This window comes from Chitinophaga sp. 30R24 (assembly GCF_049056765.1).
In the GTDB taxonomy this organism is placed as follows: domain Bacteria; phylum Bacteroidota; class Bacteroidia; order Chitinophagales; family Chitinophagaceae; genus Chitinophaga.
In genome coordinates this window covers 1-57,671 of the sequence record NZ_JBJGXX010000007.1, presented here as the reverse complement: position 1 = coordinate 57,671, position 57,671 = coordinate 1, and the positions used below count along the sequence as shown (strand labels likewise).

Below are 57,671 nucleotides of genomic sequence, written 5' to 3'. Positions count from 1 at the left end.
GAAGAGGAAGATGAAATTACTATTGGTTGCGCTGGGGGGTTAGATACCAATACAAAGGGTAACTACACCGAAGTGCCGCTGGGAGATGGATTTATTGGTTTTGAAATCCGCATAAGAGGTTTGGTTGGCGGTCATTCCGGTATGGATATACACCGGGGAAGGGGTAATGCCAATAAGCTCATGAACCGTTTACTGTATAACGCTCATCAGTTATTCGATATACAATTGGTTGGTCTCGACGGAGGAAGTTTGCGCAATGCGATCCCGAGAGAATCGCGGGCACAGATAGCAGTGCCGGAAAAGGACAAAGAAAAGTTCATCGCTTTTGTGGAAACGTTCACTGGCGTGCTGAAAGAAGAGTATCATGCCATTGAAATGGGATTGCAGGTAGATTTATTACCTATTGCAGTACCCTCCTTGGTAATGGACCCGGAATACCTATCCCGTTTGTTAAAAGCTGTTTATGCAATGCCTAACGGAGTATTCCGTATGAGTCCTGATATTAGCGGGCTGGTGGAAGCCTCTACCAATCTGGCCAGAGTAATTGTGAAAGAAGGCGTATTTATCACCCAATCACTGCAGCGCAGTAGTGTACAAAGCACCAAAGCAGATGTGGCTGCGGCAGTAAAAGCCGGTTTCGAAAATATAGGTTGCGAGGTAGTACAAGGGGGTGATTATCCCGGATGGCGCCCTGATGCGGGTTCAGTAATACTCCAATTAATATTGGACTTGTATAAAGATCATTTCACCCATACGCCAAAGGTGGGTGCCTGTCATGCCGGGTTGGAATGTGGTATCCTGGGAGCGCATTTCGGTAAGCTGGATATGATTTCTTTTGGGCCTACTATCCGCGGCGCCCATTCTCCCGATGAAAGAGTACAGATCTCCTCTGTAGAAAGGTTCTATAACTACTTATTGCATATTCTACGGGAAATTCCCGCCAAATAATTCATCAGAGGCTGTATCAAAAGTAATCTAAAGGGCCTGAGAATTACTTATATTGAAATTCTCTCCATCAGGTACCCGAATAAAATCGAGCAAAAATTACTTTGATACAGCCCCTTTTTTGAAATGAAGCGTTTATACGTAACGTTTATTTGATCGTCTGTGTTGGGCGATATTATTCCCTTTGAGCCATTAAGATAACTTGTGTTTGCTGGCTAATATCAGTCTACCCACAAAAGGTAGCGAAGAAGTAATTTGCTTTTCTCAATACACCAAAGTAAATTTGCAAAGTAACTTTGGTAAATTATGATTTCAAAAGAAGATCAGGCTATTGCCCAGGAGCTTCGCAACCTCGTTACCAGGATGAGCCGGCGCTTGCGCAAGCAGATCAGTAATCCGGATGCCCTGTCTATTGCAGAAGGTAATGTAATAAGCATCCTGATGAACCATAAAGCCCTGTATCCTTCAGCATTAGGAGCGCAGCTCAACATCTCTTCCCAATTTATGTCACAGATATTAAACCGCTTGGAAAAGCTGGAATATATAGCGCGGAAGAGTGCGCCGGAAGACGGCCGGAAAACTTTAGTGTCGCTTACCAGGAAAGGTAAGCACATGGTAGAGGAGAGCCGTCAGGAGCGGGAAGAATGGTTGGCGCAGGTAATCGCAGGGAAGTACAACAATCATCAGAAAAAGTTGATTAAAGAAGCATTATCGTTGCTCATAGAGGTAACGGAACTATAGCAAGGACGCATTATGAAGAGTAGTTATAAAAAAGGCACGGCATTGTTTATGGCGCCTCTGATCCTGGGGAACATGTTAAATCCGCTGAACTCCACTATGCTGGCTACCGCCATTGTGGTTATTTGCAGCACATTCAAACAGGATCTGGGAGCAGGAGCTTTGCTGATAGTGCCATTATATCTTACTTCTGCGATTGGCCAACCGCTGATGGGCAGATTGGCAGATATTTTCAGCGCCAGGAAAATAAATGTGCTGGGATTTATACTGATCCTGATTTCAGCGGCGATTGGTGTTTTTGCTGTTAATTTCAGCTGGCTTATTGTGTCGAGGATATTACTGGGACTTGGTTCCTCGGCAGCTTATCCGTCTGCGATGACGTTGATCCGGCAGCGGTATGCAGCATTGCAGCAAGAAGTGCCGGGTATGGTACTGGGCGTAATTGCTACGGCTTCGCAGATATCCATTGCTTTTGGCCCTTTCCTAGGTGGCATACTTACAGAACATTTCGGTTGGCAAGGGATCTTTTTTGTTAATATTCCATTAGTGCTGATTGCCTTGGGGTTAACTGCCTGGGAGAAAAAACAACTGCCTTTACCTGAGCAGGAACCGGCCGAGGCCAAGTCTGTTAAAGGTCTGGATCTTCCGGGAGCAGGTGTTTTTAGCATATTACTTATTGGGTTTTTATTGACGTTACTGTATCCTTATTGGTTGTATATACAGGTACCGGCTATTATCGTGGTATTATGGTTTTTTGTGCAGATGGAAAAACGTCATCTTCAACCCTTTATTAATGTACGTTTGTTAGCCATGAATCTGCCGTTAAGTACTACCTTTCTACGGCAAATTGCCATCAATTTTGTTATGTACCTCGCGCTGTATGGACTCCCGCAGTGGCTGGAGCAATCTAAAGATATCAATCCCTCCAGGGTAGGACTGATGATGTTGCCTTTGTCGATAGCTGCCATGGGAGTGGGGTTGTTGGTATCGCGTACCCGTAATCATAACCGGTTACAGGTAGCGGGCACTATTAGCATTACGGCGGCAGCAGCCGGTTTATTTTTATTGAATCAACATGTTTCGTTATTGTTGGTAATAGGTACTTCTGTCTTGTTAGGGATATCCATGGGGGTTATAACGATTGCGAACCAGGCTACTTTATATGTGGCCGCGCCGGTAGATCAGGTGGGCATTTCTTTTGGGTTATACCGCACGGTGGGTTATATAGGCGCTATTGTGGCAGGGTCGAGGCTTAAACATGAGTTTCATGGAGGGGCTACCGATACTGGTTTACATTCACTGGCAGGCTATGCATTGATTGCTTGTGGGGTGATCACCATTTTTTTACTACCAGTCCTCTTTAATAAGTCAGCCAGTCAAATACCTGCTAAATCATCACAATCACAAAAAACAGATAAATCACGTCTCTAAAATTACATTCTTATGGGAACAACAAATCAAGGTACTGTCTTGCTAGTAATGGATATCCAGAAGAAAATGATGGAGTTTAACCCTAATCCTGCCCCATTGCTGGCCAATATAGAAAAGGTGGTAGCTGGCGCCAGGGCTGCGAATATTACGGTGGTATACGTAGTATTGGGTTTTAGGCCTGGCTACCCGGATATCAATCCTGTTAACAAGAATTTTGCTGCTATTAGAGAAAGTGGAGGTTTATTTATAGCAGGATCAGAAGGAGCGGAAATACATCCGGCAGCGGCTCCTCTGCCAGAAGATATCATTGTCACTAAAAAACGTATCAGTGCATTTGCTGGCAGCGATCTGGATATAGTGCTCAGATCTCTCAAGGCAGAACAGCTTATTATCACCGGTTATGCTACCAGCGGTATTGTGCTTAATACAGTAAGAGAAGCAGCAGATAAGGATTATAGCCTGATCGTATTATCTGATGGTTGTGCAGATTCGGATCAGGAAACGCATGAATTCCTGATGACCAAAATATTCCCCCGTCAGGCAGAGATAAAAACAACAGCAGAGTGGTTGGCTACTATCGGTTAAAAAATGCATATTATTTATATAAGGGGCAAAGACAAAATACTTTGCCCCTTATTTTTTAGTTGTTGTAAGCTAACCCGCGTTTAACGGTTAAAAGCGTTTATAAGTGGCGATATATGCTATTGAAAAAGCACTATCTTTAGCCTATATATTGATTTGTTGGAGAAGTGGAAACCCTGGACCATTATCTTTCGCCATCAGACTATTTCCCGAAGTACAATTTAATATTCGCAACGGAAAAGTAACAGTCACAAAATTATCATCAGCTCAATAGTAAAAGTAATATGAGAAGTAAACGGTTGTTAAAAAGCGTGATCTTTTTTTTAGCGTGTAGCCTGTTAGGGTATGCCCGCGCGCAGGCACAACATTCCCCCAGGTATCCAACCTATAAAGGCCTGGTAATGGCCGGTTATCAAGGGTGGTTTAATACGCCAGGTGACAGTGCAGGAAGGAGATGGCACCACTATGAGCACCGGGGGGTATTTAAACCTGGTTCTTGCGAAATAGACCTGTGGCCAGATGTCAGGGAATATAAAAAAACGTATAAAACGGATTTCAGTTACGCCGATGGAACACCCGCTTCCGTATTTAGTCCGTACGATGAGTCTACTGTATTCCTGCATTTTAAATGGATGAAAGATTATGGTATAGATGGGGTATTCATGCAGCGGTTTGTTGCGGAGATCCGTAATCCCAGCGGTAAAAAGCATTTCAATGCAGTACTGGACCATGCCATGGGCGCAGCAAAAAAATATGACCGCGCCATTGCAGTGATGTACGACCTTAGTGGAATGCGACCCGGCGAAGAGCAGCTGGTACTTGGCGACCTGGATGAACTCATAAAAAAATACGACCTGATTAAAGGAAAGAAAAGCCCGACTTATCTGCATCATAACGGTAAACCAATGATTGTGATCTGGGGGGTAGGATTTAATGATCACCGCGCTTATGGATTGAAAGAAGTAGAAACTCTGCTGGATACGATGAAAGCGAAGGGATTTAGTGTAATGTTGGGAGTTCCTACCTATTGGAGGGCGCAGGGCCAGGATGCAGTAAAAGATGAAGACCTGCACCGGATCATCAGGAAGTCTGACGTAATTATGCCGTGGTTTGTAGGGAGATATAATGGTAAGAGTTATGATCAGTTTAAAGGACTGGTTAGTGAGGATGTAGCCTGGTGTAAGCATAACGGTGTAGATTATGTGCCCTTGGCATTTCCAGGCTTTTCCTGGAAAAATATGAATGGCCCCAGGTCTAACGCTATTCCGCGTGAAAGAGGTAGTTTCTTCTGGCGGCAGGTAGCGGGGGCTAAAAGTGCCGGTGCAGAGATGTTATATGTAGCGATGTTCGATGAAATGAATGAAGGTACTTCTATCTTCAAATGCGCTACTACTGATCATTTGCCACTTAATGGCGATGGCACTTTTGTAGGTATTGATAGTGATTTGGGAAGTGATTATTATCTATGGCTGACTGGCCAGGCGGCGAATTGGTTTCATGGAAAAGGTAGTTACGGAGAAGAGGTGCCGGAGAGGAAAAAGTAAGGGAAGCCAAATATTAAAAATAAAATCCAGCAAGGATAACGGTCATGAATATGCCTTATCCTTGCTGGATTTTTATTGGTCTTGTTTTTAATTTTTTTTAAAATAAAGAGCACAATATTGCAGTATTTTATTATAGCCAGATGTTATTTTATCCTTTATTTGTCAAGGTATTGAGACAATTTTGTATATAAAATTAATTTTAGCAAAACTTTGGATTTTCGAATTTACGATCGTATTTTAGTGTGGTTAAAACGTTTTAGCATTACGGGTCTTAATAACAAATGAATAATTCCAAAATCATGATGTAGTATTACTAATCAGAAGAAAAGAAAAAGAATTCCACGATTTCCACGTTACAGGCATTTGTAGCTCTCTTTTAAGGTTCAATTGTACAGGCAGTATACTCCTATTTTACCAGTTCATACAGGAGTTGGCGGATTGCCGGCGTTCTCCGGATTTTTTAACTGATGTAGCACGGCAGGGAGAATGTTTGAAAACAATATATAGTCTGATGCTTACAAAATGTGACTGAACAATCAGCTGAAAAGTTATTTTATCAACCGTAGATTTTCCGGGCAGATCTGGGAAGTGTAGTTGTTGGCCTCGAACTGTCCTGTGTTTCTGGCATTTTATCTGATGCGTATTCCGACGAGTACCATTTTACATGATTAGTATGGCATTGATAGACTAGTCAACTGAAATTTTTTTCAGGCAGATGGAATATCTATCCCTATTCCATTGGTCCTGTTGTATTCACCGGGCAAATATCTATCGCATGAAAATTAGTACACCATAGTTTTTTAAGGGTAATGTAGCTGTATAGCTACTGTGCCGGGTATCTGCATTCCTGATACCGGAACCAATATACTTTTCCTTTACTATTTGCCGCCTGTCTGCAGGTGCAGGGATTGTCATGTCGCTTGTTTTGAATAAATATTCAGTTAGGTAGGCTATCTATAAAATGGAATCGGAAGAGGTAGTTTCCGATAAAATTCATCATTGAATATGAAACAATTAAACAAATTGATACTTATTATCAGCTGTATGGCCACTGGTCTTCTATTGGCTATGGGAAGCAAGGCGGTTGAAAGTAGTCCGCATACTTCCTTTACAGTAGCGCCGCCGGGAGATACTGCCCGCGGGCTGATCGGCTATTATTATAACGATAGGAATAATGGCCTCCATTTCACAACATTGGTATTTTCCCGCCTGGATTCCATTTTTTGGTATAACTGGGGCGGTAATTCTCCTGATCCACGTATTACTAATGATACTTTCTCGGTACGTTGGAGGGGCATGTTTCGTGTACCCGTTTCCGGTACCTATACTTTTAACTCCAACGCAGATGATGGATTTAAGTTTATTATTAAGGACTATGCAAACCGGGAAGCTGATCCGGGTACGGTAGTAATGGATAATAAAGGCAACTGCTGCTCCGACTTCTCCGGCCAGGCGACCCTGGAGGCAGGAAAGCTTTATCCTATCGAAATAGAGTTTTTTGAAGGAGGTGGCGGTGCTAATATTATGTATTTTAAATGGACCGGGCCAAACATTCCACAACAGCAAGTGCCTTCTTCCTATTTTTATGCTTTGTTGCCACAGGTGGCCGCCAGGCCTAAAATAACGCCAGACCGGGGTTTGTTTGAAGGCAGCGTAGCCGTAACCATGAGCACTACTACAGATGGCGGCGTTATTCATTATACCCTCGACGGCACTACGCCTACTGTGAATTCGCCAGTGTATAATCCTCAGGATACGCTTCACATTACGAGTACTACTACCGTGAAAGCCAGTACTTATATAGATGGTATGTATGTATCGGAAGTGTCTTCCGCACTCCTGAGTGTAATGCCGCCCGTAATACCAGATCCGGTGTTTGTACCTTCCGCAGGTATCTATAACGATCCCGTTAAAATGGCCATTGTGGTTGGGGAGCCAGGTTCCACTATCTATTATACTACCGATGGCAGTACGCCTACCACGGCTTCTTTAGTATATACAGACAGCATCCATATTGATTCTACTATGCGTATTAAAGCCTTTGCCGTAAAAGAAGGCCGCACCGCTTCGCAGGTAACAGCAGGTACTTATACTATTTTGCCGGAAGGAACAAAGCAGCCGGTTTTCAGCATCGCCGAAGGTACTTACGCCAGTGCCCAACAAGTAGCGATTTCCTGTGCTACTCCCGGTGCAGTGATCCATTATGCCCTCAACGACAATGTGCTTAATTCCAGTTCGCCTGTATATACCGCACCGGTAGATATCAGTACTATTGCTACCCTGAAAGCTTATGCTTCGGCTGATGGCCTGAGCGACTCCAGAGTGGCCATTGCCAGTTATATTATAGGCAATGATGAAGCTGCTGCCAGCGCGCCACAGTTCAGCTTCCCGGGAGGTACCTATAATGGTGTGCGGCAGGTAGGATTGTTCACCGACACCAAAGGCGCTACTATCTATTATACTACCGACGGTAGTATGCCCGATGAAAATTCTTCTATATACTATAATCTGATCCAGGTAACGGATAGCGTTACCATCAATGCTATTGCCGTTAAGGCGGGTATGAAGGCGTCTGCAGTATCTTCTGCTACTTATGTGATCATTGGGGAGGCTAGGGATACCTCCCTGATAGATACCCACTTGCCACCAGCACTGCTGTCTATTACTCCCAATCCTGCCGGTAACCAGGCACGTATCAGTTGGACGGGTATTGTGATCACTCGCGATGGTTACCGTGTAGTGGTTACTGATAGCAGGGGAGCAGTGGTAGCTACCACCCTGGTAAATGGTGGCTATACTTATTGCGTTATCAATACCAGCACCCTGGCCGATGGTGTGTACTTCGTAAAGGTGCTGTCTGGTAACTCGGTGGCGAAAGGAAAATTGATCATTGCCAGGTAGGCAAATAAATCACTATGTATCATCAGGAGGCTCTTATTTCTATAAATTATTTGACATGATGTATCCAGGTTTTAATCAGGACAAAAGGGCGCCCAGGCAGCCCCGTGCATTTACATCAGCATATCGGTGGTGGCTGGCAGGCCTGATAGGTTGCTCCCTGCTGTTGCCGGAAAAAAAAGCAGCTGCGCAAATGTCGTATGGCGGCGTAGATGGCCGTACAAATGTGATTAATACTGCGGTGCCTTTTCTCCGCATTACCCCCGACGCCCGGCGTTCTGCACTCGGCGATGCTGGCATCGCTTTATCACCAGATGCTAACTCGGTGTTCTCTAACCTCTCACAAATACCGTTTGCGGAGGCGGAAAGGGCGGTTTCCGGGAGTTTTACCCCCTGGCTAAGGTCTATGGCCAGCGACGTGTATCTGGCCAGTATATCGGCTTATAAGAAGCTAGACAGTCTGCAGGCCATCGGTATAGGATTCCGCTACTTCAACCTGGGAACTATACAATTGGAAGATTTCCAGGGAATGGACCAGGGCCAGGTGAAACCAGGCGAATTGTCGCTGGACGCCGGATATGCCCGCAAGTTATCTGAACATTGGTCTGTGGGAATAGCTTTCCGTTATATCCATTCCAAACTGGCTTCCGGGACAAAGGCTGGCGGTGTGGGAAACTACAAGGCGGGGAACGCTTTTGCCAGTGATGTTAGCCTTACCTACACCAGCCTGAAACAATACGGCGGAGGTGGGAAAGGTACCTGGCGTTTAGGGGCGGTAATGTCTAACATCGGCACTAAAATCTCTTATTCTACCAACAGCGAGGATAAATATTTCCTTCCCGCCAACCTGGGTATCGGTGGCGGCTATACGTACCAGTTAGATAACAAAAATGCATTGACGCTGACACTGGATATCAACAAACTGCTGGCGCCTACACCAGATACGGTAGACGGCAATAAAGACGGTATCCCGGACTACCGGCAAAAAGGTATCCTCAGGGGTACTTTTGGCTCTTTCGGCGATGCACCCGGTGGACTGTCGGAAGAATTGCACGAGCTGATGTATGCTACCGGTGCAGAATATACGTATGGTAACCTGTTTGCCCTACGTGCCGGTTACTATAACGAACATAAAACAAAAGGTAACCGGAAATACCTCTCTGCAGGATTTGGCCTGAAATATAACATCGCAGCGCTGGATTTTTCTTACTTAATACCCGCAGGCGGTGATCCATTACACCCGCTGGCTAACACCTTGCGTGTTACTGTGGCAATTACCTGGTAAGATGAAATTACACGGCCGGATCAGGTATCCGGCAGGCAAAGTTTATTATTTCTCATACACAAAAAAATAGTATATGCATTTCATCATGCGACGCTGTGTAATAGGTTTGCTGACCGGTTGTTTGTTGACAGCAACAGCAGTGGCTGAAAGCAAGAGCACCTGGGGTAATACGGATCTGCCGGCGCCGGTAATGGGCTTTGTTCCAAATGACACTATAGTGAAGCCGTTGTCGGGAAAAGCAAAACTCGATAGTATCCGTAAAAGTATGCTTCCTGTGGATACGAATCAAATGGCAGCGTTCAGAAAAAACAGCCTGGATATAAACCGGGCGGCTATCTATCCTTATTCCGCCTTGCAGCAAATGCTGAAAGGAGATATCGCCGGCGTATATATCCAGGAACCCAGTGGCGAGCCCGGTACGGAAATGGGCATGATGATACGGGGTACTGCTATTCCGCTTACTTCCCATAAAGATGTATACGACGCGCAGCCTTTGGTAGTACTAGACGGTATTCCATTAATCATGGACCATCCTTTTGCTTTTGATGTGCAACAATATGATTATACCCGTATTGGTCCGGCTACGAACTTGCTGGCCGCTATCGATCCTAATAATATCGCATCTGTAGAAGTATTGAAAGATTACGCCGCTGCAGCTATATATGGCCCCCGCGCAGCTAATGGTGGTGTGATCTCTATCCGCACTAAAGCGCCGGTGATCGGTGGCCGTAAGATCGCTTTCAATACCTGGTTTGGTATTACGCAGCGGCCAAGTATATATACAACGAATGCCAGGTATGAAAATGATTTCCGCCAGCCGTATTATAGCCGTTATGCTACCCTGGATGATATCCTTACCTACCCCATGTACCTGCGCGATTCTACTAACCAGGCATATTATGGTCCAGCCAATTGGACAGATCTTTATTACAGCAATAAGTTGATAAGAGGCGCCAATGCGAGTTTGTCGAGTGGTTCGGATAGGGCCAATTTCCGTTTTGCTATTGGCAACGAACAAATGCAGCACCCGGGCGACAATACGAAACTCGACCGCTACAATGCTATGTTCGAAATTAATATGGTGCCAGTATCCTGGCTTACCATGTCAATGATGATCAATGCCACCCGGCTGGAAAGGCAACGTAATAAATCGCTGAGAGACCGTTTTGCCGGCGTACAATACCTGCCGGACCTGGGCGCTCCGTTGCCGCCCAATAAAGACGCCTACGCGGCTTTCCTGGCCGAATACGATAAATCGTTTGATAATAATAAGTCCAATAGCATCAATGGATTTTTCCGCCTGAAAGTAGCATTTTCACAAGATTGGAACTTTACTTCTAATCTGAGCGCAGATTATAACGAAGGGTTGCGGGATGTGTTTTATCCCAGTACCCTGATGGAAACGGTGAACTATGTGTCTGATTATTTTGGCTATAACCAACGGGTATCCTTTAATAATACCCTTAATTTTCATCATGCCTGGGGGCAGGTGCACGACCTCAGCATGGAAGCCGGGCAAGTATTTGAGGCAGATTTTAACCGGTATAATTTCTCTTATGCCTACAACGGTCCCAATGATCTCATTAAACTAAACCTGTTGTATTCAGATCAGAACCAGGATAATTATCTTACCCCTAAAGTATATAACCGTGCACTCATTAACATGGCACTGGATAAACAGCGCCATCGCCTGTTGTCTTTCTTTGGCCGTGGTATATACCGTTATAACGATGTATGGGACTTTTCGGTGCTGGTACGCTCCGATGGTTCTTCCAGTGCGCAACCCGACAACTGGTGGACGGTATCCCCTACTTTTTCTGCCGGCTGGAATGCTAAGAAAGCATTGCTGGCAGACCGTCAAAGTATTAACGACCTTCGCCTGCATGCCAGTTGGGGACGCATTGCCCGTTTGCTGACCGACGACCGTTTTGGCGAAGGTCCTCAATATGTATCCGACCTTTCTTTCAATAATAATCCGTTGAAATTTTCATACAACGCATTGCCAGCCTTGTCCAGGCCCTATTCTACTGGGTATATCGGTACAGGTATAAAATGGCCTTATTCAGATCAGCTGGATCTTGGACTAGACCTGGCTGTGTTGCAGCGCCGGGTGAATATATCGTTGGATGTATATAACAAAGTAGATAACAATATGCTGATCAATGTGCCAGGTGGCGCAGAATATGGCTATACTTCTATTTACCAGAACGGGCTGAAGGTCCGCAACCGTGGCGCCGATTTTACCATTCAGGCAAATGTGCTGCCTGCAGCCAGTAAATTGCAATGGATACCCGCTGCTAATATCAATTTTAACCAGAATACCTTGCTGGCATTGCCTGGCGGAATTACCCAAATGACGACCAGTACAGGTAACAATGCCCGTATACTGCAGGTAGGCCATGCGATCGATCAGTTTTGGGTACTGGAAAATAAAGGTATCTATAACCGGGACAGGGATATTCCTACAGACACTAAAACAGGCAATAAACGAACTTATAAAGGTACGCCGCTGTCTGCAGGCGATCCTATCTGGAAAGACCAGAATGGTGATAATACCATTGATGATAATGACAAAGTACTAAAAGGCCATTACCTGCCGCAAGTATCCGGAGGTTTCAGCAGCGACGTGGTATACCGCAACTTCACCCTGAGCTTTACGTTGTACTATGCCCTAGGTAAAAAAATCCTGAACCAGGATATGGCTAACCACCTTGATTTTGTAAACCACGAAGGACAGATCTCCATGGATGCAGTAAAGGAAATTACCTTCTGGCAGAAAGTTGGGGATTATACCCGTTATCCGCTCTACAATCCCTGGAGCAAAGTGGGCGCCTACCGGGCAGACCAGGACCTATTCCTGGAAAACGGTTCTTTCCTGAAGCTGCGTAATATTTCCCTGCAATATGATGTAACGAAGGCTCGCTGGTGGAATAAAAATTCGCCGATCCATGGCTTTACTATTTATGGCACTGCCAGCAACTTGTTTACCATTACTCCCTATACAGGAGGAGATCCGGAGCTGATCTACTTCAATGGAGTGGATAATGGCTATGGGCTGCCTATTTCGAGAACATATACTCTCGGCGTAAAAATGGACTTGTAAACGCCGGCGCAATGCAATAATTAATTGAACAGCATAAATAATTTTTGAATGAAGTATCCATTTTCTTGTAGTAATCATTTAAAAGGAGCGCTGGCAGCCAGATTATTGTTGCTGGTCCTTCTCACGGGTACGGTACTTCCGGGCTGTAAAAAATTACTGGATATTGATTCCTCTCATACTGTGGCTGAGAAGAATATGTGGAATTCGCATGAAGATACCCGTAGTGCATTGATCGGCGTATATGGATTGATGCGGGCTGCGCTAGCCAATAACAATGCTTTCTGGATGTATGGGGAGTTGCGTAACGGCGACTTTGCAGCAGTACAGCGCCAGGATATTGATGCAGTGATTAGGAATAACCTGCACGCGCCGCTGGATATGCTCAACGAACTTTCCAACTGGAGGCGTTTCTATGCGGTAGTGAATGCCGCTAACCTGTTCCTTGAACATGTAGGCGATGTGAAGGCCAGAGACCCACGCTATAGTGAGCAAAATATGAATGTAGATATTGCACAGGTGCGCTTTCTCCGCGCATTTGCCTATTTCTACCTGATACGCATATGGGGAGATGTGCCGCTGATCACCACTTCCCACGACGGAGAATTTGAGAATAAGGCCCGTGACCCCCAACAGCGTGTACTGGCCTTTATTGAACAAGAACTGCAGGCATCGGCAGATGCGTTACCATATATGTATAGCAGCAACGACCCTCAGCAATTGGGCAATTACTATAATGAAACAGGTGATAAATGGAACGGTATCTTGGCCCGAAAGCTCAGCGCATATGCATTACTGGCACATGTAGCTGCCTGGCAATCCAAGTATTCTAATGTAGCAGCTTATACGAAATTTGTTATTGATAATTACCTCAAAGAAGGCCATAGTTTCCTGAACACAGAAGACCTTACCAAATCCAATGGCTTCTTCTCTGGTCGTGGTACTACCCCGATCGTGAACCGCATCATTGCACTGGATTTTGATTTTAATAATGGTGATGGTTCCTATTCCGGCCATCTGGAAGAACTAACGCTTGCAGCTCCCATGGTATCTAAATCACAACCAGAAATCTATGTGCCTAAAGACACAATTCTATCGCTCTTCGATCAGTACCGTGATGAGCGTTTCAGCCTGGATAGCATTACTGGGGAACCTGCCAGTACCCGTTATTTCACCAGCTTTGACAGTCATATTCCCATCTTCTCCAAAATAAAAGTGATACAAGATGGGGCTACCTCAGATCCAGACTTCCGCATTTTCGGCAGCGCGATGATGTTTACCCGGATGGAAGAGATATCGCTTTTGCGGGCAGAAGCCCTGGCCGTATTGGGGGATCAGGGCGGCGCTACCGATCTGCTTAATCAGCTGCGCGATCAACGTAAAATGTTGCATTATAACGCGGATAAGGAAGGCGATCTGTTGGAGGCCATTTTCCGGGAACGCCGTAAAGAGTTGATGGGAGAGGGATGGCGTTGGTTTGACTTGATCCGCTATAATAAGTTAAAACGAAGTGATGCCAATTTTATCCGCCTGATCGATGAAGGAGGTATCTATTGGCCGGTGTCGAAGGAGGTGCTGTCACAAAATAAGCTTATCACACAAAACCCTTACTGGATCAACAGATAATATCGATTCATAAACCAACAAACTATTTATCATGCGAAAGAACATATTTCGTTTTGGTGCAGTAACAGGACTGGTGATATTGTTCTTGTATGCCGGATGTAAAAAAGACAGCGGTTACTACAACCATAAAAATATCATTCACGAATTTTCGGGGAGTACCTACGATTTCCTGAAAAGCCAGACAGGGGTATATGATTCCTTCCTGTATGTAATAGAAAGGAGCCACCTTGCAGATAGCCTCAAAACGGGTAACTATACCGTGTTTGCACCTACCAATGCTAGTTTTCAGGAGGCTATTTCCAATATGAACAATCTCCGGAAAGCCCAGGGCCGTCCTTTGTTATACCTAGCTACAGTAGCGGCCAATGAGCTGGACTCCATGGTAACTCGCTATTTAATCCACGGTACCGTTCCTGCCGACAGTATGAGCGGGCAGGATGGCATAGATCTTATTGCGGCCCGTTATAATTATATCATGCATGGTAAGTATGTAACCACCCGGGCGGAGGGCTATACAGAAGGAGGCCCAGGTGTGATCCAGTTCAGCAATACCAAGGGCGTTATATATACCCGGCAATGGACTACCAGCAACACTGTGGCAGTAGATATCCGTACCAACAACGGCCTGGTAAACGTAATGGACCGGAACCATATTTTCGGCTTCGATGAGTTCATTGGCCGTGTAAACCCTACATTGCCCATCCCCTATAACGTAGCTCCGTTACCGATACCTGGTACTATCGGCTTCGAACAGTTCGATAAAGGCGGAGAATCGGTGGCTTATCACGACAATGATGTTAATAACAATGGCGCCCAATACCGTCCTAATGAAGGCGTGGATATTGAAAATGCGGGTAACGGGGAAAATGGTTATGATGTTGGCTGGACCAACTCGGGAGAATGGCTCATATACACTGTAATGGTGAATGAGCCTGGCCAGTACCGTTTGTTGCTTCGTGCTGCTTCTTCTAAAACGGAAGCGCAGGGAGGCGGTACACTACACCTGGAAATGGATGGTAATCCTGTTACTAATGGTATTAAAATAAAAGGTACGGAAGGTAACCAAAACTGGTATGATAATGAGATTGTTACCCGTGATCTCCCTGCCGGTAAACATCAACTCAAAGTAACCTATGATCTGGCTAACTATAATCTGCGCTATATGCGTTTCCTGCCGTTAAACAAGCCTTATCCAGTGCCAGGCACTATCCCAGTAGAGGAATTTGATAAAGGTGGGGAAGGGATAGGGTACCATGATGCCGACCCGGGCAACAATGGTGGTAAATACCGCACCAGTGAGGGTGTAGACATAGAACAGAATAAAGATGGTGGTGGTTTCGATGTGGGATGGACCAGTGATGGGGAGTGGTTGAGCTATACCATTGATGTAAAAAAAGAAAGCGACTATTTCTTCTATGCCGGGGTAAGTAGCCCGAATGAACCGAACGGTAATAACCGGTTCCATTTTGAGATAGATGGGCAGGATGTAACAGGGCCCATGAATTGCCCTAATACCGGTGGCTGGAGTACTTGGATAAATGTAAAATCGCCCCGTACCGCACACCTCAAAAAAGGCGTCCACGTGATGCGGTTTTTCCTGGAAACGGGTAACTACAATATCAGATCTTTTAAAATCAGTGAAGTTAATTAAGGTTAACGAAACGTATAAATGATGAAAGCTATGTACGGAAAATTAAGATATGGATGGATGCTAGCAATGGCGGTTTTGCTATTGGGATCTGCCGCATGCCGTAAATGGCTGCCGGATAGCGTGGATTACCTGAGCCCGAAAGCAGTGTACACGCAAAAGCTGTTTAATCCAATATTAGGCCGCACTACGGTGTTCTCACGTGTATTCAATACCGATAATTCCTCTACGCCAATCACTTTCAAAATTGTGAATGTGCGTTACCGTTCTAACGGACAGCCTACCCAAGACCTGGAAAAGGTGATACCTGTATGGGTATGGAAGCAAGGATACACTGGTGATGAAAAATCATTGGCGGAAATAGAGGCGAAAAGACAACTGGAAAATCATCCTGTTTGGGAAATCCGTGAAAAAAGTGGCGATTTTATTCTGTGGGCACAGGCCGACAGCACTATGTTGCGCCAGTATCCTGATTCGGGTTATCTGTTTGATGTAGTCGCCGCTAATTCTGGTGGTACCAATACCTACAGGGATCTTACCTTAACGCCTACACGCGAATTGCCTTATAGCCCTGCTACCGATATCGATCCTACTACGGGCCAGCCGGCCATGGAATATCCTAATCCCGGTGATTCCAGTAAGTTCCTGTATAAATATGTTCATCCTGCAATCAGCAATATTTTGGGCGACAGTACCGAACGCCCTGTTATATCCGATAGTGTGCGGGTGGTATTCCATAAAACAGGCGATGGCAACTCTCTTACTTTCAAGTTCCTGGGTAAAGATTCCCTGCCCATTAATCCTGCTATGTTCAGAACAACAGGGTCGTTAGACAGTTTGGTGCATGGATTTAATGTGAAGGCAACGGCACAGTATATACGCTATGACGTGGCTTATCCTATACCCGTGATTAACTATCCTACCCGTTGGACTACCAGCGACGGTTCCCAGGCCAGGGTCCATTTTTCTTACGACCGTAAAGGGTTTGGGGGTAACCGGCAAACAGCTGCCATCGACTTCGCTTTTTCAATTTATCAGAAAGGGGATTGGGAAATCATCTTTTATTTCTTCAGTGATAACCCGCGGTTCAGAGATGAATAAGAACATAAAAACGTATACGGTACTCCTTGTGAATCACATTTTGAAATAAATGATCTGGTGATATGAAACCAAATATCTTTAAAATAAATTTTTCTGGTAAAGGTGGTTGTTTTACCACCAGATACCTGGTAAACAGTGCCCTATGGCTGATCGGACTGTTGTTGCATGCCACTGTTGTATCCGCCCAACAACCCAAGGTGACCATTACGGGCATGGTAAGCGACCGTGAGTCTACCGACGCTATGGTAGGTGTAGGCATTGTGGAAGTAGTAGGTAAAGAAAGAAAAGTAGTAGGCGTTACAGATGCAAAGGGAAATTTTAATGTAAAAGTATCGCCGGATGCTGCTCTTACTTTCCGTTATGTAGGGTATCGGGAGTATACCGTAAAACCAAGGGTGGGTAAGCCTTTGGACATCCGTCTCAGTGTGAATGAAAATAAATTGAATGAGGCTGTGATTGTGGGGTACCAACAAAAAACCAGGGAGCTGACTACGGGTAGCTCGGTGATCGTTAGCGGGAAAGACATACAGGATGTACCTACCGCCAACATTGAACAACTGCTGCAAGGAAGGGTAGCTGGTTTGAACGTACAAAATAATACCGGTTCGCCTGGAGCCAGAGGGTCTGTATCTATCAGAGGGGTATCCAATATTACGGTATCCGGTAGTGGCGCCAACTCTTTTCTGTCGCCTACTTCCCCACTATACGTAATAGATGGGGTGCCGGTAGATGCAGATGGCAGCTTTACCTATGGCTTCGAATCGCAAGGTCCGGGAGTAAGCCCACTGTCGCTGATTCCTCCGGAAGATGTGCAGAGCATGGAGATCCTGAAAGATGGGCAAGCCACTGCCTTATACGGTTCCCGGGCCGCGTATGGCGTGATCCTTATTACTACCCGTCGCGGAAGCTCCAAAATACCAGTGGTACGCTATACCGGAAATTTCTTTGTGAGTGAAAAACCTACCCTGCGCGCTACTGTAGGAGGTAACCTGGAACGCCAGATCAGGGTGAAGGAAATTATGCAGAACGGCACTTACACAGATATCTTGAATATTTCCAACAATCCCATGTTGGCAGATAGTCTGAATCCTTACTATAACAGCTCTACCAACTGGCAAGGTATCTTCTATCAAACTACCTATAATCAAACACATGATATCAATATCAGTGGTGGAGATCCTACTTTTAATTATAAAACAGACCTCTCGTATTATCATGAAAATGGAGTGATCAAAAATACGGGTTTCGACCGTTATACTATTAATACCAATATGTTGTATCAGCCATCTCCTAAATTAAAAGTATTTGGCGTACTGAATACCCAGGTGGGTAACCGGAAATTAGGTAGTGGTAATAGCTTGTTACAGAGTGGTGTGGCAGACAATGGAAAGAAATCTTCCCTGCTGCCGGCGCCTTCTTTTTACTTAAGTACTGCCAGTTACCTTGGCGCATTGGAGAAAAAGAATGATAATAAAACGTTGAACATGACTGCCAGCATAGACGTTACCTATCAGTTGGTAGATGGGTTGAGCCTAGGTACTAATGTCAGCTATACTTATGCTTCAAATACCACAGACGAATTTACGCCAGCAGCGGCCAATAACGATTACTCACGGATAAAGGCCTACGACGACCGTAATGTTTCCCTCTATAACCGTAATTCCATTACTTATTTTAAAAGCATCAACAAAGCGCACAACTTTACTTTAATTGGTACTAACGAAATATATAACAAAGCCTTGCAGGCAAAAGTGCTGCAAACGGAACGTATGCCGAACGACCAGTATCAGGGCCCTTTGGGATACGGTAACGATGCATCTAAGGGTGGAGGATTGCTGGATAATTATGCCACGAGTCATACCGCTTCGTTCGCAGCCCTGTTTTCTTACAATTATAAACAGAAATATGTACTGGATGCAAGCTATCGTTTAGATGGGACTTCTACTACGGGTTTTGAGAATCCCTATTCTAAAAATCCTTCATTGGGTGTAAGGTGGAACTTTAATAAAGAAGATTTCTTAAAAGATCTGAAGTGGCTTACCTATGGCTGTTTACGCGGTAGCTGGGGACAGAATATTGTTCCTTCCGGGAATATATTCGATATCTACGGCACCTATAATCCAAAAGGTACTTACAACGGTAATATCCGCATTGGTTCCGATTTTTACCAGTTGCCCAATCCTTCACTGAGGCCGGCTACCACCACCCAATACGACCTGGGCTTGGAAGCAGGGTTATTCAACAGCCGTGTGGAAGTAATCTTCGATGCATACTATAAACCGGTTACCAATCAGCTACGCTCCATGGACTTGCCGGATATAACCGGTTTTAATAAAGTAGTAACAGACGAAACTGCGCTCACCGTATATGGTTATGAGTTAGCCCTCACATTCCGGCCATTGCCCGTTAATTCGCCTGTGCAATGGACTATCTCCGTGAATGGCGCATTGAGCAAAGATGTGCTTACTCACCTGCCTGGCGGCGCCAGACAAGTGGTACAGATAGATGATAACGGCAACAAAACATTTTTCCGTGTAGGCAGCAACTCCCTGGGTAACTATCTGCTCACAACCAAAGGCGTATTCGCCAGCAACAACGATGTACCCATTGATCCTGCTACCGGGCTGAGATATCGCACGGAAACGGGCCAATATTTTCAAGCTGGTGATCCCTATTGGTTAGACCGTGATGGTAATTATATTCTCGACATCAACGATTATACAGCACAGGGTAATTCACAGCCGCTGGTTACCGGAGGATTACAATCACAGATCTATTATAAAAGCTTTAGTTTAAGTATCAATGCTTCTTATACAGCTGTTCGCGATATCCTGAATGATGCTTTGTCTGAAAGACTGAAATACCTGAGTACTCCCTTTGGTAATAATTCTATCGTCGATTTCAATACCATTGATTATTGGAAAAGAAGTGGCAGTCATGCAGCTTATCCGGATCCATTCGATTACACCCGCGCAGGTGCGGTAAATCCTTACCGTGTGGATCAGACTTTATTTCAGGAAGATGGCTCTTATTTCAAGCTGAATACGGTAACTGTTGGTTATACGCTTAATAAAAACCTTACCAGGCGTTATGGCCTTAACACAGTACGTTGCTACCTCACCTGTAACAACGTAAAAACATTCTCCAGTTACAGCGGCCCGAATCCGGAGAACGTTTCAGCGCTGGGCCGCGATCAATCGGATGGTTATCCGGTAGCCCGCACCTGGACCTTTGGCTTGAACGTACAGTTTTAAAGTAATTTTTTATTTAAAAGCACTTGATCATGAACCGCAGGATTATATGTTTACTCGCATTATTATTGGCGATAACGCAGAGTGGTTGTAAGAAATTCCTGGATGTAAAGCCACTGGATAAGCTTTCAGGTAATGCGTTCTTTCAAAGTAAGAAAGATGTGGAAAGCAACCTTTGGGATAATTATGGATTGCTGCGCGATAAGTTAGGTTCCTGCCCCTTTTTGCCCAATGCCGGTGATGTGCGCTCGGGTATGATGGCAGAATCGCCGGAAGAGAAAGGGCGCGACTATGTACACTATGTTTCACAAAACGACCTGACCACCTTTATCAATAAAAGAGGTGACGACCAGTTGTACCACTGGCGTGAATTAACCCTCTGGCAGGGGTTTTATAAAGTGATACAAGCATCTAATAACCTTTATTATGAAGTAGGCGCCAAAGAGATCAAAGATATTACCAAAACAGACATAAAGCGTTACCAGGCCGAAGCCGTTTTTTTGCGTTGCCTGACCTATTGGCTGATGATCCGGGTATGGGGTGATGTGCCTTACTATACGGATGCTTATCATCAGGAAGCTTTGCCCAGGGAGAATATGGTGACCATTGCCAAGAATTGTCTTGACGACCTGACTAAGGTGAAAGACGATCTTCCGTGGAGCTATACAGATCCCGCCTATGTGGGCGTAAGGGCGAGTAAAGGAGCGTTGTTCGCGTTGATAATGGAGCTGGACCTGTGGAACGCTGGTTTTGATAAAGCCAACGCCAAAACTTATTACCAGCAGGCGGTTGATATAGGTACAGAACTGGTAAACAGCGGGCAGTACGAACTATTGCCCCTGAGCCAGTACCGGCAGCTATTTCAGGGCCGTACAAAAGAGAGCCTGTTCGAAATTGCCCAGAACTCTAACTATAAAGAGGTGATCATGTACAATACCTTCTCCGACCTGGTACTGCACTATCCTTATAAAAGGCCTGTGTCTACCCACCAATGGAGTTACGCTTATTACCGCGCTTCTTTCCTGAGCATGTTGTTTCCCAGCGGGCAGCCAGATGCGAGGGTACAGTATTGGTTCGATGAAAACATGCTGGCAGATGATGGCGATTTCCAATACCTGAAGTTTGTAAACATATATGCCATCACCGACCAGGAAGACTATAACCCGGATGGAGATGTGATCATCTTCCGTTATGCAGATGGCATCCTGATGTTGGCAGAGGCTTTATCTGAGCTAGGTCGCGATGATGAAGCCATTATACAGTTAAATAAGATCCGCAGCAGGGCGTTGGCCAATCCTTACGCAGGCGCTGGCGGCGACGCCTTAAAAGACGCCATTTTCGCAGAAAGGGCGAGGGAACTAATGGGAGAGGGGCATTACTATTTTGACCTGGTAAGAACAAGACGCATCTTCAATGCCAAATGGGCTTACTATCCGCTTACCCAGCTGCAGTTTGACCAAGGCGGATGGACCTGGCCGCTGGACCCTTCTGTGCAGAACCAGAACCCTTATGTGCAATTAAATACTTATTGGACCAAGTAAAACTACACTTATGCAACTATCTAAAAAGTATAGCTATTGCTGCCTTATTCTACTCGTTGCACTGACGGCATTCACCGCCTGTCAGAAGGAGAGTGATTATTATCTCGACTCAGGTTTGGCGAACCCTTATTTCAAAGGGAATGTAGTAGACTACCTGAATGCGAAACCCTTCTTTTTTGATTCAGTGGCCACGATTGTGAAGCTGTCTGGTATGGAAGATATTTTTAAGTCGGACTCCATTACCTTTTTTGCCCCCACCGATCATAGTATACAAACTTTGATAAACTATACTAATTCAGCTTTATATCAGTCCGGATATGATACCATTCGCACCTTGCAGGATGTACCGGCAGAAATATGGCGTAAATATCTCAGCGTATATCTTTTCCATGGGCTTAATCAACTAAAAGACTATCCGCAGATTGATTATAACTTATTGATCAATTATCCAGGACAGGCCTATTACTCATGGGATATGCAGCCAATGAATATTGGCGTGGTATATGGCGACGATAACGGCGTGAAATATGTGGGGTACCGCCAGTTGAGCATTTCTTATATCCCCAATGTATCTACGCCCATGCAGGGATGGGTCACTTCTTATGTGGCCTCTTGTAATATACTTACTGATAACGGAGTAGTACATGTGCTGAATGATGGCCATACCTACTTCGGATTTTATCCTTCGAAATTTATGCAGGACGTGATGGCCGTATTTGCCTCCTCCGGTAAATAAGATAATATACAAGCATTAAATATTTGCAGATGAGAGGTATATCTATATATAGGAACGTATTTTTTTTGGTGGGAATTTGTACTTGGCTGTTGGCAGGTTGCAGGCTTAAAGATAAAGCATACGACGACCCCTACGCTGGTGGAAAACCTTCATTAGGTATTGCCATGAGCAGCGACCTGCCAAATCCTAAATCAGGTGATCCTGGTACAGAAGTGACGTTTAAAGCAACTGGCTTATTGCCCTATCAATCTTCCCTGAAATTTTTCATCAACGGTGAAGCTGCCCAGATCTTAGCAATAGACAGCGCTTCTATCCGTGTAAAAGTACCGCAGAATGCCAGCACGGGTATAGGATATATTACGGTGGGAGATAGAATTGTTTTTGGCCCGGTATTCCGTGTAAATGGCAAACTGGGACTGGACAACACTTTTAAAGCGCAAGTAGGTTCCAATGGCTATATCAGCCGCTCTTTCCCCTTGCCGGATGGCCGGATGATACTCACCGGCAGTTTTACCGATTATGAAAACAAAGGCGCAGTGAAGCCGCTGAACCGGTTAATACTGGTGTCTCGCGATGGAGAGCTGGATCGCAGTTTGCAAACGGGTAACGGCGTTGGCGGATACTTAAATGATATCACCTGGCTGCCTAATGGCAAGTTCCTTGTAGCTGGCGGATTTTCCACGTATGATATACATATTGGAGAAATTAATAATGTTACTCTCCTTAACAACAATGGCGCTATAGACAGTATGGTGGTTAGAACGTATCTGGATCAGGATACCGTGCCGGCTTTCAATGGAGGGGTAGATGGGGCCATACAACGGATATTTGCACAAGGAAATACCATCACTGCGGTGGGTAGTTTTGGTTACTATCTACAACGTATATACGGACGTTCCGATTACCGCGGTAGAAGAGATTCGTTGATCACTGATTCTGTACGGGTAAAAAGCCTGGTGCGTTTCTTCGCCGATGGGTCGCTGGATTCTTCCTATAACTACAACTTTCTCCTGCACCGCAGTAACGACGGACCCAATGGTTACATTAATGATGCTTATATGCAGGAAGATGGAAAGCTGATCATTGTAGGACGTTTTTCCAAATATAATAACGAAGCGGTAAATAATATTGTAAGGTTAAATGATGATGGCGCTATAGACCGGACTTTTAAGGTGGGGAATGGCACAGACAATGCCATTAGTTCCATCACCTATAATACGGTTACGCACAAGTTCCTGCTTTGTGGCGCTTTCAACAATTTCGACGGTAAGGTGCAAAATGGACTGGTGATGTTGAACCAGGATGGTTCAATAGATCCTTCCTTTAAAGGAGCCGCAAGGAACAGTGACGATAGCTATTCTTTTGCACAGCAACTCTACAATGGCATGGTGCTGGTAAGCGGCTACTTTAAAAGTTATGGTGGCGTTCACAGGGGGCAGTTTATGTTGCTAGACCCCACCGGTGCATTGGCTGCCGGGTATAACACCACAGGAGATGTGGATGGCGTTATAAGGAGTGTACAACAGTCCTATAATTTTTCTAATCAGTTGCAATTGCTGATTACGGGTGGTTTTTCCAAGTTTGATGAACAGCCTGTCGGTAATATCACCCGGCTTTTACTTAAATGATGGTTATACTTTAATTTATTGAAACATGCAGCATAATAACATAAGATGGGGCTGGTGGATGTTGCCGGTGCTAATAACAGGAGTACTCGCGGGAGCAGCCTGTAATAAAGGATTCGACCGCGTGCTTGATAAAAAGGATTTTACAGACACTACCCGCGCCATCGTAAAAAATCCCAAGGTCTTACTGGTGATCATAGACGGTGCCCGTGGGCAGTCGGTACGGGATGCCAATACGGTTAATATCATGGGCCTTACAGCGCATGCTATTTTCAGCTGGAATACGGTAACGGATACACTGATTTCAGATTATACCACCTGGGCAGATATCCTTACTGGTGTGCACCGTCAGAAACATAGCATAGAAGGCAATACCCTGGATAATAACAACCTGAATAATTTTCCGGTGTTCTTTAAGCGTATCAAGGAAAGGAGCGCTGCTGTACGTATCGCGGCATTCAGTTCTTCCAATGCATTAGGTAATAACCTGGTAAGTAATGCAGATATGAACAAGGTATTTTCTGATGATGATAACGCAACCACCACTGCCGCAGTTAATGAACTGGGGGTAGATAGCGCGGGTTTGGTAATGGTGCAGTACAATGGTGTAGACCTCAGTGGCGCACAGTATGGGTACGATCTCAGCGTACCGCAATACAGGAATGCCATCCTTCAGGCAGATGATAATATTGGTAAATTGCTTACGGCCATGAAGGCCCGTAAATCCTTTGGCAACGAGAATTGGATGGTTGTTGTAATGTCTAATCACGGTGGGGCCTATACGGTAGCTTCTGCCGATGATGATCATACCATTTTAAGCAATCCAAAGGTGAATAATTTCATCATTTTTTACAGCCCTTTATATATGCCCTCTTTTATTGATAAACCGTATACAGGTAACCGGTACATTGGCAAAGGTGTGCATTTATACGGAACAGAGGCAAGCGCTGTATATGCTACTATTAATGATGTGAACCATAATTATGACTTTGATAATACGCTTGGCTTTACCGTAGAGATGAAGATCAAAGTGCAACCAGGCGCTAATGGGGATTATACTTATTCTAATACCCCGGTGTTGACTAAACGTACTTCCCTAGACCCGGGAAATGTGGGATGGGCAATTGTGCTGAACCAGAAAGGCTGGCAGTTTAATCTGGGTCAGAATGTGCCAGGTAAAACAGATAACATTGTTGTAAGCGGTTCTGATATCAGCGATGGCAACTGGCATGATGTAGCTGCAGTGATCACCGTGGATACTGCTGCTAAAACAAGAACAGTACGTACGTTTACAGATGGTACTTTTAAGAGCCAGGCAGATATTTCCAATGCTGGTAATTTCAATAATCCAGCGCCTTTAACACTGGGTTATTTTTCTAACACGGGCAGTTATCCGGCACCTGATGTATATGTAACAGAAATTAAATTATGGTTGGCTGCAGCCACTGATCAAACGATTGGCCAGTACGCCTGCGAAACCACCCTGCCCAACAGTCATCCTCTAAAAGATAAAAAGGTGGGTTATTGGCCGGCGAAAGATGGTCAGGGTGGCGTACTGAAAGACCAAAGCACTATTATTACCGATTTTAAATTACAGGGACCTTACAACTGGTTCAACTTTAATGACCTTATCTGCCCGGCTTCCCCGTCTAACATTGCGTCGCTGATGCCACAATCAGTAGATGTGAGCCGCCAGGTGCTCGACTGGTTGCAGATCCCATCAGATTTGCGCTGGAACCTCGATGGAAGGGTATGGACCACTAAGTATGTAGCGATGAACAATAATTAACCTGCGTAATTATGTACAGGATGAAACAAAAAATAAAACTTCCGATCTGGACATTGTCAGGCTTGTTGGCTTTTGCCACAACGTCTTGTAAAAAACCAAATATAAAAGGTGAAGAAATTTCTGTGCAACAGGTAAGCGTTGCATTTAATGCCAAAGACGGACAGGTAAAAATTCCGGATGGGGAGAATAGCTATAGCAAGAACGCAGCTACCGTAGATGTGCCCCTGGAGATAAAATTATCGGATGCGGCACCTGCCATTTTTGATATAGGCATTACCGTGAATACGGATACGGTGGCTGCTATGATTGCGAATAATACGTTATCAGACGCCGTTTTATTGTCGCAGGAAAACTTTACGCTTCCCTACCTGGTTACAGTGCCCTTTGGTGCGGAAACAGCCAGTTTTAGCCTGAAAGTGAACCTATCGGCTTTTGAAAAGAATTATGGTAAAAAGTTGGCCGTTGCAGTACAACTTTCCGGGCCTACCAAAAATAATATGTTGGATGCCACCAAAAGAATAGTGGTGGTATTGATCAGTACTACAGATATTATACCGGTCAACCAGATCCATTATGTTTATTTCCAGGATGCAGGTAAAACCATTAACGTGCCGGATGTGAAAGTAAAGAATTATGCCGTAGGGCCTGGCACGTTACAGGTGCCTGTAAGCGTAAGCTATACCAGTACTGCAGGCAAGTCTTTTTACCTGCATGTAAAACCTAACGCAGATACGCTGTCCAGGTTAATAGCGGCTGGAGGGTTACCGGGGGTAGAAGCTTTGAATGCGGCCGACTTTACGTTGCCTGATTCCATCGCGTTTAAAGATTTTAATAATTCGCTTTCCTTCCCTGTGAACATTTCCTTGTCGGCGTTATTGCAGCATGCGGGCAAGAAGGTGGCGCTGGCACTCGACCTCACCGATCCTTCTGTATTTAAGCTGGATTCCACTAAAAGAACGTTGATCGTAGTGGCTGATCCGGGAGGATTAAAGTATAATCCTTATTCCGGTACCGCCTTGCCATTATCTGCCGCTGTGGGCAGTCCGGTTACTATTAAGGCCGCCGACTTTGACCTGGGTGGGGAAGGATGGGGCTACCATGATAACGACCCGGCTAACCGGGGTGGTACTTACCGTATGCAGGAAGGTGTGGACGTAGAAAATAATGGTGGTAATATCGGATTTACTGCTAATGGAGAATGGTTGAAGTATACAGTAGAATCGCCGGTAGATGGAGATTATGATGTAGGCATTGCACTGAGCACACCGAATTCTCCTGGGAATGTACACTTAGAAGTAGATGATGTGAATCAGACCGGTCAGATACCGTTCACCAACACCGGAGGATGGAGTAATTGGAACTATGTGCATGGCACTATTCATTTAACTCCCGGTAAGCACCTGGTGAAGTTTGTGTGGGAAGCAGGAGATACTAACTTGAAAGATTTCGTTTATACCAGAAAGAATTAGTCTGATATACAGGGTTGTTCCAGCCGGAGCAGCCCTGTTTTCTTTTCCCAACTTTAAACCGCGTATATGACATCAACATTGTTACACCCTAGGCAGTGGTTAATGCTGCTTTTTGTTTTGTTGGCCAGTATTCCCTGGCAATCGCAGGCGCAAACCTGGCGATTAATTAATCCACTTTACCCTACCAAAGACGCTTTTGTTGCTGCCTATTCTGTAGCGGATTATGGTGCTACCGGCGATGGCGTTACCGACGTAACGGCCATTTTTCAAAGTCGGCTAGATACCCTGCGTATATTAGGTGGCGGTACTTTATTTGTGCCTCAGGGAAAATATAAGATCAGTGGCACGCTGGTGATTCCCAAAGGCGTTACCCTGCGGGGGGAGTGGCAGAAACCTGTAAAGGGCCAATCCATTACGGGTACCATACTCATGGCCTATTCTGGTAGGGGCGACGAAAGCGCTACGCCGTTTATTACCATGGAGCCATCTTCTGCTGTAATGGACATGGCCATCTGGTACCCGGAACAATTGCCCGGCAGCATTACGTCCTATCCGCCGGCCATCCTTTTTGGTAAACCAGGTTATTTTGGTAATGATTTCTGCAATACCAAAAATGTTACTTTGGTGAATGCCTATAGTGGGGTGATCTTCTCCCGCACCAACGGTGGTAGCTGTCCTATTATCAATGGGTTATATGGCACTCCACTATCCCGTGGTGTGGAAATAGACAATATTGCCGACGTAGGACATATGGAAAGTATTGATTTCTCACCTGCTTACTGGTCTGGTTCCGGCCTGTCCAATGCGCCGGCCGCTGGCAGCGCTTTTGAAAGCTGGATCTATCAAAATGGTACCGGTATTGTGATGAGAAGGAATGATTGGTCTTACACGAGTTTTGTAAATATTGAAGGATATAACAAAGGCTTTCATGCCGCGCCTTCTATTGCCAGTCCGGGTGCTATTCCCAACGGACATAACTACGGAATGACCTTCACCAACTGTAAAACCGGTATTTACCTGGAAGTAGTGAGCTCGGATGGGATTATGTTTGCCCGTTGTAACACTGTTTCCTGCGAAACCGGTGTAGTCATAGCTGCCGGTACCACTGGTACAGCCCAGTTCCATACCTGCATACTGGGAGGCAACCTCAATGCAATCAACGTAGATCCTTCTTCTACTGTGCGTACCATGTTGGAGCAATGCACAATTACCAAAGGTGTCGACGATATTGAAGGAGGTACTTTTATGGCAACCGATTGTGACTTTAATAACAACCAGCCACAGATCACGCTGGGCAGCAATGCCAGGGGAATTATCACCGGCAACCGTTTTTCTAAAGGCGTGAGTATACAGAACAATTCGCAGTATACCAGTACTATCAACCATACGCCGCTTACATTAAAACCGTTGCCCACATTCCCGGATGTAACAGCCGCCACAAAAAAACCTTCCAGGACGGTGCTATATATAGCTACCAATGCACCTTTTAATGCCGTTCACGACGGTGTTACAGATAATACTACCGCAATACAGGCTGCCTTAAACAAGGCATCACAAGATGGTGGTGGCGTTGTATTTCTGCCGCCAGGTAAATACAAAGTAACCGGCCACCTGACCGTACCTACCGGCGTAGAGCTGAAAGGGGCTTCCGATCTCAGCACCGTGCCCACTGGACCGGGTAGTATCATTGAAGTATATGCCGATAAAAACAACGCCAGCGGCACCCCTTTTCTTAAATTATCCGCTAATAGTGGAGTGCGGGGCATCACCTTCGATTATCCGGAACAGTTATATTCCAACCTCCCTAACGTACCCGCCTATCCGTACTTGATACAAGGTACCGGCAGTGATATCTATATCGTAAACGTGGGCATGCGCGCTACTTATAGTGGTATCGATCTTTTTACTTATAAGTGTGATAACCACTACCTGGATTTTGTGACCGGGCACGTATTTCAAAACGGTATCCGGGTAGGTGGTAATTCTGCTAATGGCCGGATCTATAATCTGCAGTTCAATACTATCGTATATGCGGCAGGGTCAGAATCTAAATTTGGCAGCTGGCCTAATTCACCTACCGGCAGTAACACAGGTGCGTACGATTATAACTATGCTAACCTGGATTTCCTGACACTAGGTAATTGCCAGAATGAAATCTTATATAATGACTTCGTATTTGGCTCTCATAGCGGCGTGGTAATGTTGGCTGAAAGCGGTAGCGGGCCTTCTGGTTTGAGCTTGGGCCTGGGTATAGATGGTTCCCGCAACAGCATGCGTTTTGAAGGAGCTGGGGGCGGCGGTATCGATTTTATTAATTCCCAGATTGTAGGTTATGGTGATACTACCACAACGTATATTTCTACCAAGCCTACCTATACGGGTACCTCTACCTTCTTCAACTCCGATTATTGGGGTAATCCGGGCAGTGGCCTGATCATGAATGGAGGAACCATCAATATGCAGCAAGCTAATTTTCATCAGCCAGGGCAGTTGAGATGGGGTAATATCACCAGTGGTAGCCTAAGTATCCATAATTCTGCTATTTGGCCGGTTGGCGCTATTTTAAACCCTGGCGCCGGTTCACATCTGTCTGCCCGCGCCTCTATTATTGATAGTTCCCAGTTGCAGCCATCTACTACGGCGCTGTGGCAGAATAACCTGGGTAATATCTGGGCTGTTTCTGTGGCAGGCGCCATGGATAGGCAGGGCTGGACTGCCAGTGCCTCCATCAATAGCGGTAACGCTAAGAATGCGCTGGACAGCACAGCCAGTAGCCGTTGGGACACGCAAGGTTCCCAGGTGAACGGACAAAATTTTACAGTAGATATGAAAACGGTGAATACCTTTCATGCTATTGTGCTGGATGCTTCCGGCAGTCCGAACGACTCGCCCGCCGGCTACGATGTATTTACTTCCAACGATGGCACTAACTGGGGAACGGCTATTGCTTCCGGCGTAGGTAATACCGGTATGACCCTGATCAGCTTTTCCGACAAAATAGGCCGCTACATAAAAATTGTACAAACTGGGTCTAAGAGCAATTACTGGTCTATCCACGAGTTTTATGTATTTGGAACAGTGAATGTAGCCAGTGTGAGCGTTACACCTGTTACCGCCACTTTTAAAGTAGATTCCGTAAAACAGCTGACCGCTGCTATTCTGCCTGTAAATGCTACCAATAAAGCTAAAGTATGGACTTCCAGCAATACAGCAGTAGCTACGGTAGACAGTAATGGGGTAGTAAAAGGGAAAGCTCCCGGTATTGTTACCATCACTGTTACTACAGTAGATGGTAATAAAACGGCGATATCTACTGATACAATTATAGCGAATACCGGAGGATTGGCTTTGGCGGGTTCTGTTACGCCACAGTTAAAGGTTTATCAGGGACATGAACAGGTGGCCATGAATTGGACCGCTAATGACGTTCGCTGGCAAGCCTTTGTGGTAGAGCGCTCCGATGATGGCGTGCATTTTTATGGCCTTGAAAATGTGCCGGCTGCCATGGGGCAGGGTAATTATCAGGCATACGATCACGATGTGCATATGGGAGACAGTTATTACCGTATCAGTGCGGTAGGTGTGGCTAACGGTATTGCCTACTCGAATATTGTAAAAATAGCTTCTGATGCAACATCGGCGCTTACCGTATATCCGAACCCAGTAACCGGTGGCGGGTTACGGGTACAGTTTCCGGAAACTGCAGCTACCGGTGCTTACCAGGTGCGTTTACTGAATGCCCTGCAACAACCGGTATATCATACTACCGTAACAGTGCCGCAAAAAAATACCTTGATTACCATCCAATGGAATACGCAGTTATTGCCGGGTTACTATTTGCTGGAAGCAGTGCACCGCAATGGGCAACGGTTTGTAAAACCTGTTGTACTACAGTAAAGCCGTCAGTATTGCCATAATGTGTTAATTGTTTATTATTCGATCTGATATGAGGGCCGGCCTTTCTAGGCCGGCTTATTTATGCCTGGATAAGTAAGCTGCCATTTGCGGATGTATTCGCCAGAAGAAAAGACAGGGTTATCTTGGCAAGCCTGCCGGCTAGTGGCTAAGTTAACTTTTATTCGGTAATGATGTTATATTTATGCAGTAAGCCGATTCCCCGGATTTAAAAATATTGGTATGAACAATCACTTCAGGTCTGGTTCCAGAAATATGATTGAATCCATTTTGGTACTGCTGTTATTGCTTGCATTGTTACTGGCACTTTATAACGTATTGCGTATATTCTTTGGAGTGCTCACTTTCGCACTTATTTTTTCGGTTTCTTTTTCCAAGTTGTTTGAGCGGATGGTAGATTGGATGAAGGGGCGCCGTAAGTTGGCGGCAGTGGTATATGCGGTAGTATTGATCGCCATTATTGCTTTGCCGGTTACTTATATTATTGCTGCGTTGAGCTCGCATATCCGGGAGCTGGTACATTGGATAGGGGATGTAAGTCAGAATGGGTTTCCGCCGGTACCGGAATGGGCGGTCAATTTACCTTTTATAGGAAAAGATGTCAGCGAATTTTGGGAGCGTATGCAGAAAAGTCCTACAGAAACCATCTATGGGCATGAACAGCAGTTACGTATGTTATTACGGCACATCGTAAGCGGAGGCGCCGGTATTATAGGAGCAGCTATCCAGATAGTGATCGGGATTATTATTTCCGCATTCCTGCTGATAGGTGGAGAGCGCGCCATGAAGCCGGTGAGAGGGGCCGCACAGCATTTATTGGGCCGTAAAGATGGGGACGACTTGCTCAATGCCACTACAGAAGCTATAAAGGGGGTGGCTATTGGCGTAATGGGCACGGCGTTTATTACCGCTATTGTAGCCTGGATAGGATTGAAAATAGCTGCTGTTCCTTTTGCTTTGGGATTAGCCGCCATTATTTTTTTTATGGTTGTAATACAGTTGGGTCCGCTGATAGTATGGGTGCCGCTTATTATTTGGATAGCCACACAGGGGCATGCGGGTATGACGGTATTTTTGATTATTTACGGTGTATTTATCCTGATCGGGGAAGCGATATTGAAGCCCATTCTTATTGCAAGGAGTGGTAAACTTCCTTTCCTCGTGATTTTCCTGGGGGTAATTGGGGGTATGGCCGCCTGGGGATTTACAGGTATGTTTAAAGGCGCCATCATTGTGGCGGTGTTCTATACTATTTTTAATTCCTGGCTGGAACGTAAAGATGATGCACATGCTGCCTGACAGATCGTAACTTTACAGGAATTATCTGTTAAATTATGAAAGCTGCTGCTATCAGCGATATAAAAAAAGCATTGGCCACTTTGCCGCCGGCGGAACTATCGGCGCTTTGTCTGCGCCTGGCTAAATATAAGAACGACAATAAAGAACTGCTTAGCTACCTGCTGTTTGATGCGGAAGATGTGGAAGGCTATATTACAGCCGTAAAAGAAGAAATGGACCATGAGTTTACCGCCATGGCTAGTGACAAACAATATCACGCTAAAAAAAGGTTACGGAAGATACTACGTATAACGAATAAGCGCATACGTTATACTGGTTCCAAACAGGCAGAAGCTGAATTGTTGATCTATTTCTGTACAAAGATGAAAAAATCCGGGCTGTTGTCGTCTTACAGCCTCCAGCTCCTCCACTTGTATGAGCAACAATTGAAAAAGATTGCTAAAGTAATTGCCAGTCAGCACGAAGACCTGCAATATGACTTCCAGCAACAGCTGAAAAAGCTGGAAGAAGCGTAAAAAAACATTACAGGCACTACTGATAACTCAAAGCGGGGCCTAGTCTATGGCTATTAGTAGGAATTGGCCAACAAAAAGGGCTCCTTTGAATATTATTTAGGAAAAGTAGAGGCCGGTTGTGCTGTAAAGCAAGTGTATTTGTTCTCTTCAGAAGAAAACTTTATTTTGGTAGATAGCATGTGTATTTGTTGATATAAAATGTTTGCATGAAAGTCCTAAAGGAGACATCTCGTTTATTGGTGCGTACTTTTGCAGCCATAGATGATGCATTTGTACTGGAATTGTTGAATACGCCCGGCTGGCTGCAATTTGTAGGCGACCGGCAGGTGCACACACTGGCAGATGCCCAACGCTATATCATGCACAACTTATTGGGCTCCCATGAGGGTAAAGGGTATGGCGCCTGGGTGGTAGAATTGAAAACTACAGGACAAGCCATCGGCATTTGCAGTTTGTTTAAAAGAAAATACCTGGAGCAGCCTGATCTGGGATTTGCTTTTTTACCGGAAGCAGAAGGGAAGGGATATGCTTATGAAGCGGCGATCGGCACTTTACAGTATGGTAGGAATGAGCTGGCGGCCCCCAATATATTTGCGATCACCCAGCCAGATAATCAACGATCCGTACGGTTATTAGAACGGATCGGTTTTATGCGGCTGGGCACAGTATTACCGCCGGGTGAACAGGAAGAACTGGCATTATTTAATAAAGAATTCGCGGAGTGATCATAAGACGTTGAAATATTGGCTGGAAACTGATAAATTATGTTAAAGTTTTGAAGATACTCATCACTATGAAAAAGGTAATTATTCATTTAGATGGAAAAGACTATCATATTCTACCAGTAGCACATCAAGAAAAAACCTATCAGGTAGAAATAGACCAGGAACAGGTTACTTTCCGGCCAGATGAAAATGGCCAGTTACAGGCCTCCCACGATCATATTCCCAATGAATTTTTGTCCCGCCTGGCCCGTAAAATTGAGTCTTATTTTTTCTGACATAGTTATTTTACCGGGGTTTCTGCTATTTTTATCCCTGTAATTACAGTTTTGCTATGAAGAAAATTATGTATAGTGTGCTGTTGCTATTGGGCGCTCAGACCATTGCATCCGCACAGGAATTGTATATGCCCCGCAATATTAAACGGGCGTATGCTAATGAAACAAGAGATAAGAGTGGCCTTCCCGGAAAGCGTTACTGGCAGAATAAGGGGGTGTATAACATTGACTTGTCGGTGAACCCGCCAGACAGGAAGGTAACGGGTAAGGAAACTATCCATTATATCAATAACAGCCCGGATGCTCTTCATGGCATCATGTTGCGCCTGATCGTCAATTTACATAAGTTTCAGTCGCCACGCTCCGGCTATGTGAGCAAAGACTTTTTAACCGACGGCGTATTTATAGACACCTTAATTGTAAATGGCATACCATTAGAGTTTAATAACGATGTAGGCACTACCGCCTGGGTGCCGCTACCGCAGCCATTGGCCTCGAAAGACAGCCTGGATATGCAGATCAGTTGGCATTATGATTTATCTGTACAAAGTGGCCGGGAAGGGATGATAGACCAAACAACGGTTTACATGGCTTACGCCTATCCCAGGATTTCGGTATATGACGACTACAACGGTTGGGATGGTTTGGAACATACCGATCGTGCAGAGTTCTACAGCGATTTCAATGATTATAATGTAGCGGTAAAAGTGCCGAAAAACTTTGTGGTATGGGGCACAGGTGATCTGCAAAATGCGGCGGAAGTGCTGCAACCAGCCATTGCACGGCGTTTGAAAGCATCCTATACTTCAGATAAAGTAATACATGTTGCCTCCCTGGAAGAAATGCAGCAAGGAGCTGTTACCCAACAAACGGATTACAATACCTGGAAATTTATTTCCCGGGATATTGCAGACGTTACCTTCGCTGCCAGCAACCATTACGTATGGGACGCTGCCAGTGTGGTGGTAGACAGTAGCACGATGCGCCGCTCCAGTGTGCAGGCAGCTTATAATGATACGGCCACCGACTTTCATCATTCAGTGGCTTTCACCCAAAATGCTTTGAGCTGGTTTTCTCATCATTGGCCGGGTGTACCATACCCTTTCCCGGTAATGACTGCCTTCCAGGGTTTTGCCGACATGGAATACCCCATGATGGTAAACGATGGATCAGTAGGGGATGACCTTGGCTTTGCCCAACTGGTGCAAGACCATGAAATTGCACACACCTATTTCCCTTTTTACATGGGCATCAACGAAACGCGTTATGCCTTTATGGATGAAGGCTGGGCAACTACTTTTGAATACCTGGTGGCCATAGCAGAAAAGGGTAAGGACGCTGCGGATGCATTTTATCGGAAATTCAGGGTAAACAGGTATATCAATGACCCCTCTACTGAAGAAGACCAACCTATTATTTCCATGTCTAGCCAGGTAAGTGGAATGGGCTATGGCAGTAATTCCTATGGCAAAGCGTCGTTGTCGTATCTGGCAATGAAAGACCTGTTGGGCGATGAACAGTTTAAAAAATGCTTACACGCTTATATGAACAACTGGCATGGTAAGCATCCTATTCCCTGGGATTTCTTCTACTCATTCAATACTGCAGCAGGTGATAATCTCGATTGGTTCTGGAAGAATTGGTTTTTCAGCAACAATTATATAGATCTGCAGTTGCTGGATGTGAAGCCTGGAAAGAAAACAACTTTACGTATAGCCAATACCGGTGGCTTTGCTATTCCTTTTGATGTGGTAATTACTTATGTTGATGGTAGCATTACACGCGAGCATTATACACCGGTAGTATGGAAAGCAGCACCACAGGAGTTAGTGTTAAGTATTCCCACTACAAAAGAAGTAGCTATTGTAAAACTGGATGGGAATCTGTTTATGGACGCTACGCCCAAAGATAATGAGTGGAAAAAATAAGATTAAATTGAGTGGGTGTTTCATTTGGGAATAAATTATCGAGCTGCTTTCAAATTGCTGTTTCGTGCTTTATATTTGGTATATGAACTTAATTGGCAACATCCTATGGCTCATCTTTGGGGGCCTTTTTTCTTTTATCCAGTATATGGTTGGGGGCCTGCTGCTGTGTCTTACCATCATTGGTATTCCCTTCGGGCTACAATGTTTTAAGATAGCGTTTTTTACATTAATGCCCTTTGGAAGGGAAGTGAGGTCAGCGCCAGGACAAATCGGCTGTTTATCTACCATTTTTAACATTATCTGGATATTTCTCGGTGGCATCTGGATTGCGTTGGCACATCTGGGCTTCGGCTTGCTATTGACGATAACGATTATAGGGATTCCTTTTGCCCGGCAGCATTTTAAATTGATGAGCCTGAGCTTTACGCCCTTTGGTAAGGAGATTCATTAAGGCTGTTTATATGGCTGCGCATGCCCGCTGTTGGCATGACTATTGGTTCGTTTTCAGACTAAAACCTGAAATATGAAAAAGATATTGATTGCAGCAGTAGCAGTAGGTACAGCAGCATCTCTTGTGATGCTATATCTTCAAAAACGTCGTCAGGGAGGAAACTTACTTGATGATGCCAAAGACGCCGTAGATAGATCGACCAGAAGGATGCGTAAGTACATGCGCCAAACCAAAGATAAAACAGATCATATTTATAGCAACGCTATGGGCTGACCCAAAAATAATTTTAGAAAAGAGGGTATATCGAACTTTGATATACCCTCTTTTTCGTTGGAGTACCCGGTATTGCCTTTCGCAAGCGGTATAGTTCTGGCTGCATATTGCTCCAGGCTGGTAGCCCGGTAATGATTAATGGAACTTTTCTTGCCTCGCCAGCATTTCAATAAATGTAGCAATGCGTTTTGCGCGTGTTTCCGGGCTTTTGGCTGTTTGCAGCCGGAAATAAATGGCGTATAGATTTTGTTTATTTAGGGTATCGAAAAATGTTTTGGCTTTCTTATTCTTTTTTAATGCCGCCAGGAAGTCATCCGGCACGGCTGCGTTGCTCCCTGAATGGTAGGCTTTCTCCCAACGGTCATCTGCTTTGGCGGCATCCACCTCCCTGATGCCTGCAGGTTTCATTTTACTGGCTGCTGTCAAGCGCTCCACATGCTGCGTATTCTTTTCAGACCAGTTACTTTTAGGCCGGCGTGGTGTGAATTTCTGAATGAAAGAAGTGTCGTCGTATGATTTTACCGTACCATCTATCCAGCCATAGCAAAGGGCTTCATCCAGAGCCTGGGCATAGTTAATAGAGGTGAGCCCAGAGTTTTTTTTATACATGCGAAGCCATATTCCTTTCGCCGTGGCATGGTTTTCTTCCAGCCAATGCGCCCATTCTGCCTGCGTGCTAAAAATCATAATAAGTAGCTCCATAAGACGTATGTACATCTAAGGTATAAAAATAAATCAGAAAAAATTTGGAAGTAATGAATTAATGTATACCTTTGCGCTCCCTTTAAACGATTCCCTAGCTCAGTTGGTAGAGCAATACACTTTTAATGTATGGGTCTTGGGTTCGAGTCCCAAGGGGATCACTGGAGCCCGCGCTAGTCGCGGGCTTTGTTTTTTTAGTCGAGTTTTTAGTTGAGTTCCTTTTATATAACCTCCTTTTGTTTCCCATACTTTATATAGGTTAACCAGCTTTTACTAAGATACGTAATTTAAGCAAGTGTTTAAAGTACATTCAGTAATTCCACTTTGTCAAGGAACCTTAATTGGTGAGAAACGAAACCTTTGAGGGTATAAAGATTCTTGACCCATTAAAAAAAACGCTGTATTTTCAATCGCAAATAAACCCCCTTTCATGCAGATTCTAACGAGCCTTATCAGTGCAATAATTGGAGGCACAGTTGCAACCCTTCTTAAAGTATATTTTGATAAGAAAAAGGAAATTGATATTAGTTTAATGAAACTCACAGAGGAAAAATATAGGTCACTATTGATCTTTATGGCATGTGCTTTAGATATCACTAAGAAAAGATATTTTGCTTTGAATGAGCAAGTACCTAATGAGACAGCCGAAGACTATATGAACCAAATAAAGGAATATTATTATCATTCATTATTATATTCATCTGATGAAGTTATTTCATCTTTAAAGAGCTTTATTCTTAATCCCACAAAAGAAACTTATATCAAGGTGGCTCAAACAATGAGAAAGGAATTGTGGGGAAAGAACACCAACTTGGTATTGACGGACCTTACTTTATTATAGCCAATTGCAAAATGCTATCCAAATTTTATGAGTAATCACATATTGACCATAGAAAGTTAGTAGCTAGTTTAGCTGAACAGCTTTATTTTTTGGATTCATCCTTAACATTATTTTCAAAAGATGATTTGATCTTAAAGTATGATAACAAGCAGATAGGTAATCCTCTTTCGATTGAAATAAAAGCAGAGGTTGAAGCAAAATGAATTGGAATAATAAGGTTATTATTGCATCACACAAAAAATTGTAAATCTTTAATGAATCAATTGGGTATTCAAGATAAGATAGATTTTTTGGACACATCTGGTCCAAGGGGAGAACTTCATTCTATGACAAATATGAAAGGGGTTAGGAACGTTGAACCCAACCAATTCTTGGCGCTTGTGGCTAAATAAATACTGGGCTTTGTTATTGGGGGTTTCTCTATTCAAACAACACCAGCCAGAATGGTATAAATCGTACAAACGAGTAGATTTTCGTAAATGGTGGGAAATGGAAGTAATAGAGTACAATAATCACAGTCTATCGAGGAAAGATTTAGTTCTTTTTATCACCGATAAAGATGGGGGAGCGCATGTGGACAATTCAATTGATTTGAAGTATTATGACACGAAAAAAAATAGCCTGGTGCTGAACATTATGGGTGTAAATTCGTCACTAGAACAAAATATTATCTATGCTTCAGTTGCACAATTAGGCTGGGAGTTAATAAATTCTATTGACAAAGAACTCATTGTCATTCCCTAAATCCTTCAATTACCTTGTTTTTAGTTAGATTTATTGGTTTTCTTGATTATAATAAGTTCATGTAAAGGGAAAGCGAAATAGATTTGGAAACAGCTGTTATATTTTCGTATATTCATTCATATTGTTGTTGATCTTAACATAATAAAAAAACAAGGATATGAGAAGTTTGAACATGAAGCAGTTGAAATCCTTTTTTACCTTCGACCTCCCCGTTAATTACAATTGCATTTATTCCCGTTTTCGTCAAACCCATGAGGGACAGCGTTACATGTACGCAAGTGGCCCGCGGAGGTAACGCGCTGCCGGTTGATTAATGAGTATTGGAGTAATGCGTTATAGCACTATTTACTTTTAGTTGTTTTATCTGGCGTTGCTACGCTGCTTTATAGTGGACAATAGCATGTATATGTGTGCTGTTGTAGTGTTGGGAATGACAACGTATGTGCCGTTATATTTCCTGATCTATCGGCCTATTTTTACCGGTGATTTCCTGCCGAAGCTGGAAACGGTGATTGCTGCCTATGAAGGACGAGGCCGCGCATATTGACTTCAATAGCTTCAATCGTAGTTATGGTGCTGGGCCAAGGAACAGACCATAAATTTATCCTTACCACTGTTCTGGTCTGTATTGCACTGTATTTACCTCTGTACTTCATCACATACCGATCCATTTTTAATGATGAGTTTCTCCCAAAGCTGGAAATAGCTATTGCTACATATGAAGGTCGGGGCGCGCGTGGATGGAAAAGTGCAAACAAGATCAAGCATCGAACCGGGCGTTAGTGCTGTTGTTCTGGGTATTCGATAAAGCGAGTAAGGTAAATTACCTCACACCTAGTGATAACTGCGCGGGTTTGTTACACAAAATTTATGGTGTAAGTACTAAGGGAATGAAGAACGAGCTTGATTTATTGTACAAAAAAGAGAAACGAGCAAAGTTAGAACCCCGCTATATGGTAGAAGTGAGCAAAAGTTTCGAAGAGGCATATACTAAGTTACGAAATATACGCATAAGGATTTACGCACTTTTACCGTTGCTTAACGATCAAGTAAAAGAAACGACAAAATAGTTTTGAAACAGGCCCACTAATTTTGTATATTTATAAACATTGTTGTTTTAAAAAGGACAGAATATGAGAAGTTTGAATTTGAAGCGGTGGAAATCTTTTTTTACTTTTGACCTGCCAGTTAATTACCAATACCTTTATTCTCGTTTTCGCCAAACCCACGAAAGGCAACGCTATGTCTATGTGGGTTGGCCAACAATAGCTACGCGCCGCCAGCTAATTAATGATTATTGGAATAATGCATTATTGCATTATTTATTTTTGGTTGCCTTGAGTACTATTGTTGTAGTGCTTTATAGTGGTTTTTCGAGTAGTATGTATTTTATAACCCATGTAATGTTAGAGGTGATAATATATTTGCCTTTATATTTCATGGTTTATCGGCCCATTTTTACTAGTGAGTTCTTACCCAAGCTGGAAACCGTCATAGCAGAGTATGAAGGTCGGGAAAGGGCTTGGTTGGAAAAATGTAAACAGGACCAGCCAACTAACCGGGCGCTTGTGTTGCTGTTCTATGTACTGGATAAGACTAGCAAAATAGGCTATCTAACTCCTAGCGATAAGTGTGCTAATCAATTGCATAAGATTTTCGGGGTAAGTCCCAAAGGAATAAAAAATGAACTTGATCTTATCTTTAAAAAGGGTAAACGAGCCAAGTTGGAACCCAGGCATCTTGTGGAGGTTGCTAAAAGTTTTGAAGAAGCCTATACGATTTTAGAAGAGATGCAATTTGCAGAGGGCGTCCAGCAGTTAAAACAATTGGAGCAGCAGTTTAAAAGACCATAAGGCCTTTACAGGTAGGGTTTACCAACCTTTTTGCCAGAAACAAGTATACTTAACCTACTTTTTCTTTTCTGCAAAGCCATATTTGCTATCTAAATCGGTTAGATATGGATAAAAGTGAGAGAAATGAACAGATGGTGACTCCTATGCTGTTTCCGATTGACCCAGAGCTGTTTTGGCAAAAGCTGCGTGTATTGGTACGTGAAGAAGTCAGCCAGTTAGAGCAGCAATCGCCCCGTGCCCCGGTATATGATACCCCTGGCCTTATTTACAAGCCTTTATTTAAAATCGGTGAGGTCTGCCAGTTATTTCAGGTTACCAAGCCTACTATTTACGACTGGATAAAGCACGGTAAGCTAAAACCGTACAAAATCCGGTCAAGGGTTTATTTTCTTTGGAATGATATACAGCAATTGTTGCAACCCAGAGATTAGGCGAAGAATGATTATCAGCCTTGCTACCTATACATAATCATCTAAAAGCATCGGATAGGAAAAAGGGTAGGGGTCCATTTATTGCCAAATATGATAGAATCTAAAGCATCAAAATCTTGTATCTGTACAAAAAAGTAAAACCGCTACTAAGGCGGTTTTACTTTTCTGTTATTTGGATGGGTTTTATAATTTATTAGATCTAAGCAAGGAGTTATATATTAGGTTTGGTTCACTGTTGAGGCACATTAATGCAAAGTTTTTTCACGGATTTTCAAGCTATGATACTCCAGTCCTTATTCTTTTTTGCCAATAATCTTTAGAATGACCCGACTAGCGATTAAAGGATTAAAAGAGGGTTGAAATTTTATATATCCCCATTCTTTCAGGTCTTTCATACAGTTGAAATATACTCTGGTAGACCTAATCTTTGCCTGGAGTTTCAATTCTCTTGAAAAAACAGAAATGGGGTTTCTCTTTTGTTGCCTGGAATAAAAATGAAGTATTGCCAGGAACAAACTAATGTGCTTCGGATTAATTCGAGGATCATCGGCCACCAAATCCATAAAATCTGATATAAAGATTTCCAACTCCATCATACATTCTTTTGTCGGTTAGTTTGTTTTCTACCTGTCTTCTCTTGGGTAACCTTATTTCTGATTTTTTTTTCCTTTTGATGCCTGATTTACTGTATTGGTGGTATCGTATTTGTCGATGCGCTGTTTTTGACTGTAGAGTTCATTTAACCTTTCGCCAAGCTCTTTGCTTATTATTTGCTTTTCTATTTGAGTTTCCAGTGGAACTACTTTTTTATCTTGGTCATATAGTATAAGGCTGCCGGTTTTTATACTTGGTGAAACAAAATACTCTTGTATGTTACCTTCCTTATCCAAAAATTTCTCTTTTTGCAGATTACCTCTATTAAGCGATTCTACTAAGGAAGGTTTATACTTCTGGTTTGCTAGTGAATAATTATCTACTACATTGTCCAGATTAAAACCGTAGTTCTTATCATAACGTTGTGTAGCGTAATTACCATTCTCTAATTTTACATCTGGCTTAATCTGTTCCCATGCTTGGTTGTTATTAAGATGTACTGGACGGCCTGATAAAAAGTTGTATGCCATTTTGTAAGTGTAGTTGTCCACCTTCTCTTTTTGTGTTTCATCTTCATTATTCGGTTTCTTATTATTGATGTAGAAGGTTTGTTTCAGGGTTTTATCACTTCCTATTTTCTGCAATGACATGTCAAACTTGTTAATAAAATAATTATCACTAGAAGCAGACTTTTTTAAATGGAATATGGTTTCCGTATTTCCTCCTTCGTATTCTTTTGAGAAATGATGTTCAATGAAAGGAACACTATTTTTCATTTGCTCAATAAGTTGGGTATTATATGCTTCCTTCACACCCAACCGCATAAATTGTCCCTCAGTGAAGGATAATGATTTTTCTTCCATTGTATTTTATTGGCTTGTTATAAAATTCGGTTTACTGAACGAATATTTAGGAATCGTAGAATTTCACAGTTAGGTTACTCCAATCGCTCCAGTCGGTGTTTGATATATCCATTCGAGATTTTTTTTAATCCTTAAAATTTCATTTATTCCACTTCTTGTAACCAAAAAATCATCGCTGTGTTTGTAATGTCCCTATACATGGTGGTAGTAGCCATATTTAGCGCCTAATTTTTCAGTATCTTGGCCCGAAGTATAGTATGATAATTTAGTTTTAATAGGAGTATTCTACCGCCACTTTTCTCGCCTATTTGTATAAATAACTGTTGTTTTTTGGGAATAGTAAAAGATGGAAATGCTAGAAGGATGTTGCTATCACTATTGCCCGCAATTGACGAATATGATAGGGCAAATAATGGCGATTGTTCCTTTTCTTGGATAGCAGTTCTTTTAGTTTTCTTTTTATCCTTAACAATAAACTTCACATATTCCGGCATATAGTTGATTAACGATCTGTTTTTAATATTAAGAGTGAACCACATGCTATTTTCTGCTAAATATATACTTCTTAGTTTGATGAGTATTTTTTGCTCTTTCATTGAATTGTGCAGGAACTGTTTGGCATTCAATACTTTTGGGGCGATTTTATTATAGAATTCCTTGTTCTTCTCCATTCCTGACAAAGAAACCTTTGTATCATCTTGCGAATAGTCTTTATAAAAACAAAGATTTAATGTGGAGGGATGATCGGAATAATTGACCAAGAAGGAATAAAATTTTCCATCCGCAGTAATAATAGATAAATTTGTTGTTGGGAAGTTAATCTTACCTGCCTTTACCTGTAAAACATTTTCCGCACCTTTAGCCTTCTGTACTAGTATTGCACTAATACCCCTATCTACACTTTTTATATCATAAGGAAATATAAGGTTGCTAGTTTGATTAAGACTTACCTCGAAAGTTAATGGTTCAATCTTTTTAGCAATAACATTTGACGAATCGGTAACATTTTGTGCATGTGAAGCATTAAACAGCAATATAACGCACAATACCATTAAAACACTAATCCTTTTCATATTCTGTTTGCGTTTTATTTTTTAAAGATGTATTCTCATATGTATGAATATCTATTTTTATTTTACGTTGTTATCTATCAGTAGAACCTCATAACCTGATCGGATATTGACTTTAACAACTTTTACTTTTCTTCCTATTAAGGACTTCGCAGCCTGAATGCCAGCGGTAGCAGCTTGCGCTCCAATGCTAGGGTCGAGAGATGAAATACTCAATGTTTGAATTGCTTGATCTGCTGACTGTTTTGCCACTTCGGTTGCCATGTTAGCATTAACATCTATACCGGCAATGCCGTCTAGGTCGAAAACTGAAAGGTCAACCGGAAGAATACTATTACTTGATTGTATCGACTTGATAGATATTGCAAACCGCCCCTCTTTGAGTATTCCTTTTCCGTAAACAAAGGTATTTTTCGGCACAAGGACACCATTTACGTAAATGTCTTCAAGTAACCTTAACTTCACTTTTGAACCATCTGTTACTTCTTTAGATTCGCTTACGACTGCTCTTACCGTGTTTGGTAGGCTACTCTTATCTTGATTTTCCAGTGAGTAAAACCTATTTTCCGGGTCAAGGTATTCAAGAGACAGAAGGGAATCCATAATAGGACTTCTTCTGATAGTATCACTTTGCATTAGAGTTACTATATTTTCATTCTTATTTGTTGATACCGCGAATACCTGATTTTTATTCTTTTCAGACAGTGATTGGAATTTATCTTTAATTCTCTCTGGATGCTGAATGTCCAGTATTTTTTCAAGTACATCTGATATTTGTTCCATTTGCTGATCTGGTTTGTCAGCATTGGACATTTCGCGCATCATTGTTTCTAAGCGATATATCCCCTCCGTATTGTTATTTTGTAAAGGAGTAGGAAGATGGCTATTTAATGAATTATCAGTTCCGTTTGGTAAAGCCGATGTTCTGTTGAGTTCTTCATTCAAGGCTATTATTTTTCTATAGACCTTTTCTTCATTCGGGTCTTTGATTTCATTACCCCTATACTCAGAATTGCTCATAGATACAATACGTCTACTTCCAATCTCATAATTTGTGTAGTCGGTGTCACTTGCAAATGTCTGACCTTCCAAGGACGATAGTTTTAAATAAGGATCGTTCTGCATTAATGAACGATATTTTGCCGAATCTCTATCGGCTTTCTCATAATATTTCAGTTTGTTCCAACTACTATCATCGTTTGTCTTCGCACCCGGCAGATTCATATTGAATCCCTGGAGTTTCGTTTTTGTTTTATCCTCTTTCGAGGGGTTGTCGATCTTACCAAAGGAATATAGAATTATAGTTATAAACGGAATAACAAGAAAAGGCAACACCAGAAGAAATTGCCTTTTCTTTTTGTTCTTTTCTGTAGTTGTTTTTTGTTCGGATTTCATAATTATTATTTTTGATTATTCAATGATTCCCAATAGGTAATACTATCAAGTAACCCTGGCCTGTAATGAATTATACTATCATAAATATGCTTGCCATTAGTATCATTTTTTAGGCTGTCCATGTACAAATAAAACTCCTTTATCCGCACTCTAATAAACTTGTTTTCTTCATCAAGGCTTCTGTTTTGGGTATCTTTCAGTGACACGTTTTTGGGGACATATATATGATCAACTTGAATATTATCGGTATTGGTGGAAAATGTATCTACCAACAGATATACTATAGATGCTACATAAATGGTAATGAACAATATCATTGCTATTTTAATTCTAGATGTTGACCATCTAGCTACTTTCTTATTTAAGACATTGGCTAAACCTCTATGTTTGCGCTCCATAATATTTGAACCACGTTCAAAAAGCACATGGATTAAAGAAATACGCGGTGTTTTCCGCTTAAATAACTTCCACATCTTTTATCTTGTTACAGTCTTTAAATCTCTATTTTCAATTGTATTCCACCGCTCAATGAGAAATCCATGCGAGTTTTTATCGCTTCTACTAATGTTCCTCAAATAACCTTCGGTAATTAAATTCCTAGTTACAATGCTAGTGGCGCGGACAATTTTTTGTCGCGCATAACACCTGAAATAATATGGGTACTGATCGACATTTATTGAAACACTATCCACTTCAATTTTCTGACTGATATTCGCGGATATAACGTTTGAATAGTATCCATTTTCTTTCAGATTTTCATATTGACGCTTTGCTGAATTATCTGCCATATACAGCGCCTTATTGATATTAGACATTATAACAGTTTCATCTGGGTCTAATGTGAAAAAGTAAAAATGGAACATCTTTACATGGTCTTTTGCTTCTACCGGAATGTTTTCTTTTTTCTCGCTGGCAAATGCTTCCAGTACCTTTCCGTTTGCTAAGACGTATATCCTGTTTTGCGTAGCTGCCGCCAATTTCATTGACTTGTATATAGTGAATCCACACAGGCAGAATACGCAAGTAATAATTATAGCCGTAAACGCCCTGATATGTTCAAACGAGCTTTGAATGCTTTTAGCTTTCCGAAACATACTTTCCCTCATTTTCGTTCTTACACAATGTTTCACTTCCTTTATTTTTGATCAGAACAAGCTAATATATTTTATCAACCTACAGGGATGAGGAGATCAGGTAGTATCGCCACCTTTCAATTTTTTAATCAAGTGCCCATATGCTCTACTGGCGCTAGCTCCTAAGCCATTCCTATCACTGTCCTGATTATATCCTTCCTTTATATTACCAAGGGGATCACTTAGTCCTGCTTCTACGCTGTTTTTATCTGAAAACATAAGGCCACCAAGTCCATCAGCCGCTGAACCTACGGCTTTCCCTGCTATGCCAGCTCCACCAACAGCAGCACTTGCAGCAGCACCGGCCACGCCGCCCACTGCGGCAGTCATTTTACCGGTTAATGCATCACCACCAACAAACATGATATGGTTGGCTATACTCGGAATGGTTGTATAGCCATAAATGCCGATGATTAAAAATACCATATATCCTAAGTCGGTTCTGCTAAAGAAGGTATCTCCGGTTTGGCCGAGCTGACCTAAATCTATTTTAAGCATGTTCGCCTGGATGGTGGCAATGACTGCTCCAAAGATGTTGCATATAGGTAGCCACAGAAAGATGTTTATATATCTGGCTAACCAATGTTTAAGTGTGTGTTGGAAACCATCGAAAACACTCAAACCAAAAACCAGCGGACCTAATATAGCGAGGACGATCAAATTGAATGTGCGCATTGTATTGATGCACAATGACACAGCGGCAAAAAGCAGTTGCAATACTTCGGCAATAACTTCTTTTATGGCATTCCTGAAATTGTAAGATGCTTTAGCAAAGGCGAATCTTATATCATTTCCAATATTACCAAATAGGCCGTCACCTTTACTTTCGTGCCCATCATGCGTGTATTTATACCACTTCTCCTTGTCACCCTCACCAGTAGGACCAACATACATTTTCCATGGGTCGGTATTCTTGATCGCATCTTCTTTCTCTTTTAGCAGTGTTGCCACTGCTTCATCGGCATTTTTAACCATTTGGGCTGTTCCTATTACAATTGGATTCATTACACCATTTATCATTGCAATCACCGATGGAAATATCATTATAGCAAAGCCTAATACAAATGGCCTGAATAAAGGGTAAAAATCGATTGGTTCCGCACGTGATAGATGTCCCCATACCCTTACTGCTATGTAGAATAGAGCTGCGAAACCTGCAATGCCTCTGCCGACAGTAATCAACTTGCTACATAATGGTATCAGATCATCATACAGCTTATCTAACACGCCATGTAAGCTATTTACTTCATCTACCATACCCGTATCTTGCGCGCGAACAAGAAATGGGAAGAACAGCAATATTGATCCTGTTACGAAGGTTTTTACACATAAATCCATAAATCACATTTTTAAAATCAGAAAAACCCTATTATACTGAGTCGCATTTTACTTGATTCCCTCAAATGCCTTCATCCTTTCAACTTCTTTTTGTTCCTTCAATCGTTGTAAAGACAAAACAGAATTTGAATTATTGAAGTGTCGCAGAAAGGTCAATTTGTCTTCCATGTCAAAATATATCTTATCAATTGCGGATAAGCGTTCTTCATCGGACATACGTAACTTGTTTTCTGTTATCACAGTGAATAGGTCATCCAGGTTTTGAATAGAAGCGTCAAAAAGTCTTGCATACACTCTGGACATATATTCAATTTCATTGGGATTGAATACCCCGGTAGATTTTGAGCTATTGATGGCCTGTTTATATTCCTCTACAAGTAGCACCTGGTAATTTACAATATCGGCAATATGTCTATACTGTTTTATACTAGGATTTACTTGCATTAACCCGTCCAGAAATAACTTATGTAGTTGGAAATTACCTTCGGATATATCATTAATAGTTTTATAACCACCAGAGAGTATTTCATATCCCTTTTTTAAATCTGAAAGTATCTGCTTGAATTGCGTTAGCTTTTCCAGATTTAGTGCAAGTTGAGCCAGCTCTTTAGCCTGGGCGTGACCGCGAATAGGCGGTAGTAAAGTAAATATTAGGGTTGTGGTTAAAAAGCATTTTAAAATGAAAGTTTTCATCTGAAACTGTTTTTATTTACTAAAATCACGTAGGTTATTTACATCTCTTTTTTCTTGTTGACGTTGTAATGCCTGTATTTTTAGAGTGCTGTAAAATTCTTTACTGAACAGGTATCGTTCCCTCATTTCTCCGTGTAGTATATCTATCCGCTTGATTCTTTCGTCATCTGACATTTCCAATTTACCGGGGTTGATTATATTAATCAGGTCATCAATTGACTGACGGGAAGCATCTAGTTGATCGTTTTTTAAACGATCTACATACGTTTTTTCAGAAGTTGCAAATAGATCGCTATTGTTTATTAAACGTGAACTGGCTGTGAAATCATTTGCTATCTCCAGACTATAGGTTATTGTTTCTGCCACCCTAGAATAATCTTTTATTTTTGGATTAATATTTTCCAACGAGAGAAAGAAGTTTTTATCCAATGTAAAATGCGTGTTCTTTACATTTCCTATGAAGGTCAACCCCTGTTTGGAAATACTATATCCCTTTTGCAAATATTCGATGTAAACCTTGTTTGCCGCAATCTGCTGTAAATAAAGCTTTATCTGGTTGTTTTGGGCCTGTACACTATGGGGCAATGTACAAATCAGAAGGATTAGAATGTATTTCATAAACTTTTTTATTTGATGCCGTAAAATTTTTTTATCTGGATCATATCGTTTTCATCCCTGGCACGTTGCAGGCTTAGTTTGATATTCTCTGTATTAAATTCGCGCAAGTCGTTAAGGTTAATGTTTATGCTTTCTGCAATGCGGTTTAATATTTCCAGCCGTTTCCCGTCAGTCATTTCGGTGCTAAAAGAGTTAACTACCAGAAAAAGGTGATCGATGTTTTTTATGCTTTCATCAATGATACCAGTATATACCTTAACCATGTATTCCACCTCTTGCAGAGTAAAATGTTTGTCGCGGCGAAATAGCTCAAATGCTGATTTGTATTCATCTACTAAGGCTATTTGCTTGTTTATTATTTCTTTTACCCGGTTATAACCAGAGATAGCCTGCTTAACCTTTTTTAATTCATCGAAATAATTTGCATATTGTTCCTTGTGTTTATTAGTCCATTCAGATATTTCGTCTAGCTTGGATTTCGTTAGAATGTTCTCTAATTGCTTTTGTGCGTTTTGTAGCCAAATAGTTTTGTTTTGTAATCGCTGAACAGCTAAGTCCATTGCTTTTATGGCAGCAATCAGAGCTTGCCTTGCTATCTCCCAAATGATCGCGTGGCTTTTTTGCGTCGGGGCTATAGTCAATCCTATGCACAGTACCAGCCCAACAATTATTTTCTTCATAATGATATATAGTTTATGGTTTACACGGAAGATTTTATTTCCTTCACCAGCTCTATAATTCCTCTTTCCATACTGCCATACCTTTGGGCATATTCTAAGACTTTAACCCGTTCTTTTCCTTCCGTGGTGAATGCGTAGTATTCCTCTGGGCATAGTTCATTCTTATATACCTTAATTTCTTGACCGCCTATATCCACGAAAATTTCTCGATTATTTTTATCCACTGATAGAAGTATAGATTTACCTTTCTCACTCATGCCAAGTACTTCCTGAAGTTTCTCGAATTTGTTAACAAACTTTCGCATGTCCATGAGTATCTTAATATCTGCGTTTGCGATAATTGCGTCTTTTATGATAGGAGAGCTGATTAGATCGTCTAATTCCTGCGTGATAACAATAGGTACTCCATTGAATTTCCGTATGGTTTTATATGCGTACTTTGTAAACTCAGCCAGCCCGGCTTTTGCGATAGCTTTCCATGCTTCATCAATCACTAATACTTTACGTATTCCTTGTAATTTTCTAATTTTAGAAAGAAACATCTCCATAATGATCAATGTAATCACAGGAAATAGAACAGGGTGATCTTTGATGTTGTCCAGCTCAATAACGACAAACCTCTGATTGAGTAGATCAAGATTGCCAGTAGCATTCAATAAATAATCAAACTCACCACCACGATAATACGGTCTTAGAACATAGATAAAATTATCTATGTCGAAATCTCGATCTTTTAGATTGAACTGTTTCAATTCCTCAATGTAGATTTCTTTCAGGTACTCATAGAAGGAATCAAAGCAAGCGAAAATTTGCGGGTGTTCAACTAAGTGTCGGTAGTAACCTTGAAGTGCATTTGACAGTGCTACATACTCCGAACGATTGAAATTCTCACTTTCCTGTTTCCAAAGAGCTACCAATAAGGTTTTCAGGCTTTCTTTTTTTTCTGTGTCCAGAGATTGCCCCTCTGGTAGATAAAAAAGATTAAATCGTATAGGATTTTGTTCGGTATATGTAAAATAATACCCACTGACAAGCTCACATAATCCTCGGTAGCTACCTCCTATGTCAACGATTACAGAGTGAGCGCCCTGATCATGCAACGTCCGGATGATATGATTCACTGTCATGCTCTTACCTCCTCCACTTGTTCCGCAAACTAAAGTTCCCATATTACTAGCTATACCTTTCATGCGGGGGGCATTGTATAAGTCTACATATACAGGTTTGCCTGTTAACCTGTCGCAGAAACGAATGCCATCTGCTGATGAGTCAGTCCTGTAATTTGTTTCCACATTAAGGAAGCAACATGCTTGTTCCGCGAAAGTTTGAAACGTGTCGTTTTTAGGGAAGTCTGCGGCATTCCCAGGAATGCCTGACCAGAATATTTGCGCGGCTCCAACCGTTTCCTGTTTTGCAATAGCATCCATTTGCGCAAGCGCGGAGATAACCAGGTTTTTGATGTCTTTTTCTTCTTCCTTTGATTCAGACCATGTCAGGATATTAAAATGAGCTTTCACCGGAAGGCGTTGCTGGCTTATGGCTTCATTAAGAAAATCATTGACAGCCTCTCTGGATATTGCATTCTCGCGGGAATAGGCTGCCAAAGATTGAAAACGTAATCTCTTGCTTTCAAATTTTTTTAACGTTTGTTGTGGGTCGTCCACGATTATATACTGGTTATAAATATGATTCACTGGTAAGAGCAGACCAAGATGTGCAGCAAAACCAATACTGAACTTAGTTTTATCAGTGCTATATCGGTCGTAGTTAATGCGTGAGCCGCAATAGGGGGGTAAGTCTTCACTACCAGAAATGGTAAAAAGTTGACAATTACTATTACCGATCTTAATTCCATTTTTGAGTTCTATATCCTTAATGAGTAGATTGTCTTCATTCTCCAGGAGGAAAAGGTATCGTTCTATTAGCCCCGCTTTCCGATTCTGACTTCTCAGGTCTTCATCTTTGAGCCGTGTCAAAATAATACCGCAATCAGATAATACTTTCTGAAACTGTCCTGCAACGTCCTCAAATTCCTGTAATGCAACAGTACTTACTGTCTGTTCTGGTACAATAGAAGGTCGTATTAAACTTGAAAGAAGTGAAGTCGCAGATTTCCGGTCTTCTGATCTTTTGGTAATCATTATATAACAAGTATGATCAAGAAATTCTCGGCCATCAAAATATTTCTGACTACTTGTTATTAGGAAACTATCTGTACTACTGGATTCGGATTTATAGGTTGACTTTATGAACCAATCCTGCTTATGAAATACGCTGCCTTTAGGTAAAAGGCGAATGGCTTTGATAAATCCCTGATGCCACACTTCAAAATCATCAGCAAAACCAGTAAATATTTCAGGTAGTTGAGCTTCAAATGCAATGGTAATGTCACCTTGCGTACTCAAAATGCAATTATGCTCTATGTCCATTATTGGAAGAATATCTTTCAGCCACTTTTCCATTTCCACATATCTTTTAGTGAAATATTTTTTTACACTATCATAGTTGGGCGTTGCAGAATAGTCACGGCATGTTATTTTTGTTTCTAAATGAAATGAAAATTGACCGGCTATTACACTTTATAAATTTCGGAAGGCTCCTGCTGGCAATCTTTTTCATCATGCCGTGTTCACCATATTTATTGCTCAACTTATAAACATAAGTGAATAAAAATATAGTTCCACTTGCTACGACTACAATGCACAAATAGGAATTAATTCCCAAGATATAGAGTATGGCAAATAGTAATAGCATTATAAGTAAACCACCACCGAGATACCATATATATTGAGCCTTTAGCCCTTTGAATTCTATACTTGCATTAACTCCCTTGTTGATGTTGTAAACACTATTTGCCATACCCATCATTTTTATAAACCGAAAAAGCTCTTTAGAACGGTGGCTACGACAACCAGGAAGACACAGCTACCGAACCAGGCAGCAGCAGTAGATCCTGTATCCGGGTGTCCATTGGTCCATTTTTGGTAGACACGTACGGCACCGATCAAGCCGAGAATAGCGCCAACCGCATACATTAGATCGCAGCCTACATCAAAGTACCCTCTGACTTTTGTATTTGCCTCCTGAATACCTGCAACCCCGTCCTGACCCATTACAGACAAAGTTGTGACGGTGAGCATTACCGCTGAAAAAACACTTAGGATTTTAATTTTTCCTTTAACGCAATCAAAATTCATCACTTTCATATTCACTAGCTTTTATGTTGATAGAAAAATGTTCAGACATAAAAAGCCCCACCAAATACACTGACTCGTTACTTCACTTATTCAAACAGCACTATCGTGTAAAGGCAGGGCAGTATATAGATAAACCCACTATTCAGTAAAAAGGAACACTCTCCACACCATCTCTCCGCACTTGGTTTTCCTGCACAGATGCGGATGAGTGTTCCTATGGCACTTGTTATACCCACATATTCCTCAATTCATCTGCACTAAAATAAATACCACAATTATTCTCGGTGATTACAGCAATCATATTAGAAATACCCTCCTGGTAAATACTGCCTTTGGTTCTAGGGTATTTTTTCAAAAGCTTTTTAATGCCTATTACCAGTGTTTTCTTGTCCATCTTCTCTCTGCCTGCCTGATATATAAATGCCTGTAATTCATCGACTAAAGAATAAATAGTAGTGCTTTCGGTATCAAGATTTTCATCTTCGTCCACCGGCTCTGGAAATAATATGCTATCAACTGATTTCTTAGCTTGGTTCCGTTTCTTACCAGCTATTTTAGACCCAATTTCATTTCTGTAGTATAGCAGAATGATAATAGCATAATACAGTGCGAGAAGGATAAAGAGCACTGATAGGTATGTTGTCCATGTAACCATCATAATCGTATTGTTTTGTTGACAATACAAAAATGGCTTAATCTGAAAGCTGCATTTCACACTATGAACCGAATACGGTAAAATTTTTTCAATCCATGTAAAAGCCAAGTTTCTTGAACTTTCAGCGGCTAGAGACGATTTTTATTAACAAGAAGAACGATTGTATATTTTTTTCCCCACTTGCTACCGTAGTCGGTTTTTTGTTATGGACAAAAAGCGGTCAGATATGCTACTGTTAGATTTCCTTTGTATAAAGGTGGTATCGGCAGAGCTGGGCTAATTGATCAACATATAGCATATTCGTAGGCTTATAGCATTATTTATGTACCTGTGAGTTATATATAGTTGGTTGGGGAATAAGTAACCAGATGCGCAGGCAGAGCGTATCAAAGCTTAGGGCTTTTTTAATTGTATTCTTGTTGCCTTAGCTTTTAGTATACCTCAGTAAGTAGCTAAGCTGACGATAAATTGTTATAATCGTGGATTTTCATCCCAGAAGTTCATACGGCTTTCAATTCTTTCGATAAGGTGCTGTAAAAATTGGGTTCTGCTTTTCTTTCGTAGACGAATTTCCTGGAAAGTTCTATAGATATTACCTACGTCAATATTTAACATTTTTGAGAAATAATTTGCAATGTCTTTTACATCGACGTTTCCGTTATTTAAAGCGCCAGCACTATAGAGTGCATAAATCAATTCTATCAATGCAGCTTTGGATGCTGTCCAGTTTAGACTTTTTTCCGAAGTAGGAACCTGTTTTTGCAAAGCTGGTTTACTATCACCTTCCAAAAGGGTGTACAGGTATTTACAGTAAAACTCATTAGCGATAAACTCTGATATGAGGTTATCATGAGTAGTTTGGAAGGCGCTGTCTATGATAATGAATGTATCCTGGAAGAAAAACATGCTTCCAGGCTGACGAAGGAAATACTGCCTGTCTAAATGTGTTGCCCCGGATTTATAGTAAGAATATACCTCATGATGCCGCTTATAGTGTTTCTGTACACGGCGTATTTCATGTTTCAGAAACTTTTCCTGATTCAAATGATCAATCTTTAACGGTCGTTTGACTTCCAGGTCGTACATCTTACAGTGGTAGATCAATTTACTCATGAACATTGGTTTCACCTCCTTAAAGAAGTGAATTTCACTTTGTTCATCCTCAAATCTATTTTCCAAAATATACTGTTTCAACCGCTCCATAGTTCCTTGCGTGATCGAAATTCCACGGCTTGAGTACTCAATAGGTTCCAGGTTCTCATCATCTAATAGTTCTAGCTTATTTACCATGTCGCTATGGAGCGATAAGAAAAAGGGCTTAATTCACTCTGCATAGGTAATAGCTTTTATTTTAATTAATCTACATTGTACAGCTGTAGATCAGCAAAAGTTATGCAAAATATATAATTGTGATATATCAAAAAGGACGTTTTATAGTACAAAAAGGAAATTTTAATTATTGAGAAATTCTAATTTTCCTATAAGCCATAAATGGTTGTGTATTACTGTAAGCAGGAAGAGGGTACCTCTGTCATAGAAAATATATCCTAAATGACTTTCATAAGCATAGTTTTTGCTCAATTTTACTGTGGAAACTTACACCTTATTACTTTAGAAAAATATATTATGTATAATTTTAATGAATTATTGGGAGGTGCAGATAGAGATATAATATGGAATGGCCCCAAGGCCCACTTCATAGAGTTTGTATTAATTTTGACTGACTTTTGTATCTGCCTGAATAGCTGTTGTAGTGATATATCAAGGAATGATTTTTATATGCTATCTGATTCTTTAGGAGACCCGTTGATCTGTTTTTTCAAAGTAGACATTTCCCCTCATATCAATTTCAAGGAATTTCGGGAGAAGACAACCATTGATCATGGTTTTACGAAACGAATTATTCGTGTTATGAACCGACTCAAAGAAGATGACTGTTTTTTGAATTTTTTAGAACAACAAGGCATTCTGCCTTCGATTGAGTATACGGTGTCAGAATCCGTAAAATGGCTGAATGCTGAAAAGATAGCTATACTGTTATGGCTCTATATTAGGTGGGAGTAAATATTGGAGTAAATATTAATAATGTCCTGATCTACTTATCTTTTTCATAAACTAATTCCAGTAAACAATTAACGGTTATGAAGAATGGCAGAATATCACTCCTGTTTACCACATCCCCATTATTATAGCTAATGACTACATTGAGTAAATCAAGCAATTCCATTTTTGCATATTCAATGCTATACTGATTTGTAAATGAATCAAGGACTATATTTGTGTTTTTTATTTCTTCCCTCGATAGCAAGGTCATTCTGTTGAATTGTTTCAAGGTCTTTTGCTTACTCCTGATATAAAAGACTTCCATTATCTTAAGAAAATTATCGCAAAAATTCATTAATAGCTTTCTTTCTTCTCCTTTTTCATAAAAACCATAATCGTTTATCAGGCCGATATATTGCCACTTGGTTATATATTCCTTTAGTCTATCCAGATCATAAAACCGAAAAATTACCTTTAACCTTTTTTTCTGACTACCAGAAAGTAAATAAGATAGATGATATTGCTTAAAGGCAAGTTTGTCTATGGGTTTCATATTCTCTTATTTTCATTTTACCTCTGATGATTTTATTTTAAGTAAGCTAATTTTATTTCGCTAAAGGTGGTAGTTGATACAACCGATTTAATTGCAGTGACTGACAGCTGTGCTGCCTTCCAGATGGAAATCCACTGGTTTGACTTAGAATTATGTATCTTTTCTATAAGGGTTGACGAGCTTTGTTATCTGCTCAAGGAAAGTATTTACGTTTTTCTCTACAATATTCCTAATGGCTTGCCTCTCCGCATTTGATACACATCTTCCTCCATTCCTCTGCTTTCTATAATATGTGGGCGGTGACCATTGACATTCTTCCATTATACTCTCTCTAATGTTGCGCATCAGTTCTCTTGCAGCTTTTTCAACCTTTCCTGAAATATTAATCGCCTTTGTTAGCTTTTCTAGTTCTTTTATTTCTAATAATTGCAAATTAGATGCAGGGATCAATTCAGCTATCTTCTTCCACCTTCCTGGATTCTCAGGAGTATCTGAATTATTTTTTGCGGGAGGTACTTCTGAATTGTAGGAATCATTGGTGTATCCCTCGTCAGAGAGGGTAAGGTTTAATTGGTTTTTACGGCTAGGCATTTTCATGTTTTTTTACAAAGCACGTAAATTCAAATCTTAAACAAGATTTTTCTATTTTGTAATTTACAGTTTTCGAGATGACTTTTACATTAGTAGAATAACGTAAACTTGTGCGGTATGATAGTTTTTTTATGATTGATAATAGTTCTGTCCATCAGGGTAATAATATAAGGCAAATAAGAGAATTAGTTGGGTTACGGCAACAGCAACTTGCTGAGAGATTAGGTAGTAATTGGAACCAACAAAAAGTTTCTCTGTTGGAAAAAAAGCAAAAAATTAAGCCACACATTTTACAGACGGTATCCAGTGCATTAGATATATCTGTCGAATTTATACAGTACTTTGATAGTAGGTATGCTCGTCAGTTATTGAAGTGCGGATCGCGTAATGGTTATATGCAACAGCAAACATCTTTTCTGCTGCAAAAAATAATTGAACTATATGAGAAGCTTCTTGAAAGCGAAAGAGAGAAATATAGAATCACTCAATATTTGGAAAGTTTATAGAGTGGCAAGGGGCGAAATATTATAGACTGCTATTTTGACGATATTTCCAGGGATTTGTCAGATCCGAAACATTTTTAAAGTCGTTTACGTTCCGAGAAAGTAAAATAAGATCATGTACATTGCGGTAGCAGCGATCACAGCATTAGGTGGTTCATATGAGTAAGCAAACCGCTAATTTAGTTCTGCGTTATACCATTTCAGATGACGTGTAGAAGTCAAAACTTAATCTGACAGTTATTGTTAAACAGATAACACAAAAAGATTAGGATCATGACAACAACAGAAAAGTTAATACAGCCGAAATTAGGGCTGTTGAAATTAGCAGGGAAGCTGGGGAATGTATCAGAGGCATGTATTGGGTTACAGCCGAGATAGTTTCTATCGTTTTGAGAAATTGTATGCAGAAGGAGGCGAATTAGCCTTGAAAGAGATCAGCCGAAGTAAGCCACTATTAAAAAACAGAATACCAGAAGTAGATGAA

The 57,671-nt window shown here is 42.0% G+C and carries 48 protein-coding genes, 1 tRNA gene and 1 pseudogene (1 of these 50 running past the window's edge); 33 read left to right on the top strand and 17 right to left on the bottom strand.

The window, feature by feature from the left end:
* From ACDQ55_RS15425 to ACDQ55_RS15305, 25 genes are all read left to right on the top strand, one after another.
* Positions 1-948, top strand: partial view of an aminoacyl-histidine dipeptidase gene (locus ACDQ55_RS15425; protein WP_420982304.1) — the 3' portion only. It extends 507 nt beyond the left edge of the window; 948 of the gene's 1,455 nt are visible here — the last part of the coding sequence; its start codon lies beyond the left edge, outside the window; it ends in the stop codon at positions 946-948.
* A 303-nt stretch (positions 949-1,251) separates the two neighbouring features.
* The gene (locus ACDQ55_RS15420; RefSeq protein ID WP_420982303.1) at positions 1,252-1,686 is read left to right on the top strand and encodes a MarR family winged helix-turn-helix transcriptional regulator; all 435 of its coding nucleotides are present in this window, start codon (positions 1,252-1,254) and stop codon (positions 1,684-1,686) included.
* Positions 1,687-1,698: 12 nt separating this feature from the next.
* A complete protein-coding gene (locus tag ACDQ55_RS15415) occupies positions 1,699-3,114 on the top strand; it encodes an MFS transporter (RefSeq protein WP_420982302.1) in 1,416 nt (471 codons plus the stop codon).
* A gap of 12 nt (positions 3,115-3,126) precedes the next feature.
* Positions 3,127-3,699, top strand: coding sequence for a cysteine hydrolase family protein (locus ACDQ55_RS15410; protein WP_420982301.1), 573 nt, complete (start codon positions 3,127-3,129; stop codon positions 3,697-3,699).
* Between the two features lie 281 nt (positions 3,700-3,980).
* Positions 3,981-5,240, top strand: a complete 1,260-nt coding sequence (locus ACDQ55_RS15405) for a glycoside hydrolase family 71/99-like protein (protein ID WP_420982300.1) — start codon at positions 3,981-3,983, stop codon at positions 5,238-5,240.
* Positions 5,241-6,245: 1,005 nt separating this feature from the next.
* Complete coding sequence (locus ACDQ55_RS15400) at positions 6,246-8,141, top strand: chitobiase/beta-hexosaminidase C-terminal domain-containing protein (RefSeq protein WP_420982299.1); 1,896 nt, start codon at positions 6,246-6,248, stop codon at positions 8,139-8,141.
* 55 nt (positions 8,142-8,196) lie between these two features.
* Positions 8,197-9,423 (top strand): type IX secretion system outer membrane channel protein PorV, encoded by a 1,227-nt coding sequence (gene porV / locus ACDQ55_RS15395; RefSeq protein WP_420982298.1) that lies wholly within the window; start codon positions 8,197-8,199, stop codon positions 9,421-9,423.
* A gap of 73 nt (positions 9,424-9,496) precedes the next feature.
* Positions 9,497-12,526 carry a SusC/RagA family TonB-linked outer membrane protein gene (locus ACDQ55_RS15390; protein WP_420982297.1) on the top strand — a complete coding sequence of 1,010 codons (3,030 nt, stop codon included), beginning with the start codon at positions 9,497-9,499 and terminating at the stop codon, positions 12,524-12,526.
* Positions 12,527-12,574: 48 nt separating this feature from the next.
* Positions 12,575-14,149, top strand: coding sequence for a RagB/SusD family nutrient uptake outer membrane protein (locus tag ACDQ55_RS15385; protein ID WP_420982296.1), 1,575 nt, complete (start codon positions 12,575-12,577; stop codon positions 14,147-14,149).
* Positions 14,150-14,180: 31 nt separating this feature from the next.
* A complete protein-coding gene (locus tag ACDQ55_RS15380; RefSeq protein ID WP_420982295.1) occupies positions 14,181-15,800 on the top strand; it encodes a carbohydrate-binding protein in 1,620 nt (539 codons plus the stop codon).
* Between the two features lie 30 nt (positions 15,801-15,830).
* The gene (locus ACDQ55_RS15375) at positions 15,831-16,898 is read left to right on the top strand and encodes a DUF5007 domain-containing protein (protein WP_420982294.1); all 1,068 of its coding nucleotides are present in this window, start codon (positions 15,831-15,833) and stop codon (positions 16,896-16,898) included.
* Positions 16,899-16,960: 62 nt separating this feature from the next.
* The gene (locus tag ACDQ55_RS15370) at positions 16,961-20,152 is read left to right on the top strand and encodes a SusC/RagA family TonB-linked outer membrane protein (RefSeq protein WP_420982293.1); all 3,192 of its coding nucleotides are present in this window, start codon (positions 16,961-16,963) and stop codon (positions 20,150-20,152) included.
* Between the two features lie 29 nt (positions 20,153-20,181).
* Entirely contained in the window at positions 20,182-21,690 is a 1,509-nt protein-coding gene (locus ACDQ55_RS15365) for a RagB/SusD family nutrient uptake outer membrane protein (RefSeq protein ID WP_420982292.1), read from the top strand.
* Between the two features lie 10 nt (positions 21,691-21,700).
* Complete coding sequence (locus ACDQ55_RS15360; RefSeq protein ID WP_420982291.1) at positions 21,701-22,426, top strand: hypothetical protein; 726 nt, start codon at positions 21,701-21,703, stop codon at positions 22,424-22,426.
* A 29-nt stretch (positions 22,427-22,455) separates the two neighbouring features.
* Entirely contained in the window at positions 22,456-24,054 is a 1,599-nt protein-coding gene (locus ACDQ55_RS15355) for a DUF5008 domain-containing protein (protein ID WP_420982290.1), read from the top strand.
* Between the two features lie 25 nt (positions 24,055-24,079).
* A complete protein-coding gene (locus ACDQ55_RS15350; protein ID WP_420982289.1) occupies positions 24,080-25,840 on the top strand; it encodes a DUF4983 domain-containing protein in 1,761 nt (586 codons plus the stop codon).
* Positions 25,841-25,860: 20 nt separating this feature from the next.
* Positions 25,861-27,309, top strand: coding sequence for a carbohydrate-binding protein (locus ACDQ55_RS15345; RefSeq protein WP_420982288.1), 1,449 nt, complete (start codon positions 25,861-25,863; stop codon positions 27,307-27,309).
* A 66-nt stretch (positions 27,310-27,375) separates the two neighbouring features.
* Positions 27,376-31,206 carry a glycosyl hydrolase family 28-related protein gene (locus tag ACDQ55_RS15340; RefSeq protein ID WP_420982287.1) on the top strand — a complete coding sequence of 1,277 codons (3,831 nt, stop codon included), beginning with the start codon at positions 27,376-27,378 and terminating at the stop codon, positions 31,204-31,206.
* 240 nt (positions 31,207-31,446) lie between these two features.
* Positions 31,447-32,523: an AI-2E family transporter gene (locus ACDQ55_RS15335; protein WP_420982286.1), complete on the top strand. Its 1,077-nt coding sequence runs from the start codon at positions 31,447-31,449 to the stop codon at positions 32,521-32,523.
* A 35-nt stretch (positions 32,524-32,558) separates the two neighbouring features.
* Positions 32,559-33,038 carry a hypothetical protein gene (locus ACDQ55_RS15330; RefSeq protein WP_420982285.1) on the top strand — a complete coding sequence of 160 codons (480 nt, stop codon included), beginning with the start codon at positions 32,559-32,561 and terminating at the stop codon, positions 33,036-33,038.
* Positions 33,039-33,244: 206 nt separating this feature from the next.
* A complete protein-coding gene (locus ACDQ55_RS15325; RefSeq protein ID WP_420982284.1) occupies positions 33,245-33,763 on the top strand; it encodes a GNAT family N-acetyltransferase in 519 nt (172 codons plus the stop codon).
* Positions 33,764-33,831: 68 nt separating this feature from the next.
* Positions 33,832-34,038 (top strand): hypothetical protein, encoded by a 207-nt coding sequence (locus ACDQ55_RS15320; RefSeq protein ID WP_420982283.1) that lies wholly within the window; start codon positions 33,832-33,834, stop codon positions 34,036-34,038.
* A gap of 56 nt (positions 34,039-34,094) precedes the next feature.
* Positions 34,095-35,966, top strand: a complete 1,872-nt coding sequence (locus tag ACDQ55_RS15315; RefSeq protein WP_420982282.1) for a M1 family metallopeptidase — start codon at positions 34,095-34,097, stop codon at positions 35,964-35,966.
* Between the two features lie 82 nt (positions 35,967-36,048).
* On the top strand, positions 36,049-36,417 hold the full coding sequence (locus ACDQ55_RS15310) for a YccF domain-containing protein (protein ID WP_420982281.1): 369 nt from the start codon (positions 36,049-36,051) through the stop codon (positions 36,415-36,417).
* A 72-nt stretch (positions 36,418-36,489) separates the two neighbouring features.
* Entirely contained in the window at positions 36,490-36,690 is a 201-nt protein-coding gene (locus ACDQ55_RS15305) for a hypothetical protein (RefSeq protein ID WP_420982280.1), read from the top strand.
* Positions 36,691-36,825: 135 nt separating this feature from the next.
* Here ACDQ55_RS15305 and ACDQ55_RS15300 read toward each other — a convergent pair whose 3' ends face one another.
* Positions 36,826-37,392 (bottom strand): YdeI/OmpD-associated family protein, encoded by a 567-nt coding sequence (locus tag ACDQ55_RS15300; protein WP_420982279.1) that lies wholly within the window; start codon positions 37,390-37,392, stop codon positions 36,826-36,828.
* Between the two features lie 88 nt (positions 37,393-37,480).
* Between ACDQ55_RS15300 and ACDQ55_RS15295 the strand changes: the two genes are divergently transcribed.
* From ACDQ55_RS15295 to ACDQ55_RS15270, 6 genes are all read left to right on the top strand, one after another.
* Positions 37,481-37,553 (top strand) — tRNA-Lys (locus tag ACDQ55_RS15295).
* Positions 37,554-37,822: 269 nt separating this feature from the next.
* Positions 37,823-38,233, top strand: a complete 411-nt coding sequence (locus tag ACDQ55_RS15290; protein WP_420982278.1) for a hypothetical protein — start codon at positions 37,823-37,825, stop codon at positions 38,231-38,233.
* Positions 38,234-38,587: 354 nt separating this feature from the next.
* The gene (locus tag ACDQ55_RS15285; protein ID WP_420982277.1) at positions 38,588-38,977 is read left to right on the top strand and encodes a hypothetical protein; all 390 of its coding nucleotides are present in this window, start codon (positions 38,588-38,590) and stop codon (positions 38,975-38,977) included.
* Between the two features lie 406 nt (positions 38,978-39,383).
* A complete protein-coding gene (locus ACDQ55_RS15280) occupies positions 39,384-39,524 on the top strand; it encodes a hypothetical protein (protein ID WP_420982276.1) in 141 nt (46 codons plus the stop codon).
* A 586-nt stretch (positions 39,525-40,110) separates the two neighbouring features.
* Positions 40,111-40,830, top strand: coding sequence for a hypothetical protein (locus ACDQ55_RS15275; protein WP_420982275.1), 720 nt, complete (start codon positions 40,111-40,113; stop codon positions 40,828-40,830).
* A 104-nt stretch (positions 40,831-40,934) separates the two neighbouring features.
* Entirely contained in the window at positions 40,935-41,261 is a 327-nt protein-coding gene (locus ACDQ55_RS15270) for a helix-turn-helix domain-containing protein (protein ID WP_420982274.1), read from the top strand.
* Between the two features lie 647 nt (positions 41,262-41,908).
* Here the strand turns inward: ACDQ55_RS15270 and ACDQ55_RS15265 are convergent.
* The 16 genes from ACDQ55_RS15265 to ACDQ55_RS15190 form a co-directional block, all read right to left on the bottom strand.
* Positions 41,909-42,718 carry a hypothetical protein gene (locus ACDQ55_RS15265; protein ID WP_420982273.1) on the bottom strand — a complete coding sequence of 270 codons (810 nt, stop codon included), beginning with the start codon at positions 42,716-42,718 and terminating at the stop codon, positions 41,909-41,911.
* Between the two features lie 224 nt (positions 42,719-42,942).
* The gene (gene traN / locus ACDQ55_RS15260; protein WP_420982272.1) at positions 42,943-43,791 is read right to left on the bottom strand and encodes a conjugative transposon protein TraN; all 849 of its coding nucleotides are present in this window, start codon (positions 43,789-43,791) and stop codon (positions 42,943-42,945) included.
* Positions 43,792-43,848: 57 nt separating this feature from the next.
* Positions 43,849-45,183 carry a conjugative transposon protein TraM gene (gene traM, locus ACDQ55_RS15255; RefSeq protein ID WP_420982271.1) on the bottom strand — a complete coding sequence of 445 codons (1,335 nt, stop codon included), beginning with the start codon at positions 45,181-45,183 and terminating at the stop codon, positions 43,849-43,851.
* 5 nt (positions 45,184-45,188) lie between these two features.
* A complete protein-coding gene (locus tag ACDQ55_RS15250; RefSeq protein WP_420982270.1) occupies positions 45,189-45,656 on the bottom strand; it encodes a hypothetical protein in 468 nt (155 codons plus the stop codon).
* A gap of 3 nt (positions 45,657-45,659) precedes the next feature.
* The gene (traK, locus tag ACDQ55_RS15245) at positions 45,660-46,277 is read right to left on the bottom strand and encodes a conjugative transposon protein TraK (RefSeq protein ID WP_420982269.1); all 618 of its coding nucleotides are present in this window, start codon (positions 46,275-46,277) and stop codon (positions 45,660-45,662) included.
* Between the two features lie 96 nt (positions 46,278-46,373).
* Positions 46,374-47,654, bottom strand: a complete 1,281-nt coding sequence (traJ, locus tag ACDQ55_RS15240; protein WP_420982268.1) for a conjugative transposon protein TraJ — start codon at positions 47,652-47,654, stop codon at positions 46,374-46,376.
* Positions 47,655-47,702: 48 nt separating this feature from the next.
* Positions 47,703-48,347, bottom strand: coding sequence for a TerB family tellurite resistance protein (locus tag ACDQ55_RS15235; protein WP_420982267.1), 645 nt, complete (start codon positions 48,345-48,347; stop codon positions 47,703-47,705).
* A 12-nt stretch (positions 48,348-48,359) separates the two neighbouring features.
* Entirely contained in the window at positions 48,360-48,965 is a 606-nt protein-coding gene (locus ACDQ55_RS15230; protein ID WP_420982266.1) for a hypothetical protein, read from the bottom strand.
* Positions 48,966-48,973: 8 nt separating this feature from the next.
* Positions 48,974-49,645: a conjugal transfer protein TraI gene (locus tag ACDQ55_RS15225; protein WP_420982265.1), complete on the bottom strand. Its 672-nt coding sequence runs from the start codon at positions 49,643-49,645 to the stop codon at positions 48,974-48,976.
* Positions 49,646-49,665: 20 nt separating this feature from the next.
* Positions 49,666-52,107: a TraG family conjugative transposon ATPase gene (locus ACDQ55_RS15220; RefSeq protein ID WP_420982264.1), complete on the bottom strand. Its 2,442-nt coding sequence runs from the start codon at positions 52,105-52,107 to the stop codon at positions 49,666-49,668.
* A 61-nt stretch (positions 52,108-52,168) separates the two neighbouring features.
* Positions 52,169-52,504, bottom strand: coding sequence for a DUF4133 domain-containing protein (locus tag ACDQ55_RS15215; protein ID WP_420982263.1), 336 nt, complete (start codon positions 52,502-52,504; stop codon positions 52,169-52,171).
* Between the two features lie 11 nt (positions 52,505-52,515).
* Positions 52,516-52,842, bottom strand: a complete 327-nt coding sequence (locus ACDQ55_RS15210; RefSeq protein ID WP_420982433.1) for a DUF4134 domain-containing protein — start codon at positions 52,840-52,842, stop codon at positions 52,516-52,518.
* A 226-nt stretch (positions 52,843-53,068) separates the two neighbouring features.
* On the bottom strand, positions 53,069-53,500 hold the full coding sequence (locus ACDQ55_RS15205; RefSeq protein ID WP_420982262.1) for a hypothetical protein: 432 nt from the start codon (positions 53,498-53,500) through the stop codon (positions 53,069-53,071).
* Positions 53,501-53,968: 468 nt separating this feature from the next.
* Positions 53,969-54,787 carry an RteC domain-containing protein gene (locus ACDQ55_RS15200; protein WP_420982261.1) on the bottom strand — a complete coding sequence of 273 codons (819 nt, stop codon included), beginning with the start codon at positions 54,785-54,787 and terminating at the stop codon, positions 53,969-53,971.
* Between the two features lie 805 nt (positions 54,788-55,592).
* The gene (locus ACDQ55_RS15195) at positions 55,593-56,093 is read right to left on the bottom strand and encodes a hypothetical protein (RefSeq protein WP_420982260.1); all 501 of its coding nucleotides are present in this window, start codon (positions 56,091-56,093) and stop codon (positions 55,593-55,595) included.
* Positions 56,094-56,243: 150 nt separating this feature from the next.
* Positions 56,244-56,690, bottom strand: a complete 447-nt coding sequence (locus tag ACDQ55_RS15190) for a hypothetical protein (protein WP_420982259.1) — start codon at positions 56,688-56,690, stop codon at positions 56,244-56,246.
* A gap of 125 nt (positions 56,691-56,815) precedes the next feature.
* Here ACDQ55_RS15190 and ACDQ55_RS15185 point away from each other — a divergent pair, with 125 nt between their 5' ends.
* Both ACDQ55_RS15185 and ACDQ55_RS15180 read left to right on the top strand, forming a co-directional pair.
* Complete coding sequence (locus tag ACDQ55_RS15185; protein WP_420982258.1) at positions 56,816-57,190, top strand: helix-turn-helix domain-containing protein; 375 nt, start codon at positions 56,816-56,818, stop codon at positions 57,188-57,190.
* 270 nt (positions 57,191-57,460) lie between these two features.
* Positions 57,461-57,671, top strand: a pseudogene (locus ACDQ55_RS15180) (helix-turn-helix domain-containing protein); the annotation flags it as partial.

Bases quoted from the DNA above. Each gene is read 5' to 3' on its own strand.
- ACDQ55_RS15380 (WP_420982295.1), top strand. From the start codon at position 14,181: ATGCGAAAGAACATATTTCGTTTTGGTGCAGTAACAGGACTGGTGATA.
- ACDQ55_RS15190 (WP_420982259.1), bottom strand. From the start codon at position 56,690: ATGAAAATGCCTAGCCGTAAAAACCAATTAAACCTTACCCTCTCTGAC.
- ACDQ55_RS15410 (WP_420982301.1), top strand. From the start codon at position 3,127: ATGGGAACAACAAATCAAGGTACTGTCTTGCTAGTAATGGATATCCAG.
- ACDQ55_RS15185 (WP_420982258.1), top strand. From the start codon at position 56,816: ATGATTGATAATAGTTCTGTCCATCAGGGTAATAATATAAGGCAAATA.
- ACDQ55_RS15360 (WP_420982291.1), top strand. From the start codon at position 21,701: ATGCAACTATCTAAAAAGTATAGCTATTGCTGCCTTATTCTACTCGTT.
- ACDQ55_RS15215 (WP_420982263.1), bottom strand. From the start codon at position 52,504: ATGGCAAATAGTGTTTACAACATCAACAAGGGAGTTAATGCAAGTATA.
- ACDQ55_RS15365 (WP_420982292.1), top strand. From the start codon at position 20,182: ATGAACCGCAGGATTATATGTTTACTCGCATTATTATTGGCGATAACG.
- traN (WP_420982272.1), bottom strand. From the start codon at position 43,791: ATGAAAAGGATTAGTGTTTTAATGGTATTGTGCGTTATATTGCTGTTT.
- ACDQ55_RS15205 (WP_420982262.1), bottom strand. From the start codon at position 53,500: ATGATGGTTACATGGACAACATACCTATCAGTGCTCTTTATCCTTCTC.
- ACDQ55_RS15200 (WP_420982261.1), bottom strand. From the start codon at position 54,787: ATGGTAAATAAGCTAGAACTATTAGATGATGAGAACCTGGAACCTATT.
- ACDQ55_RS15220 (WP_420982264.1), bottom strand. From the start codon at position 52,107: ATGGAAAAGTGGCTGAAAGATATTCTTCCAATAATGGACATAGAGCAT.
- ACDQ55_RS15345 (WP_420982288.1), top strand. From the start codon at position 25,861: ATGAAACAAAAAATAAAACTTCCGATCTGGACATTGTCAGGCTTGTTG.
- ACDQ55_RS15355 (WP_420982290.1), top strand. From the start codon at position 22,456: ATGAGAGGTATATCTATATATAGGAACGTATTTTTTTTGGTGGGAATT.
- ACDQ55_RS15290 (WP_420982278.1), top strand. From the start codon at position 37,823: ATGCAGATTCTAACGAGCCTTATCAGTGCAATAATTGGAGGCACAGTT.
- ACDQ55_RS15250 (WP_420982270.1), bottom strand. From the start codon at position 45,656: ATGTGGAAGTTATTTAAGCGGAAAACACCGCGTATTTCTTTAATCCAT.
- ACDQ55_RS15340 (WP_420982287.1), top strand. From the start codon at position 27,376: ATGACATCAACATTGTTACACCCTAGGCAGTGGTTAATGCTGCTTTTT.
- ACDQ55_RS15405 (WP_420982300.1), top strand. From the start codon at position 3,981: ATGAGAAGTAAACGGTTGTTAAAAAGCGTGATCTTTTTTTTAGCGTGT.
- ACDQ55_RS15195 (WP_420982260.1), bottom strand. From the start codon at position 56,093: ATGAAACCCATAGACAAACTTGCCTTTAAGCAATATCATCTATCTTAT.
- ACDQ55_RS15420 (WP_420982303.1), top strand. From the start codon at position 1,252: ATGATTTCAAAAGAAGATCAGGCTATTGCCCAGGAGCTTCGCAACCTC.
- traM (WP_420982271.1), bottom strand. From the start codon at position 45,183: ATGAAATCCGAACAAAAAACAACTACAGAAAAGAACAAAAAGAAAAGG.
- traJ (WP_420982268.1), bottom strand. From the start codon at position 47,654: ATGGATTTATGTGTAAAAACCTTCGTAACAGGATCAATATTGCTGTTC.
- ACDQ55_RS15265 (WP_420982273.1), bottom strand. From the start codon at position 42,718: ATGGAAGAAAAATCATTATCCTTCACTGAGGGACAATTTATGCGGTTG.
- ACDQ55_RS15325 (WP_420982284.1), top strand. From the start codon at position 33,245: ATGAAAGTCCTAAAGGAGACATCTCGTTTATTGGTGCGTACTTTTGCA.
- ACDQ55_RS15375 (WP_420982294.1), top strand. From the start codon at position 15,831: ATGTACGGAAAATTAAGATATGGATGGATGCTAGCAATGGCGGTTTTG.
- ACDQ55_RS15235 (WP_420982267.1), bottom strand. From the start codon at position 48,347: ATGAAAACTTTCATTTTAAAATGCTTTTTAACCACAACCCTAATATTT.
- ACDQ55_RS15280 (WP_420982276.1), top strand. From the start codon at position 39,384: ATGTGTGCTGTTGTAGTGTTGGGAATGACAACGTATGTGCCGTTATAT.
- traK (WP_420982269.1), bottom strand. From the start codon at position 46,277: ATGTTTCGGAAAGCTAAAAGCATTCAAAGCTCGTTTGAACATATCAGG.
- ACDQ55_RS15415 (WP_420982302.1), top strand. From the start codon at position 1,699: ATGAAGAGTAGTTATAAAAAAGGCACGGCATTGTTTATGGCGCCTCTG.
- ACDQ55_RS15335 (WP_420982286.1), top strand. From the start codon at position 31,447: ATGAACAATCACTTCAGGTCTGGTTCCAGAAATATGATTGAATCCATT.
- ACDQ55_RS15350 (WP_420982289.1), top strand. From the start codon at position 24,080: ATGCAGCATAATAACATAAGATGGGGCTGGTGGATGTTGCCGGTGCTA.
- ACDQ55_RS15400 (WP_420982299.1), top strand. From the start codon at position 6,246: ATGAAACAATTAAACAAATTGATACTTATTATCAGCTGTATGGCCACT.
- ACDQ55_RS15305 (WP_420982280.1), top strand. From the start codon at position 36,490: ATGAAAAAGATATTGATTGCAGCAGTAGCAGTAGGTACAGCAGCATCT.
- ACDQ55_RS15315 (WP_420982282.1), top strand. From the start codon at position 34,095: ATGAAGAAAATTATGTATAGTGTGCTGTTGCTATTGGGCGCTCAGACC.
- ACDQ55_RS15210 (WP_420982433.1), bottom strand. From the start codon at position 52,842: ATGAATTTTGATTGCGTTAAAGGAAAAATTAAAATCCTAAGTGTTTTT.
- ACDQ55_RS15310 (WP_420982281.1), top strand. From the start codon at position 36,049: ATGAACTTAATTGGCAACATCCTATGGCTCATCTTTGGGGGCCTTTTT.
- ACDQ55_RS15385 (WP_420982296.1), top strand. From the start codon at position 12,575: ATGAAGTATCCATTTTCTTGTAGTAATCATTTAAAAGGAGCGCTGGCA.
- ACDQ55_RS15270 (WP_420982274.1), top strand. From the start codon at position 40,935: ATGGATAAAAGTGAGAGAAATGAACAGATGGTGACTCCTATGCTGTTT.
- ACDQ55_RS15370 (WP_420982293.1), top strand. From the start codon at position 16,961: ATGAAACCAAATATCTTTAAAATAAATTTTTCTGGTAAAGGTGGTTGT.
- ACDQ55_RS15330 (WP_420982285.1), top strand. From the start codon at position 32,559: ATGAAAGCTGCTGCTATCAGCGATATAAAAAAAGCATTGGCCACTTTG.
- porV (WP_420982298.1), top strand. From the start codon at position 8,197: ATGATGTATCCAGGTTTTAATCAGGACAAAAGGGCGCCCAGGCAGCCC.
- ACDQ55_RS15300 (WP_420982279.1), bottom strand. From the start codon at position 37,392: ATGGAGCTACTTATTATGATTTTTAGCACGCAGGCAGAATGGGCGCAT.
- ACDQ55_RS15275 (WP_420982275.1), top strand. From the start codon at position 40,111: ATGAGAAGTTTGAATTTGAAGCGGTGGAAATCTTTTTTTACTTTTGAC.
- ACDQ55_RS15320 (WP_420982283.1), top strand. From the start codon at position 33,832: ATGAAAAAGGTAATTATTCATTTAGATGGAAAAGACTATCATATTCTA.
- ACDQ55_RS15390 (WP_420982297.1), top strand. From the start codon at position 9,497: ATGCATTTCATCATGCGACGCTGTGTAATAGGTTTGCTGACCGGTTGT.
- ACDQ55_RS15230 (WP_420982266.1), bottom strand. From the start codon at position 48,965: ATGAAATACATTCTAATCCTTCTGATTTGTACATTGCCCCATAGTGTA.
- ACDQ55_RS15225 (WP_420982265.1), bottom strand. From the start codon at position 49,645: ATGAAGAAAATAATTGTTGGGCTGGTACTGTGCATAGGATTGACTATA.